A 57,671-nucleotide genomic window follows, 5' to 3' on the forward strand; every position below is an offset into this window, starting at 1 on the left:
GGCGCCTGGAACGGTGGTCGTCGGATCAACTGCCCACCGGAGGGCATCAGGCCGGCGATCGAGTGCAGCGAGGTCACCTCCATCGCGGCGTCGTCGGGCAGTTCGGGCAGGACGGACGGGAGCCGTTCGGCGAGCATGGTCTTGCCGGCGCCGGGTGGGCCGAAAAGGGCGAGGTGGTGGCCGCCGGCGGCGGCGATCTCCAGGGCGCGCCGGCCCAGACTCTGGCCGGCGATGTCGGCCAGGTCGAGGGTGGGGGTGGGGTCTGCCGGGGTGGCCTGGGGCGGCTGCGGCAGGGGGATGCCGTCGGTGAGGAAGGCAGCCAACTGGCGGAGGCTGCGGACGGGGTGGACCTGGATGCTGGGGATCATGCCCGCCTCGGTGGCGTTGTCGAGGGGAACGACCACTCGGTGGTGGCCGGCGCGGGCCGCCGCGGCGACCATGGGCAGGGCACCGCGGACGGGGCGGACGGTGCCGTCCAGGCCCAGCTCGCCGAGGAGCACCACCTGATCCAGCGGGGCCAGCGGTAGCTGCCCGGCGCTGCCCAGCACCGCTACCGCGATCGCGAGGTCGAGGCTGGAGCCGTGTTTGGGCAGGGTGGCGGGGAGCAGGTTGATGGTGATCCGGCGGTTGGGCCAGGCCCGACCGGAGTTGACCACCGCGGCCCGGACGCGGTCACGCGCTTCGTGTAGGGCGGTGTCCGGTAGGCCGGTGATCGCCACGGTGGGTAGACCGGGGGCGAGGTCGGCTTCGACCTGCAGCACATGCCCGGTGACCCCGACCAGGCCGACGCAGCGGACCCGGGCGTAGCTCATCGGTGCGCTCTCATCTCAGAAGGCCCCTTTCAGGTGCTCGACGCGGGGCGGGCCACCGGTGAGGCGGATGGAGAGCACGTCGAAGCGCACCTCGTCGGCCCGGGTGCCGGTCTCGGCGAGCCAGCGGGCGGCGAGGAGACGTAGCCGGCGGGCCTTGGTGCCGGTCACGGCCGCGGTGGGGGTGCCGAAGGCGTCGGTGCGCCGGGTTTTGACCTCGCAGATAGCGAGGACCGGGCCGTCCCAGGCGATGATGTCGATCTCGCCGTGCGGGCAGCGCCAGTTGCGGGCCACCGGCTGTAGCCCCGCCGTGATCAGGTGTCGGAGGGCGCAGCGTTCTCCGTATGCGCCCACCGACTGGTTGTGTTTGCTCATACCCGGCACGGTGCCCGGGCGGCTCCGGGTTGTGGTCCCGGCGGGGCGTGCCTGTGGACGACGAAGGCGCCTGTGGACGTACGGACGATCAAGCTCTCGCCGTGTTAAGGGCGATGATCAGGGTCCCGTGTTGCTGAGGGCATCCGCCGGGCTGAGGGCGACGATCATGCTCTCGCCGGGTCAAGGAGGTCGCCTTCGGCGGTGATCGTGGCCTACACCAGGGTTGGAACGGACCACCTCACCAAATACGGAGAGTGACAGCCGGATGACCAAAGATTGGTGAGTTGGCGCAGGCTGGGGCCGGCCACCCGGCGAATGGCGTCCGGGCAGTCGGTCGCATACGGTGCCGACGTGGACGGACGACGGAGTTTCACTGAAGATCAGGAGTCGCGTTGGTACCACGACGACCGGGAGCGGGGTTATCAGGAGCCGACGTGGCGGGGTGAGAGCCGCTACAGCGAGGGGGACCCCCGGGGCCTCGAGCAAGGCGGCGGGAAGAGCCGGTACGGGGACCTGGGCGACGGGCGGGGAGGGCTCGGCAGCCCGGAGGACTCCGGTGCGTTTCGGATCAGCGAGGACGACTCCGGACGTTTCAACGCCACGGGCGCGTACGGGGACGCCCGGTCCGAGACTGAGGGCTACCGGGCGAGCCGCTCGCGGCGGGCTGCCGATCCGGAGAACACCGGCGACACCGCTACTGACCGGCCGGGGCGGCGCTCGCGGGAGGCACGTGACCAGCTCTCGGCCTCCAGCGCGGACGCCTTCGGTGGGGCCGGCCCGGTCGCGGAGCCGGGGCGGCCGGGCGCGCTGGGTGGGTATCCGATCGTGGAGCCGAACCGCCCCGCCGACGAGGCGATGAACCCGTTGGAGCAGCCGACCGGAGCGATGCCGCCGGTCGGGCCGCGCGGTGATCTGGCGCCCGCGGCGACGCCGGCGCCCGCGGCGACGCCGGCTCCCCCGGCGAGCGACGGTGTCTATCGGACGCGCCGCCCGGCGCTGGCGGTCATCTTCGCTGTCCTGGTGCTGGCCTTCGAGGTGCCGGCGCTGCGGGTGCTGCTGGACGGGATGACCGGGGAGCTGGCGGTGGCGAACGTGCTGGCCGGGATGTTCCTCGTCAGCGGGGTGCCGATCTTCGCCATCGGCCTGTACGGGCTGCGGGCCGGTGGGTTGTCGTTGCCGGATGGTCGCGGTTGGCTGCGTCCGCCGACAGCCCATCTCACCGCCGGCCTGGTGCTCTTCGTGGCGGCGGCACTCGCGGTCGGCTGAGCCGCTGGTCGGGCTGGCCGCTGGCTGGCCCGGCCGCGTGGCCGGTCAATGCCGGCGGGGCTGGTTGCCGGTCAACCCTGGTCCGGCAGCCGGCCAAACCCGGGGCCCCGGCCGGCCAAACCCGGGCCTGCCCGGTCGGTCAATCCGGCCTCAATGTGACCAATAGACCCCGCCCCAACGCGGCCGGCCAACGCCAATCCGGCCGTGTTGGGGCCGACGACAATCCCGGCGTTGCGGCCCTTACTCCCGAACGCGGGGTTAGTGGGCGGTGGCGTACACTGGTCGACTGGCGACCGCCTTGCGCGGTCGACCTCGCGCGCCCTCTCCGCGGCTTGCCGTGGGGCGGCGGCTCCCTGGTCCCGACCTTTAGGTCGGGCCCACCACGGCCGACGACCGGGCGCCAGGACGCCCAGCCGCCGGCCGGGCGGAACAACCAGGGATGCAAGGAGTAACCATGGCCGTCGTGACCATGCGCCAGCTGCTCGAGAGTGGTGTCCACTTCGGGCACCAGACCCGGCGCTGGAACCCGAAGATGAAGCGTTTCATCTTCACCGAGCGCAACGGTATCTACATTATCGACCTGCGCCAGACCCTCGACTACATCGAGAAGGCGTACGAGTTCGTGCGCGGAACGGTCGCCGAGGGGGGCAGCATCCTCTTCGTCGGGACCAAGAAGCAGGCGCAGGAGGCGATCGCCGAGCAGGCGACCCGGGTCGGTCAGCCGTACGTCAACCACCGCTGGCTCGGCGGCATGCTGACCAACTTCCAGACGGTGTACAAGCGGCTCCAGCGGATGAAGGAGCTGGAGGCTCTCGGTGACCTGAGCGGCACTGCGGCCGGCTACACCAAGAAGGAGACGCTGCAGCTCAACCGCGAGAAGGGGAAGCTGTCGCGTACCCTCGGGGGTCTGCGGGACATGCAGAAGCTCCCGGCCGCGATCTGGGTGGTCGACACGAAGAAGGAGCACATCGCCGTTGACGAGGCCCGCAAGCTGGGCATTCCGGTCATCGCGGTGCTCGACACCAACTGTGACCCGGACGAGGTCGACTACCCCATTCCGGGTAACGACGACGCGATCCGCTCGGCGGAGCTGCTGACCAAGGTCGTGGCCGCCGCCGTCGCCGATGGCCTGATCGCCCGTTCCGGCCGCCGTCGGGGCACCGACGAGAAGCCGGAGGCGGGGGTCGCCACCGACGAGCCGTTGGCCGAGTGGGAGCGCGAGCTGCTCGAGGAGCCGAAGAAGGCCGACGAGCAGCCGGCGAAGGCCGACGAGCAGCCGGCGAAGGCCGAAGAGCAGCCGGCGAAGGCCGAAGAGCAGCCGGCGGCAGCCGCCGCGGAGTGACCGCCCGCCCAGCCCCGGCCGTGCGGCCGGGGCTCCGGGTACATCTTCATCCAGACCACCCACCCGCAGTCTCACCACTGAAGAGAGAGTCATGTCCAACTTCACCGCCGCGGATGTCAAGAAGCTCCGCGACCTCACCGGCGCCGGCATGATGGACAGCAAGAAGGCGTTGACCGAGGCCGAGGGCGACTTCGACAAGGCTGTCGAGGTTCTGCGCGTCAAGGGCGCCAAGGATGTCGGCAAGCGGGCTGGCCGGACCGCCGCCAACGGCTTGGTCGCGCACTCTGGCAGGGCCCTGCTGGAGCTGAACTGCGAGACGGACTTCGTCGCCAAGACCGAGAGCTTCGTCGCGCTGGCCCAGCAGCTGGTCGAGCACGGCGAGCGCACTGGCGTCAGCAACGCCGAGGAACTGCTGGCCAGTGCGATCGATGGCAAGGGCGTCGCCGAGCTGGTCCAGGAGCAGTCCGCCAAGATCGGCGAGAAGCTGGTGCTGAACCGGTTCGCGAAGCTGGACGGCACCGTCGCGGTCTATCTGCACCGCAAGGCGCAGGATCTGCCCCCGGCCGTCGGCGTGCTGGTGCAGTACACCGGCAAGACCGACGAGGCGGGCGACGCCGACGCGCGCGGTGTGGCGATGCAGATCGCCGCGATGCGTCCGCAGTACCTGAGCCGGGACGAGGTGCCGGCGGAGGTCGTCGAGTCCGAGCGGCGCATCGCCGAGCAGACCGCCCGGGAGGAGAACAAGCCCGAGGCGGCGCTGCCGAAGATCGTCGAGGGCCGGGTGAACTCCTTCTTCAAGGACTTCGTCCTGCTGGAGCAGGCGTCGGTCACCGACAACAAGAAGCCGGTGCGGCAGGTTCTGGCCGAGGCCGGTGTTGAGGTCACCCGCTTCGTGCGGTTCGAGGTCGGCCAGGCCTGAGCCGAGCCCGAGCGCTTGCCGGCGCTCGGGACGGGAACATGGACGAGGAGGTCGCCGGTGTACGTGTCAAGCACCGCGGCCTCCTCGTCACATAGGGTCGGTGGCGGCAATTCGCGGCGTGTGCGGCGTACGCATGGTGAAGGGCGGGGAGGATGACACAGGTTGTGAGTGACCGGAGTCTGCTGGCGGAGGATCCGACGGCGCCGCCTCCTGGCCGCGCACGTCGGGTGGTGTTGAAGCTCTCCGGCGAGGTGTTCGGCGGGGGCGCGATCGGTGTCGATCCCGATGTTGTCCAGGCCATCGCCCAGCAGATCGCGACCGTGGTCCGGCGTGGTGTGCAGGTCTCGGTGGTGGTTGGCGGGGGCAACTTCTTCCGGGGCGCCGAGTTGCAGAAGCGGGGGATGGACCGGGCCCGGGCCGACTACATGGGCATGCTCGGTACGGTGATGAACTGCCTCGCCCTCCAGGACTTTCTGGAGAAGGAGGGCATCGAGACCCGGGTGCAGAGCGCCATCACGATGGCCCAGGTCGCCGAGTCCTACATTCCGCTGCGCGCCATCCGGCACCTGGAGAAGGGGCGAGTAGTGATCTTCGGGGCCGGCGCTGGTATGCCCTACTTCTCCACCGACACCGTCGCCGCGCAGCGTGCCCTGGAGATCCGGGCAGATGTGGTGCTGATGAGCAAGAACGGGGTGGACGGCGTCTACACGGCGGATCCGCGGATCGACTCGACTGCCAGCAAGTTCGACTCGATCACCTTCTCCGAGGTGCTTCGTCGAAATCTGCGGGTTGCCGACGCCGCCGCGTTCAGCCTCTGCATGGAGAACGGCCTGCCGATGTTGGTCTTCGGCGCCCAGGGCGACGACACCATTACCCGGGCCGTGGGAGGCGACAAGATCGGCACCCTGATCACTACCTGAGCGGTTCGACCTCGACGGTCCTCCGACACGACCAGCCACGACGAGCATAGAAGGAGGCGAGGAGAACGGTGATCGACGAAACCCTCCTCGAGGCCGAGGAGAAGATGGAGCGTGCCATCGAGCACGCCAAGGAGGAGTTCGGGGCCATCCGTACGGGCCGCGCCAACGCCGCCATGTTCTCCAAGATCATCATCGACTACTACGGCAGCCCGACCCCGTTGCCGCAGATGGCGTCGATCGGGGTGCCGGAGCCCCGGATGGTGATCATCAAGCCGTACGACACCGCGCAGACCAACGCCATGGAGCGGGCGATCCGCGACTCCGACCTTGGGGTAAACCCCAACAATGAGGGTAACCAGCTGCGCATTCTGCTCCCGCAGATGACCGAGGAGCGCCGCCGCGAGATGATCAAGGTGGCTCGGCACAAGGGGGAGGAGGCCAAGGTGGCGGTCCGCAACATCCGCCGCAAGGCCAAGGAGGAGCTGGACCGGCTGGTCAAGGCCGGTGAGGTCGGCGAGGACGACGGGCGTCGTGCCGAGAAGGAGCTGGACGATCTGACCCAGCGCTTCGTCGGCACCGTGGACGAATTGATCAAGCATAAGGAAGCCGAGCTGCTCGAGGTCTGACCTCGCTGCCCGACTGCTGACGCGGCACCGGCGACCACGCCCTTCGGGGCCGCCGGTGCCGCCCTTCTGTCGCGGCTCGGCACCGCGCCGGCCGTCCCGGGTGGCTGGTGGGGGCGGTGGAGGCGGTTTCGGATGCCGGGGTGGCGAGTGCAGTAGGCTCGGCTCGATTCTCGGGCACCCAGCGGTGAATGACGGGGATCGACCGGCCGACCCGTCGGTCAACCAGAGGGAACATCATTCGGGTAGGGGACATGGTTGTGGTTGTGCGTCTGGTCGTCGGTTCCGTCTCCCCTCCCGGTGCGTGATGTCCCCCGTTGATCCATACCGCAGCGCCGAACCGCACGGTTCGGAACGACCGGCCTCCGCCGCGTCGTGGCCCGACCGGGAGCTCGAGCCGGAGGTCCGGGGCAGCGGGTTCGCCGTAGCCCCGGACCTACCCGCCGAATCCCGCGGCGCTCCGCAGGCGGAACCCGGTGCGATGACCCGCGACGCCACCGCGATGGCTCGGCGTCGAGAAACCCCCGGTTACGACCACGGCGGCACCGGCCGGCCTGGCTGGTCGCCGGCGGAGCCGGCGGGTGGGCCCGACCGGCTCCGCCGTAACGGCCACCACGCCCCCGCCGACGACCGGGACTATCTGACCGCCCAACAGCCTCCGGTCCGGGACATCCCGGTCGGTGCTGAGCACCCCACGGCCCAGCTTCAGCCCGTCTCAGATGACGATCCGGCTGATCAGCCGCCATCGCGGGGGCGACGTCGGCCGGGACGGCGTCGGGCCACCGGCGCCGCTGCCCGACAGCGGTCGTCCGGCAAGGCCGGCCGTAACCTGCCGGCGGCCATCGGAGTGGGGGTTGGCCTCGGTGCCCTCATCCTCGTGCCGCTCTTCCTCTACCCGTTCGCCTTCGTGGTGGTCGTCGCGGGGGCGCTGGCGGTCGGTTGTTGGGAGATGACCCGAGCGGTCGGTCGCGCGGGTGTCCACCCGCCGTTGGTCCCGCTGGCCGCGGGGAGCGTGCTGGTGAGCGGGCTGGCCTGGTTCGCCGGTCCCGACGCGTTGACCCTCGGCCTGCTCGTCACAGTGCTCGGCGCCCTGGTGTGGCGACTGGGTGACGGGCTGGCCGGGTTCCGCCGGGACGCCCTCGCGACCACCCTGATCGCTGTCTACGTACCGTTTCTGGGTGGGTTCGCCGCACTGCTGGCGGCGGCGGAGGACGGGGCGCTGCGGGTGTTGGTGACAATGGCCGCGGTGGTGCTCTCCGACACCGGTGGGTACGCGGCCGGAGCCAACTTCGGCCGGCATCCGATGGCGCCGACGATCAGCCCGAAGAAGTCCTGGGAGGGACTGGCGGGTTCGCTTGGCGCGGCGGCCCTCGGTGGCGCCCTGCTGATCTGGCTGCTCTTCGATGTGGCGCCCTGGTGGGGGGCGCTCTTCGGGATGGCTGTCTCCGCGGCGGCCGTCCTGGGCGACCTGGCCGAGTCCATGATCAAACGAGACCTCGGGGTGAAGGACATGAGTAACCTGCTGCCGGGGCACGGCGGCCTGATGGACCGCCTCGACTCGGTTCTCTTCGCCCTCCCGACGGCGTACCTGCTGCTTGCGCTCTTCGTGCCGGTGGCGGGCTGAGTCGTGGACTTCCCGGTGCCCCCTGCCGGGCACGTCTCGCCTACATCGGCCTTGCCGGCCGGGCCGGGGCGAGGCTGGCGGATCCACAGCGGTGCGGTTCGGTTCCGGCGTGACAGACTGGATGGGTCATGACGAGCCTGCCCTTGACCCCGGTCAACCCCGACGTCCCTGCCCGCCGCGCGGCGATGCCCCCGCGGCACCTCGCCGACTTCGATCTCGCCGGTCGCCAGGCTCTGGTCGCAGAGCTGGGCGAGCCGCGGTTCCGGGCTCGGCAGGTGTCGACCCACTACTTCGGCCGCCTGGTCCGCGATCCAGCGCAGATGACCGACCTGCCGTCGGCCACCCGGGAGAAGCTGGCCGACCAGTTGCTGCCCACCCTGTTGACGCCGGTGCGGGAGCTGGCGTGTGACGACGGGGCCACCCACAAGGCGCTCTGGCGGCTGCACGACGGCTCGCTGGTCGAGAGCGTACTGATGGGCTATCCGGACCGGGTGACGGTCTGTCTCTCCAGCCAGGCGGGGTGCGGGATGGCCTGCCCCTTCTGCGCGACCGGCCAGGCGGGCCTGACCCGCAACCTCTCCACCGCCGAGATCGTCGACCAGGCGGTCTACCTGGCCGGCGTGGCTGCCTCCGGCGCTGTCGCCGGGTCCCCGCCGCGGCTGTCTCGCGTGGTGTTCATGGGGATGGGTGAGCCACTGGCCAACTACAACCGGGTGGTGGCGGCGATCCGCCGGCTGGTGGCGCCCGCACCGGAGGGGCTGGGGCTGTCCCAGCGGCACATCACCGTTTCCACGGTGGGTCTGGTCCCTGCTATCCGCAGACTGGCCAGCGAAGACCTCTCCGTGACCCTTGCGTTGTCGCTGCACGCGCCCGATGATGAGCTGCGCGACGAACTCGTGCCCGTCAACCAGCGCTGGAAGGTGTCCGAGGTGCTGGAGGCGGCCTGGGAGTACGCGGCCCGCACGGGACGTCGCGTGTCGATCGAATACGCAATGATCAAGGACGTGAACGACCAGCCGTGGCGAGCCGACCTGCTTGGGCGGCTACTGGCCGACCGGTTGGCCCACGTGAACCTGATCCCGCTCAACCCCACTCCGGGTAGCCGCTGGGACGCGAGCCCGAAGCCGGTCGAGCGGGAGTTCGTCCGGCGGTTGCGCGCCGCCGGGGTCTCCACCACAGTGCGGGACACCCGGGGGCGTGAGATCGACGGAGCGTGTGGTCAGCTCGCCGCGGCCGAGGGGCAATGAGAGCGTGGGGGGCCGGGGAGACCCGGCGGAGCGAACGAGACCAGGAGACATAGTGGCGAGTCAGGGTCAGCGTTTCCGGCGTAAGTCGCTGCGCCGGGGATACAAGGTTGACGAGGTGGATGTCTTCCTCGACCGGGTCGAGGCCACGCTGGACGGGCAACCGGTGGGCGCGCCCGTCTCCGCGCAGGAGGTTCACGACGTCGTCTTCCGGGTCCGATTCAACGGCTATGACGAGTGGCAGGTCGATCTTCACCTCGACCGGGTCGAACGACAGCTCGCCGACTTGGAAGAGCAGGGCGGCCTCTCGGCTCCGGCCACCGATCCCCACGCGGCCGAGCGGATGGGTCCGCCGGATCGGATGGGTCCGCCCGAGCGGATGGGTCCCCCGGAGCGGATGGGTCCCCCGGAGCGGATGGGTCCACCCGACCAACTCGGCCCGCCGGAGCGGATGGGTCCACCGAGACACGACGAGCGGGGCATCGCCCCGGAGCAACAGCCGATGCCACCCCGGTTCATGCCGGCGCAGCCCGGGGGCCCGTACGGTGGGTACGAGGAAACCACCGGCTCCTTCGCCGGTGGCTACGACGCCCCCCGCGGCGGCTACGAACCGCCCCGCGGGCCGGCCGCCCCGCACGGTCCCGGTGGCCCGCACGGTCCCGGTGGCCCGCCCCGTGGGCCGGCTGCCCCGCATGGTCCCGGTAGCCCGGCGCGGGGCCCGGCTACCGGCGGCTATGGCCCCGACGAGCCGCGGTTTGACGGGTTCGAGGCCGGTCGGCACGGGCGTGCCGACATGACGACCGAGATGCGGATGCCGGAGCGAGGGCGGGAGCTGGGCGCGCCGCCCGCACCGCAGCCCGGCTTCGGGGGCCCGCCGCCCGTCGGCAACCCACCCGGGCCCACCGGGCCGCCTCCGTCGCAGCCTGGCTTTGGCAACCCACCCGGGCCCGCCGGGCCGCCTCCGTCGCAGCCTGGCTTCGGCAACCCACCGGCGGTCCCCGGGCCACCGATGGCGGCTCCACCGGGGGTTGCCGGCCCCCCGATGGGGGGTCCGCCCATGGCCGGACCGCCGGGAAGTGACCTCTACCGGGTTGACCAGATTCGCCGCAGTTTCCAGGTTCGTCGCTTCGGCAGCGGGTACGACCCGGACCAGGTAGACCGCTTCTTCGACAGCCTGCTCGGCGGGATGCAGGGGCGGAATCCGATGCCGGTGAACCCGCGCGACCTGGGCACGCTCCGCTTCGGCCTGGTCCAGGGCGGCTACTTCGAGGAGGAGGTTGACGCCGCCCTGAAGAATGTGCAGGACGTCCTGCTCGGTCGCTGACCCCGGACCAACGGTCGCTGACCCCGGACCAACGGTCGTTGCCCCCGGACTAACGCCGAGTTGACCCGGAACAACGCTGTGGCCCGCTCCCCGGACTCCGGGGAGCGGGCCACAGCGTTGTGGCTGACGGTGCGCGCTACGGGCGAAGCCCGTTGCGCCGGAGCACGATGTCGCCGACGACGATGGCCAGCAGCAGAACGGCGAGGCCGATCAGCCAGAGGTCCTCGATCCTGCCCTCGTGGTTACCGCAGATCATTGCCAGCAGCGACAGCGCGACAACCACCGCGCCGATCCGGCCGGACCTGCGGTGCCCGGGCTTGTGTTGGTCCGGAGACGTAACCGGCTCGCTTCCTGCCACTGTTGGTCCTTCCCTCGTGATCTGATCCGCGGTCAAGTCTGGCACGCCTGGTACCGGCCCCGGCGCTGGGTCCGACCATCTCCCGGACCGGTTCGTTGGGACGCCGGGAGCCCCGTACCGGCCGGAACGGAGGGCGTTGTCGCCCATGGACGGCACTACCGGCGTCGCGGCGTGATGGTGAGAGGGGCTCCGGTAGGTTCTGACGTGAACCTTGTTATGTCTGCTAGAGGGGGAACTGCGGTGCGAGTGACCGGTACCGGGCACGCCAGCATGCGGATCGACACTCCCGCGGGGAGCATCCTGTGCGACCCGTGGGTCAACCCGGCGTACTTCGCCTCGTGGTTTCCGTTCCCCGACAACTCCCAACTCGACTGGGCGGCGCTGGGCGACGTTGACTATCTCTACGTCTCGCACCTGCACCGGGACCACTTCGACGCGGCGCACCTCAAGCGGTACGTGTCGAAGCGGGCTACCGTACTGCTGCCCGCCTTCCCGACCTCGGAGATGGAAGACGAGCTGCGGGAGCTGGGCTTCACCCAGTTCCTGAAGGCGCCGAACGAGGAGGTCGTCGACCTGGGTGGCGGCCTCAAGGTCATGATCCAGGCGTTGACCAGCCCGACCGACGGTCCGATCGGGGATTCGTCGCTCTGGGTGGAGCACGACGGGGTCCGGCTGCTCAACCAGAACGACGCCCGCCCCACCGATCTCAGCGTCTTCACCGAGCTGGGCCACGTGCACGCGCACATGCTCCAGTTCTCCGGTGCGATCTGGTATCCGATGGTCTACGAGCTGCCGAACGCCGCCAAGACCGCGTTCGGCAAGCAGAAGCGGGATCGGCAGTTCGACCGGACCTGGCGCTACATCGACGACCTGAAGGCCGACCACGTCTTCCCGATCGCCGGCCCGCCGTGCTTCCTCGACGACGCGCTGTGGCAGTTCAACGACATCCACGGCGACGAGGGCAACATCTTCCCCGACCAGTCGGTGTTCCTGGATGAGTACGCCAAGGTCGGCGGCACCAACGGGGTGGTGCTGCTGCCGGGCAGCGTCGCCGAGGTCACCGCCGACGGCTGCGAGACCATCCACCCGGTGCCGGTGGCGGAGTTCTTCGCCAACAAGGTCGCCCACCTCGAAGAGATGCGGGAGCGCAAGCGGCCGATCATCGCGGCGGAGAAGGCGTCCTGGCGGCACCCGGAGGTCGACGTCCTGGCGGAGATGCAGCGCCGCATCGAGCCGTTGCTGAACGAGTCGATCTACCTGGCCAAGGGGGTCGGTGGCCCGGTCCGCTTCGACCTGGTCGATGTTGACGACGCGGGTACGGAGACCGTCGAGTCCATTGTGGTGGACTTCCCCGGCAAGCAGGTCCGCCCGTACGCCGACGAGAAGGTGCGCTACCGGTTCCGCACCGAGCGGGCGCTGATCGAGCACCTCCTGCACATCGGCGAGGTGGACTGGGTCAACTCGCTCTTCCTGTCCTGTCGGTTCTCCGCGGCGCGGATCGGCCAGTACAACGAGTTCGTCTACGCCTTCTTCAAGTGCCTCTCCCAGGAGCGGTTGCAGTACGCCGAGGGCTGGTACGACGAGCACGAGCGGGCGGTCGACGCGGAGGACATCACCCTCGGCGACTGGGTGGTGCAGCGGCGCTGCCCGCACCTCAAGGCGGACCTGAGCCGGTTCGGCATCGTGGCGGACGACCAGCTCACCTGCCAGCTGCACGGCTGGCGCTTCGACCTGGCCAGCGGACGGTGCCTGACCAGCGTCGGCCACAAGATCCGTGCCCAGCGCGCCGACGAGCAGACCCCTGCCCCGGTCGTCGAGACGACGAACTGATCCCCGTTCGCTCCCGCACTGCTTCGGCTGCGCGGCGGTTGTTCCGCCGGCGCATCCTCACCGTCCGAGGTCGGTGAGGATGCGCTGGGCGGCGTTGTGGCCGGACGCGCCGATGACACTGCCGGCCGGGTGACAGCCGGCGCTGCCCGCGTACACGCCGTCGATCCCGGTGAAGTACGGCATCCGGTCGGTGAACGACACCGTGTTGTCCACGTGGTGGATGTGCCCACCGGTGATGCCGAAGTGCGCCTCGATGCCGGGTGGGGCCAGCGGTACGGCGTCGGCGATCAGGGCACCGGTGCCGGGGGCGTACCGCTCGCAGATCGCCACCAGCCGCGCCACGTACCCGGGTAGCGCCTCGTCCCAGGTGGTGCCCGCCAACGCATACGGCACCGACTGCACGAATAGCGCCGACGAGTGGTGCCCGGCAGCGTCGGAGAGTGTCGGGTCGACGGTGGTGTGCAGGTACCACTCGATCGTCGGCTCCGGCGGCAGCCGCCCGGCCCGCACGTCGGCCCACATCGCGCGCAACCCCGCCAGCGGCGTGTCCCGGGTGGGGCCGGGTTCGGAGCCGGGCAGCAGATGGATGGTAGACCCGAACGGGCTGGGGGCGGTCTCCGGCAGGCAGGAGAAGCGCGGCAACCCGGTCAGCGCCAGGTTGAGCTTGAGCGTGGTGCCGGGGCGGCGGACCGCCGTCAACCGGTCGGTCAGCGACGCCGGGAGCGCGCCGTCGGGGAGCAGCTCCAGCAGCCGGTACGGGTCGCAGGCGCCCAGCACCACGGAGGCGGCAACGGTCTGCCCGTCGGTGAGCCGCACACCGGAGGCCGCACCCCCGTCGAGGGTGATCGCGCTGACCGGCGTACCGGTGCGGATGGTCGCGCCGGCGGCGCGCGCGGCGTCGGCGAAGGTCCGGGAGACGGTGCCCATGCCCCCCTTGGCGATCATCCAGGTGCCGTCGGAGCCGGGAAGTCGGCACATGTTGTGGACGAGGAAGTTGTGCCCGGTGCCGGGGTCGTCCGGCCCGGCGTTGACCCCGGAGAGGCCGTCGGTCACCGCGTACATGCTGACCAGCAGCTCGGAGTGGAAGTCGAAGCGGGCCAGGTAGTCAACGACCGAGCCGCGAACGAGGTCGACGAAGATCTGGCGGAGCGCCGGCCGGACGTACCGTTCGGCGGTCTCCTCGACCGGCAGCGGTTCGGCCAGCCAGGCCGGCGCCAGGTCCGCGCGCAGCGCCGTCAGCTCGGCTTGGAGTGCGGCGTCGGCGGCGACATCGGCGGGGGAGAAGAACTCGGCGAACTGCCGCTGGGTCGCGGCCGGGTCACCGCCGAAGAGCAGGTACGGCGAGCCGGGCCCACCGGGGGTGGGTAGGAAGTAGTGCGGGTCGCGCCGCAGCACCGGGATGTGAACGTCGAGCCGGGCGAGCAGCTCCGGGGGCATCAGCCCGAGCAGGTACGACCCGGTGGAGTGGCGCAGCCCCGGCACCCGGGGAAACGGCGTCTCGGTGCGGGCCGCGCCGCCGACCACGTCGGCCGCCTCCAGCACCAGCACGTCCAGCCCGGCTCGGGCCAGCAGGATCGCCGACACCAGCCCGTTGTGCCCGGCGCCGACGACGGCGACGTCCACCCGCCGCGGGAGCTTGGTCTGCGGTCGAGCCCGTGACGTTGAGGTCGCCTGCCGATCCATGCAGCGAAGATAACTGTCGATCTGTCCCTGGGCTACCCCAGCACTGCGCGTGCTGGGGTTGGGGATGGGGTCGCGGGGGCCCGGTCAGCGACTGCCGGGCCCCCGCGACGCGGTCAGCCGAAGGCCTTGACCTCGCTCCAGTCGCTGGCAATGGCAGCCAACTGTGGGCCGCCGGTGCCGGTGGTGGAGGGGTGGTAGGCCCAGATGAATCCGTCCGATCGCCGGACCCAGAAGTCGGGAACGTCGTCCCCGTTGAAGTCCGGGATCGCGAGGACGGCGGTGGTGTTGGTCTCGGTCCAGTTGCCGCCGTACGAAACATCACCTTCCCGGGAGGCGTCGGCCTGCTTGAGCGAATCAAGGTCGACGCTTCCGGAGACTGGACCGGGCTTGCCGTGGCGGAGGTACATGTAGCCGGTATCCAGATCGCGCCAGAGCAGGTCTGGAGTGCCGTCCAGGTCCACGTCCGCCATGTTGACGATCTGGCGCCGCTCCCATGGGCCGGTGTCCATCAGGATCGCTTCCTGGAAGCTTGACCCGGTGTAGCCGCTGAGCACCCAGAAGCCGGCCCCGGCCCGCAGGGCCAGGTCTGGACGGCGGTCGCCGGTGATGTCGCCGAGCGCCTTGATCTGGATCCAGGTCGCGGGATCGGGCGTGTCTGGCGGAAGCAGGACGCGGAGCCGGTCGTCAACGTTGAAGGTGCCGTACCCGTCGCCGGGATAGAGCCAGAAGCCGCCGTCCGGGGTTCGGGCGAACAGGTCGGTGGAGCCGTCGCCGGGATACACGTCGGAGTGTTTGGTGATCAGTGCTGCCTGGTCGGTTTCCGGGTCGTACCAGTGACCGGGTGGGTTGAGCGTGCCGTTCTCGTCGTAGGAGGCGACCTGCGCGGCCTCCAGTTCGCCGTCAACGTCGCCGGGGTAGTTACGTAGCGTGCCGCCGGCGTCGATCATCAGGAGGTCGGGGATTCCGTCGCCGCCGGTGTCCCCGGGCCCGTCGGCAGTGTCGCGCGGCGGCACGTAGAAGTGGTAGTCGGTGCGTTCGCTCTTGTTCCCCACCGCGTCGTACGCGTGCACCTGCAGGTTGGTGGGCCCGCCGTGCCGGGGTTTGAGGGCGGGCACCGTTGCGGTGCCGCCGGTGGCGGTCACCGAGGTCCAGTTGACCCCATTGAGTGCGTACTCGAACCGTGCCGCGTCAGCGGCGGCGAAGGTGATCGGCCCGGTTTCTCCGAACTTCACGGTCGCCCAGGTGGCGCCGTCGGGGGTGGCTTCCAGGAAGACGTCACTGCTGACATCGGGCGCCGGTGGTGCCGAGGCATCGACGATGAGCTTGCAGGGCGTGCTGGGCGGGTTCCAGCTGGAGGGCGCGTTGGAGGTGTCTTCGGCCCGGACATTCCACAGATAGACGCCCTCGTCAACCAGGGTGCTGCTGGGGATCGTCAGGCTGGCCTTGCCGGCGCTGGTGGTGGTGATCAGGGTGCCCGTGGGCCAGGGGGAACCACTCTTCCAGAAGCGGAAGCGCAGGCCCTTCAGGTTGCCGTCCGGGTCGCTGGAGCTCGCCGACAGGGTGAGGTCGGTCTTGGCGACCCTGACCCCGCCGGGGGCGCAGGCACCCCCGGGGGAGGTGGTGAGGCCGGTCGGGACATTGGGCCTGCGGTTGTAGGTGACCGTCAGCGTCGCGGACTTCGCCGTGAACTTGCGCCAGGTCAGGGTGTCGGACTCACTGGTGGCCCGCATGCCCAGGTTGATGTTCGCCCACCCGTTGTTGGCCCCCTGCTGGGCCGCGTTTTTCACGTTGAAGCTCACGTAGTCCCCTCTGCAGTCGCTGCTGTAGCCCTTGGCGAACGACAGCTTCTGCTGCAGGGTCATGTAGCTGGGTTGGGCGTTCCAGGTGGTGCCGGAGGAGATGGCGCCGACGAGCCACAGCTGCATCTCCCGATTGGTGCAGCTCCACGAGTATTCGTTCAACACCTTGAAGGTCGCCGAGCTGACCGTCGCGCCGCGCAGGGAGGTGCTGAAGCGCATCCGCCAGAACGATCGGGTTCGGAGCGGAGTGGACTTTTCGTATCCCACGCGCGCGACGGTAGTTCCCTTGTTGAAGTTGGTGCCATTCCAGGTGTTGGTGTTGGGGTGCTGTGAGTAGACGGTTGCCCAGTCGACCACCCCGCTGTTGAGGGTCGGGTCCAGGAAGACGGGGAAGAGCGTCTCCGGGTTGGTCAGGAGCCCAGTGGCAGCGGCATTCAGGTGCAGGCGGAGCGCACCAGTGCCGTCGCCGTCCACCTGGGTGGGGAGCTGGGCGCTCCGGGCGCCGGGCTCGTTGCCGGTGAGCCCGCTGAGGTTCAGTACGTCGGCGGGGGTGTCCACCGCAGTGCGGATCTCGGCATCCGGGCGCTCCTGGCCAGCGGAGTCCCAGGCGAACGGGGTGGGGATGGAGCCGACCTCCTGGCCGGTCTGGTCCAGGATCTGGATCCCCCCGGTGCCGGCGTCGTGGCGGAAGCGCGCGGTTGCGGACGTCAGCCCGTAGGTCACCGCGCTGGCGGCCTCGATCGTCTCGGCCGAGCGGTTCTTGACGACCAGCAACTGGCCGAACCCGCCCACGTCGCGGGCGACGATGAGCAGGTCAACGCCGGGTAGGACCTCGGGGTAGAGCGCCCGCGGGCCGTCGAGGACCGGTTCCGGCAGGTGTCCGGGCCAGGTGAAGGCGACGGTGTGGCCGTCCACCTCCGCTTCGGCCAGGACGGTTTCGCTGTCCTCTGCCTGCGCCTGGCCCCCGCCGGAGCCACCGGATCCGCCGGATCCACCAGAGCTGTCGGGTTTGTCGGCTGCACTGCTGCCTGCGGAGAAGCGGACGGGGGAGGGGGCGTTGACCGGCCGGATGCCGAGGCCGTCCGGAGCCGCGCCGGTACGGGTCAGCGTGGTGTCGATCGGCGACCACCGGCCGGCGGCGTTCTTTGTCCGCTGTGGCGTCGCGTTGAAGGCGGAGCGGAGCTGCCCGTCGGGCAGTGCCCAGGTCAGCGCGGTGGCGGTGGTGGCGGTCTCGACCAGTACCTCCTCACCGGTGCGGAGCGCTTGCGCCATCGCGGCGGCCTCGTCCTTCAGCGGGACGGCCGCGATGCGGGAGACCCCCTCCGGGGAGTCGCCGCTTCCCGGCCACCACGGCAGTAGGGCGGCGACGACGGCGGTCAGGAGGAGACCGATGGTGAGGGTCAGCCGGGTGCGTGTACGCACGAAGGGACTGAGCAGGCGAGGCGCGGTCACGGCGATCCCCTCCCGTGGGGGCCAGGCGGACAGAAAGGCGCGGCAAGCAGCCCCGTCGGTGGGTCAGGGGGGCAGAACGCGGGCACACGATCGCACGGAAACGAGCGAGTTGGGTGACCCGCGAACGTTATTGACCTGTGACCCAGTGTCGTCGCTCAGCGGTGAGGTCAGGCTAAATGAACTTTATCGGCGATTTTGTCCGTGCTGTGTGCGGATCTTGGCCTACTTCATGCCCCCGTGCCGGCTATTTGATCTTTCTTAGCTTTGTATCAGGAGTATCCCGTGGCTAAGATCACTTTTTTTGGATCTTGGTCTGACTGACGCCTTGAGCAGGGCGGGCGTATGCCGCAGAGTGCACACGCACGTGTCGCGTCCGACGCGTGTTCTGCGCGGTTCAATCCGTGCCTTCTCTTTCGTCCTCGCGGGAGTCGACGGGTATGCGTGGTACCGGTTTGTTGTTCCGACGGCCGTCCGACCGGCGGACCCCGACGGAGTCGGGCCGCCTGGCGGGGCCGACCCGCCGGGCCTTCGTCCTGGCGCTCACGGCAACCCTGGCGGTGACCAGCCTGCCCGCCGCCGCGTTCGCGGTACCCGGATCGGGCATGACTCGAGAGCAGGTCGAGCTGCCCGACCTGCCGGAGATCGAGCGGGTCGACCGGGACGAGGGCGCCGAGACGGACCTGACCACCGCCCCCGAGGTGCCGATCGACCCGTACGTGCCGCAGGCGGTTGACCCCTGGCAGCAGGACAGCGGCGTGGTGGACCTGACCGGTCTCGCCGCGGGCGACAGCCGGCCCGTTGATGACCTCCCGATCGCCCTCGGTGTGCCGGAGGAGGGCGACCCAGCCGACCTCGCCGGCACCTGGAATGTGGACCTGGCCGCACCCGAGGCGTCGCAGGACGCGGGGGTCGCCGGTCTGATCATGAAGCTCACCCCGCCGGAGACCGCGGACCCGGCCGCCGAGGTCGCGCTCAGCGTTGACTACACACCCTTCGCCGACCTGTACGGCCCGCAGGCGGCCGACCGCTTCGGGGTCGTGCTGCTGCCGGACTGTGTCTACGACGACCCGGACAGCGGGGACTGTGCGACCAATGGCGGCACTGGCGGCGGCGTGTCGGCGCGGACCGCCGCCCCGATTGACCTGACCGGCCCGGCTGCCGCACAGGCCGTGCCGAGTGAGGTCGAGCTGGTGCCGGCCGACGACGCGCCCACCAACAACTCCGCGGCTGCGGACGAGCCGACCCGGCGGGTGGTCACCGGTACGGTCCCCGTCGCTTCACTCCTCAGCGCCGACACCGCCGCCGCGGGCGCCGGTGCCGCGGGCGCTGACACGGCCGCTGCCGACACCGCCGCTGCGAGTGCCGGTACCGCGAGCGTCGCCACCGCGGTGAACGCCGGTGTCGCGAGCGCCGTCGCCGCGACGAGGGCCACCACGTCGTCAACGGGCTCGAGTGTGGTGGGTGTGCTGGATACCGGTGGCTCCACGGCCGGTGACTTCACCGCCACGCCCCTGCTCTCCTCCGGGTCCTGGGCGGCGGGCTCCTCTTCCGGTGCGTTCACCTACGGATACCAGGTGCAGGTGCCGGAGACCGCCGGTGGCCTGATGCCGAAGGTAAACCTCTCCTACTCGTCGCAGTCGGTGGACGGCCGTACCTCCGCCACGAACAACCAGGCGTCCTGGATCGGTGACGGCTGGGACTACAACGCGGGGGCGATCACCCGCAGCTACGCCAACTGCCGGCAGGATTCGAAGAAGCCGGGGGCGAACAACTCCAAGCACCGGACCGCCGACCTCTGCTGGGGCTCACCGAACGCGACGCTGTCGCTCGGCGGCATGACCACCGAGCTGGTCTGGGACGAGGAGAAGGAGCGCTGGTTCACCGCCAACGGCGATGGCTCCACGGTGGAGCTACGCACGGACACCGGCCGGGCCAACGGGGACGCGGACGGCGAGTACTGGATCGTCACCACCCGGGACGGCACCCGCTACCACTTCGGCCTGCACCGACTTCCCGGATGGTCCGACCACGGCTCGGGCGCCGACGACCCGGTGACGAACTCGGTCCTCACCGTGCCGGTCTACGGCAACCACGCTGGCGAGCCCTGCTACAAGGAGGGCAACTGGGCGGGCTCCTTCTGCACCCAGGCCTGGCGCTGGGGTCTCGACTACGTCGAGGACATCAACGGCAACGCGATGTCCCTGTGGTGGGGCAAGGAGACCAACTACTACGCCCGGAACTTCAACTTCAAGGACCCGGTCAAGTACGACCGCGGCGGCTACCTCTCCCGCATCGAATACGGGCAACGCCGGGACACCCTCTTCACCGCAGCCCCCCTGGCCCGGGTTGGCTTCACCGTCGCCGAGCGCTGCTTCGACGAGGGGGAGTTGACCTGCAGCGAGGAGAACTTCACCAGCTCCGACCCCGGGCACTACCGGATCTGGTACGACACCCCGGCCAACCTGCGGTGCGCCGCGGGCGAGAAGTGCTGGAACGCGGGGCCGTCCTTCTTCACCCGTAAACGTCTCGACAAGATCACCACCTCGGCCCAGCGGCGCAGTGGCGACACCACGCTGCAGGCGGTGGACGAGTACCAGCTCACGCAGTCCTTCCCGATCCTGCTGACCGGGCCGAACACCGCGCTGTGGTTGGAGTCGATCACCCGTACCGGGTATGCCCGCAACGGCACGACCGACGAGAAGGTCACCCTCAACCCGGTGCGCTTCGAGCACAACGTCGAGGACATGCCGAACCGGGTCAAGCAGGACCACCGCCCCGGCTTCTCCCGACTGCGCATCGCCCGGGTCATCAACGAGTACGGCGGCGAGACGGTCGTCAGCTACAAGGTGCCCACCGGGGACTGCGCCACCGGCGCCAACCTGCCCGGCAAGGGCGACACCGCCGGCCTGAAGGCCAACACCCGACTCTGCTATCCGTCGTACTGGCATCCGGACCCGGAAGCCGAGGACATCGACTGGTTCCACAAGTACGTCGTCGACAGCATCGAGGAGCTGCCCGCGATCGACGGCGCCTCCGTCGCCACCGTCACCCGCTACACCTACGGGACCCCGGCCTGGCGGCTCGCCGAGCGGGAGTTCACCAAGAAGTCAACCCGCACGTACTCCCAGTTTGCCGGCTTCGCGCAGGTCGCCGTCCGCACCGGCGACGACGATCCCGCCATCGGCAGCGCGCAGACCAAGACCGTCACCCGCTACTTCCGGGGACTCGGCGACACCGTCTCGGTACGGGACATCACCGGCGCTGAGATCGCCAAGGACCGAAAGCCCTTCGCCGGCCGCATCGCCGAGGAGCTGACCTACACCAGCGCCGAGGACGCCGACGGGGAGTGGCTGACCCGCAGCGTCACGTACCCCGCTGCCCAGCTTCTCGCCAGTCGCGACCGCGACGACGGCCTCAGCCCGCTGGAGGCCTGGCGGGTCACCGAGCCGCGGCAGGTGGCCCACGCCCGCTCCTCCGGCACCGGCGACGACACCCGCACCGAGCGGGTTGTCGAGACGAGGACCACCTTCGAGACGACGCATGGCCTGCCCACGCACGTCGAGTCCCTCGGTGACACCGCGCAGACCGGCGACGAGTCGTGCGCCTTCCTCGAGTACCACCACCGGCTGGACAAGAACCTCATCGGGCTGACCAAGCAGGTTCGCTCCAGCCCAACCACCTGCACCGCCGCCACCTTCGACGACCTGACGACGCTGAGCTCCGCCAGCCGGGTCGCCTACGACGGCGCGGACTACGGCGTCGACCTCGGTGACGGCACCCGGGGACTCGCCACCGAGACCTGGTCGCTGAAGGGCGACGGCTCCGGCTTCCAGGCCGACGGCACCACCGGCTTCGACGCCATCGGCCGTGTCGTGACCCGAACCGACGTGGACGGCGAGACGTCCACGATCACCTACACCCCCGCCACCGGTCAGGCCTTCGCCGTCTCGGAGGAGAACGCGCTGGGCCACCGGCAGACTCGGGAGGTGGAGCCGGGCCGGGCCGTCTCCCTCAAGACGACCGACGTCAACGGCCTGGTCAGCGAGGCGAGGTACGACCCGTTGGGCCGGCTCGTCGAGGCGTGGGCACCCGGCCGTACCCCCTCCACCAAGGCTGTCCCGGACTTCCGGGCCGAGTACGCCATCCCGGACGGCAAGCCGCCGTACATCACCACCTTCGCGCGGGGGCACGAGGGCCGAATCGAAACCTCGGTCACGCTCTACGACGGAATGGGTCGGGAGCGGCAGAGCCAGACCGAGGCCATCGGCGGCGGTCGTCTGATCACCGACACGCTCTACAACAGCTCCGGCGAGGTGTGGCAGACCCGCAACGCCTACCACGCCGAGGGATCACCGATCGGGCAGCTCTTCACGCCGCTCGCCGACACCGCCGTCCCCAACGTCACCCGCTACACCTACGACGGTCTCGGCCGGGTCACCCGGGAGTTGCCGGTCCTGGACGGCGTCGAGGTGCCGGCGCGGGCCACCAGCTACACATACGGGGAGGACCACTCCACGGTCGTCAACCCGGCAGGTGCCGCGTCCTACCGCATTTTCAGTGACGCCATGGGCCGGACCACCCGGCTGGACACCTTCACCGACAGCGGCCACACCGAGTTCACCTCGATGCGGTACGAGTACGACACGCGTGGAAACCTGGTGCAGGCCACCAACTCCGCCGACGAGACCCACCCGTGGAGTTGGACGTACGACCAGCGCGGGCGACTCGTCACCGCCGTGGACCCCAACAGCGGTACCAGCCAGCTGACGTACGACCGGTTCGACCGGCAGGAGAGCGTCACCAACGGCCGCAACATCACCGTCTGGAACAGCTACGACAAGCTGCACCGCCCCACCGAGCAGCGGCTCGGCGTCAGCGACGGCACCCTGCTGGCGGCCTACACCTACGACAGCGCCCCGGGCGGCAAGGGGCTGCCGGCGACCGCCACCCGCTACACCGACGGTCTGGCGTACACCCAGTCGATCGGCGGGTACACCGACGACTACCAGCCCACCTCCACCACCCTGACGCTGCCCGACTCCATCGCCGACACCTGGGGCCTGGAAACCTCCTACCGGTACGACTACACGTACACCGACACCGGTCTGCCCGAGTCGACCATGCTGCCGGCCGTCGGAGCTCTCCCCGCTGAGAAGCTGCTGACCCGCTACACCAGGGACGGGCTGCCCCTGTCGGTGTCGGGTAAGGACTGGTACGGCGCCGAAACGGTCTACTCGCCGTACGGGCAGGTGCTGCGCTCCACCCTCGGCGCCCAGCCGTACCGGGTGTGGACCACCGCCTCCTACGACAACGCCAGTGGCGCCCTCACCGACCAGTTGGTCCACCGAGAGCAGACCGATGACCAGAGCATCGTCGCTGCCAACCTGGTGTCGCACCGCTCCTACCAGTACGACGAGGCCGGCAACGTCACCTCGATCCGTGAGCGCTCCCTCGGCCTTGAGGAGCGGCAGTGCTTCACGTACGACCCGATCGGCCAGCTGACCACGGCGTGGACGGCGACCGACCAGGAGTCCTGTGCCGCTAGTCCGGCCGGCGACACCGTGACCGCCGGCACCGACGGCGCCGGCTACTGGCAGGAGTACGAGTACGACCTGCTCGGCAATCGCACGAAGCTGGTGGAGAAGGACCTCACCGGCGACACCGCCAAGGACGCCACCACCAGCTACGACTACGGCAAGGCCGACGGCACGCAGCCGCGCACCCTCACCAAGGTCACCAAGGACTACGTGACCCCGGACGGCGCGGAGGTCACCGCCGTCGCCGAGCGGCTGTATGAGCTGACCGGCGAGACCAAGGTCGTCACCTCCGTGGAGAGCGGCGACCAGCAGGTGCTCTCCTGGACCTACGACGGCAAGGTCGACCGGATCAGCGGCGCGGGAAGCAGGGGCAAGACCGCCTACGTCGGGTTGGCCGACAAGTGCATCGACCTGAGCCGGGGCGTACCGGGTAATCCAGTACAGCTGGTCTCGTGCAACGGCACGATCGCGCAGAAGTGGACTTTCGCTCCCGCACCCGGCCAGGCCGATGCGAACCTGGGCACCCTGTCCATATATGACGGCTGGTGCGTCCAGCCTGCCGCCAATGCAGCCGGGTCAGCCTTGGCCACACAGGAGTGTTCCGGGTCGACCGATCAGCACCTGGAGCGTCTCTCCACCGGGCAGCTCAAGCACTCGGCTTCCGGGCTGTGCCTCGCGGTGAAGGACGCGGCCACCGACGACCTCACCCCGCTGGTGCTCGTGGCCTGTGACGCGGATTCCGCTGCGCAGCAGTGGGAGGCGCAGAACGAGACTCGGCACCTCTACGGACCCGGCGGCAGCCGCCTGCTCACCTTCCAGGACCAGCACGCGACGCTGTACCTCGGCGAGTCGGTGCTGACCGTGCAGCGAGGCGGGACGCTGGTCAATACCCAGCGTTCCTATCCGGCACCGGGTGGTGTCGTGATGCGCTACGTGTATCTCGTCGACCGCAGTACCGGACTTGTCGCGCTCGCGGGTGACCATCAGGGCAGCCCGTACGCTGAGGTCGGCCTCCAGGGCGAGATGCCGGTGCGAGTCCGTAAGCAGGACCCGTTCGGTAACCAGCGTGGCGCCGCGCCCATCGGCGTCAACATGCAGACCCACACCGGGTTCCTCGGTGCCCAGCGGGATGACGCCTCCGGCTACACACCGCTCGGCGCGCGGCTCTACGACCCGGTGGTGGGCCGCTTCCTCTCCGCCGACCCAGTGCTGGACATCGCGGACCCGATGCAGTCCAACGGGTACGCGTACGCCCACAACAACCCGGTGACCCACTCCGACCCGACGGGTCTGGCGGTGTCGTTGACCGCCTCGGAGAAGGCAGCGGCGCTCGCGGGCGCGGGCCTGTCGGCGGCGCAGGTCGCCCAGGCCCAGTCCGACATGAACCGTTCGTTGATGTCGGTGATCCTCGACTCGGCCTGGTACATGCTGAAGGAGTTCATCGGCATCAACGACGCCATGAACTGCTTCGGCGGTGACATGTGGGCGTGCGGCAGCCTCATCGTCGGGGCGATTCCCTGGACGAAGCTCGGCAAGATTCCGGGCGTAATCAAGGCAGTCAACCGGACTATCTCCGCGATTCAGGCATGGCGTACGGCGAAACGTGTCGCTGAAGGGGTGCTACGCGCCGCCAAGGCGGCGGAGACAGCGGCGCTCAACGCCAAGAAGCTGGCCATCGAAAAGGCGAAAAAAGCCGCCCAAGCCGCGAAGAAAAAAGCCGCCCAAAAAGCCCAAACAACGAGTAATAAGGCAGCCAACGCCACAAAGAAGACCGGCAACTCAGCCCAAAAGAACGCCCAGGCGAAATCCAATCCGAAGGGCTCGTCGGCGGCCTCCAGCGGCGCCGGCAAATCCGGCAAGTCCGGTGGGGGTGCTGGCAAGTCCGGTGGTGGCTCCGGCAAGTCTGGCGGGGGCTCGGGTAAGGGTGACTCCAAGGGCGGCGGGGACTCCGGCGCGACGGCGCGCGGCGATGGCGGCTCAAGCGGCGGGTCCTGCAAGGTCAACAGCTTCGTTCCCGGCACCAGGGTCCTGATGGCGGATGGCTCCACCAAACCGGTGGAGGATGTGCAGCCGGGTGACGAGGTCCTGGTTACTGACCCGGAGACGGGCGAGACCGTGGCCGAGACGGTTTCCGCGGCCATCAAGGGCGACGGTGTCAAGAAGCTGGTGAAGGTCACCATCGACACCGATGGCGACCGTGGCTCGGAGACTGCCGAGATCACCGCGACTGACGGTCACCCGTTCTGGGTGCCGGAGTTGGGCGAGTGGATCGACGCCACCGACCTGCGTTCCGGCCAGTGGCTGCGGACCAGCTCCGGCACGTACGTGCAGATCACGGCGATCGACCGCTGGGATGTCCTGCAGGCCACCGTCCACAACCTCACCGTCGCCAACATCCACACGTACTATGTGCTAGCCGGCAACACGCCGGTCCTCGTACACAATTGCAACGGGGCTACGCTTGACCTCAAGTACAAGGACAGTTGGACTGCCGGACAGAGGGCGGCTGCCGATGCGAAGGTGGCGGCACTCAATTCTGCCGATCGGCTTGTAGTTACTCAAGTGCAACGGTCGGGGAGTGCGGCGGATGTATGGCGCGCAAATGGGAGGAAAACCATCCCCGGCACCGACATCGATCACAAGATTGATCTTCAGCTGGGCGGTGCCGATCACATCGATAACATGTGGCCACTCGATTCCTCAGTGAACAGAAGCCTCGGCGCTCAGATCTCTGCAAAGCTGAAGGGTCAGGGGCTGAAGCCTGGGGATATAGTCTGTAGAGTTACGATCTCGGCGCGATGTTAGGAGCTGATGTGCCTTCGGAGGGATGGGAGCTGACTCGGGCTGTCAGGACCGACGCTGGGATGTTTGGCGTCTGGCAGCCTGAGCGCTTCACAGGTGTGACCAGCCTGGACGAGTGGGAGGATGAGGTGTCCGAGGATGCGGCGCTTCTCCGCTACATTCAGGCTGGAGTTTTCGTCCCGATCAATTTTGGTGGGGGTGGCGCCTATCAATTCACCGTCCGATACGGCGATCGGGCTGGTGGCTTGACGGAGCGTGAAGGACGGTACCGACTGGTTTCGTCGAAGCCGTATTTGCTGATTGCTAGGGGGCAAACTGCACTGGGTGGTCTGGAGGCTGTTGGTCAATACTCAGGTATTGATCCCTTGGTACTGCCGACGGATCCAGGGCGCTACACCGTTACCATTCACTTGATTGATTGGAAGGCTGAGCCCGGCACTGCTGATCCCGATGGGAAGCCAACGGCGAGTGCACTGTCGGACTTCCTAGTTGAAATATCCCCAGATTCTGGAAGTGAAGAATATCGTTCACTCTTGGCTACATTCGATTGACCGTGCATGCCTCAAGCAAGGGCATTGCGTGATTGCGTAGCGTAGTCCCGCGGCATCGCTGTGCGCTGGCGGTCACGGTCGTACCCGCGGGTTGCCGTCATGGCTACCGTCAAACCTGATTCTTGTTGTAAATGCATCGATCTAGTTAGTCAGCTTCTCGTATTGCGGATGAGGCGGCGGGCGGGTGAGCAGCTATCCGGCCCGCGCTCTTCGCTGCCGCCTCGTTGGCATGTTGCGTAGTAGCGTGGCGATCGCCGGAACCGGCACGGAGATCGACGTGTGAAGCGGTCGTTGCCGCCTGGCGGAGTTGGCACTGCCGCTCAATGCGGTTCGTGCGTGAGCGCGTGCGCGCGGGCCGGAACGGCTGTAGCGCGTGCGCGCGCGGCCCGGCGTGAGCCGGGCCGTACTTGATTCTGTAAAGCAGTTTTGAGCCAGTCGGATCTTGGTCGACATCGAAGCCATGAACCGCGCCCTGCACCCCGACGACACCGACTTGGACGACGACACCCCACCCACCGACAACTGAGGCCCACCGGCCAGCGGCGCCCCGACCAGACCCACCACGGTCCTGGTTGGGGTGCCGCTACTCGTTGTGTAGTGCGGGCGAACGCTGCCAGGCGAGGAACCGTGCGTGGAGTACTCCTGACGGGGTGTGGGGTAGGTCTTCGCATGCTTGGACCAGGTACGCCGACAGGTGCAGTATCAGCGACACCCGGGCACCGGTGAACTCCGCCACGAGTTGCCGTTTCCGGGTCCGGCACGGCCACGGTACCCCGCATCCCGCGCAGATCCACTGCGGCCGTATCGGTTGATGCATCGACAACAACCCCACCACCCTCCCGGATCGTTGGAAGGGGGAAGGGACCGCCACCCGCACCAAACCCAGAACCACAGCCCGGGTCGAGTGGCGCCCCTTCCCCCTGGCGCCCACCAGCCCGGCGAAAGTGCCGCAAGCGAACCGGCGAGGCCCTTGCTGCTGAACCTACGAACCAACCCCGGGACACCCCAACGTCCCGACAGGCACCAGCCTGGATACTTCCACGACCCTGGTGCGTCCCGCCGTGTCCACTACCGTGGGACGGTATGAGTCACCGCCTACGCGCGGCCATGCTCCGCGCCCGCCTCAACCCCGCCGCCCTCGCCGAAGCCGTCGGAGTCGACGTCAAAACCGTCACCCGGTGGCTCAGCGGCCGGATCCCACACGCACCCGCCTCGCCGTCGCCGACGCCCTCGGCGAAACCGAAGCCGACCTGTGGCCCCAAACCCGCCCCGACCAGGCACCCGGCGCGGAAGCCACCGCCGAGGTCGTCGCCGCCTACGCCCACCGCGCCGACATCGGCCACCACGTCTGGGCCGCCCTACTCACCGGCGCCACCACCCGCATCGACCTGCTCGGCTACGCCTACCCATTCCTCCTAGAACTGCTGCCCCACACCATGCAACTCATCACCGACAAAGCCACCAACGGCACCCAGGTCCGGCTCGCGTTCGCCGACCCCGACTGCCCACACGTCGCCGAACGCGACAACCTCGAACAGATCGGCGGCACCCTCCCCGGCCGCATCCGCAACGCCCTCAACTTCTGCGAACCCCTCCACCAGGTGCCCGGCGTCCACATCGGCCTGCACACCGTGCACCTGTACAACTCGGTGTTCCGCTTCGACCACCAAATGATCGTCACCCCACACCTCTACCGCGCCCGCGGCTACCAACACCCCGCCCTACACCTACGCGAACTCTCCCCGCACGGCATCTTCGCCGCCCACGCCGACCAATTCGAACAGATCTGGCAAACCACCACCGCCTACCCCACGCACACCCCGTGACCGGCCGCCGCGACCACTACCACGACCCCCACGCCCCCACCCCGAACAGCCTCATCCCCGGCGCCGCCGCCATCATCACCGACCCACACGGCCGCATCCTGCTGCAACAACGCACCGACTCCGGCAACTGGTCCCTCCCCGGCGGCACCATGAACATCGGCGAAACCCTCCAACAATGCGCCATCCGCGAAGTCAAAGAAGAAACCGGCCTCGACATCGCCATCACCGGCCTCCTCGGCATCTACACCGACCCCGCACACGTCATCGCCTACCCCGACGGCGAGGTGCGGCAGGAGTTCACCATCACCTACCGTGCCCGAGCCACCGGCGGCACACTCACCGTCAGCGACGAATCCACCGACCTCCGCTACATCCACCCCACCGACTTCGACCACATCCCCATCCACGACACCGTCCGACTCCGCCTCCACCACCACACCCAACACCGCGACACCCCCTACCTCGGATAGCGCCGCCCATCGATGCCCGGGCCGCTGAAGGGCGCGGATGTCTTCCCAGGTTGCCGTCACCGTTGCCGTGAATGCCGATGATTTTCGATGCGGCGAGTCGGTCCTACGCACGAAAGGCCAGGTGAAACGCCATGAACACGTAAGTCGCACGACGTGACGGGCTGAAAATCCCACACGTACTATGTGCTGGCGGGGGGCAACTCCAGTCCTGGTTCACAACACCGGCGGCAGCGGCCACATGTGCGATATCACCGCGACAGCTCCTGACGGGAGTACGCGTGTCGATGTGAAGTTGGAGAGCGGTGACATGACTCCGGAGGAGGCTGCTCTCGGATATCCCAACAATTACGCCTTCACGCACTCGGAGCATCGGTTCTCCCGTGTGGCAGGTGCCTCCACCGGGCCGAAGGTCTCACTTCCGAACGATCCGTTCGCTGGTAGGCACCCGTTGAGTTCTGGTGACGCGGTGACGCGGTGACGCGGTGACGCGGTGACGCGGTGACGATGCGAGGCCAGCTTCCGCCCTGTTCAAGGTGTAAGGGGGCAATGAACCGCATGGTCAGGGAATTAGGAGTATCGGTTACATATACATGGGACGGTGTTAAGGGTGCCGGAATATGGAAGGCGAGGGGCTAGCGATGAGACTGACCGCCACGGAGGTCGGGTTCTTTGAGGACTACGAGGATGAGGAGTCTCTGGAGGTAGGCGTCAGGGGGGTGGATGGCGCTGGTGTTCGGAGGTCTCTTTCGATTCAGCGATCCACCTATGAGCCAGACGAGCAGGAAGTGCAGTCTGGAATGGACTCCTATAACGTCTCGAACGAGCGGGGGTTCACGGTTTACGGCTGTCTGCAGCGCGTGCAGCTTAACGGCACGCTACTGGCCCTGGAGTTCACAGCTGAGGATGCGGAGATTCTTGAAATTCCGGCTCTCGTGGAAGTGGAACTCCGTGATTCAGGAGCCGACATTGCGAACTTGTCGACGAAACTTGGTGAGATCTTGGACTGGGGTTCCACCGAGAAGCGGCCGGAACTGATCGGGCTGAACGTTTCCGAATAGACGTCCGCTACATCCGCTTCCACGACCTGCGACACACCTGCGCCACGCTGCTGCTAGCCGTCGGGATACTTCGGTCTGGATATTAACAATCACAGTGGGCATTTCCTGCCATCCGCGGAAAGCCTGCAGGTCGGCCGCGAAGTATTTGCGAGAGCGGGGATCGGATTCTAATGATCGATCTGTGCCTGTTGGGAAAGCTTAGTATTGGCGACCTCTCCATGTTGCTTGCTGAGCGAACGCCTACCTGGACCGGCATTCATCCTTCTGATTGGCATTATTTGCTCGCATTATTCAACTCACAGCTGATGTGTGCCGATCGGCAGGCAGTAACCCGGGACTTACCACTGTTGCGTCGTGCATATGAAACCCTGATCGAGGCCGCCCGTGACGGTGGTGCTATCGACCAGCGCGAGAGTGTTTTGCGCCTCGTCAACCTGCTCGTGGCTTTGGCTGCGATTTCAGACTCTGACGAGGAGATTGACGACTTGGTGGCGGAGGCAAAGCGTGTCGCCCTGGAGAACGTGCCAATGTCGCTTGAGTCTGTTCAGGTTAAAGTTCGGGGCTGGCGCACGTTACCGATCAAAGAGATTCGAGATTTGCGCTACGCGAAGAACCTATTGACTCCGCTCGGTTCAATCGCGAATCGAGGTAGTCGCGGAATGTGTTCGACAAACTTCGAAGCTTGGATGGGCCTACTGTCATCCCTTCCGTAGTTGCGCCTCGGGGCCAATCCATGGTGGGCGCGCGCGGGCCGTTAACCGATCTATCCAAGACCTCAACCTTTATTGATTACCGATGCATCGGTCCCACCTCACCAGCCGAAGGCTCTTACGAGGCGAAACACGGACTAAACCTCGCCCGATTCCTCGATGAGGGAGAGTGCGCCGGATGGGCAGAGTTCGACGGCGTCGCGGGCTCGTTGGGCGGCTTCGCCTTCGGGGTGTTTGGTGACGAGCATGACGATGCCGTCGTCGTGCTGGTCGAACACGGTCGGGTCGGTCATTACGCACTGGCCGGCTCCGATGCAGACGTCGGTGTTCGCCTCGATTCGCATATGGTCCTCCGTTACCAGGCGACGGGGAGTTCTTCGGCGCCGTAGATGATCGCGTCGGACTTGAACGGGATGTCGTCGAGCGGTGCGGCCAGGCGGAGGGTGGGGATGCGACGGAACAGGGTGTCGAAGACGATTTGCAGCTCCAAGCGAGCCAGGGTTTGGCCGATGCACTGGTGTGGGCCGAAGCCGAAGGCGACGTGGTGGCGCGCGCCGCGTTCGAGGTCGATCTGGTTTGGGTCGGTGAAGACCGTGGGGTCGTGGTCGGCGGCCAGCCCGGAGATGACGACTCCGTCGCCGGCGGTGATGGTGGTGTCGCCGAGCTGTACGTCCTCGGTGGCCACGCGGGCGGTGACGGTATCGGTGATGGTGAAGTAGCGCAGTAGCTCCTCGACGGCCGGCGGTGTCTTCTCCGGGTCATCTTTGATCATGGCTAGCTGGTCGGGGTGTTGGAGCAGCCCCACAACGCCGAGGGAGATCATGTTCGCGGTGGTCTCGTGACCGGCGATGAGCAGGAGGAAGGCCATACTGACCAGGCTCGTGCGGTCGAAGGTGCCGGCCGCGTGCTGTTTGGCGATCTGCCGGCTGAGCAGGTCGTCGGTGGGGTCGGCGACCTTGCGGTCGATCAGCCCGCCGAGGTAGGTGTTCAGCTCTTCCTGGATGCGGACCCGGACCTTCGATGGTGTGTGGTGCCGGACCAGGGGGCCGCTGCGCGCCTGGAAGAAGTCATGGTCGGCGTAGGGGACGCCGAGTAGCTCGCAGATGACCAACGACGGCACCGGCAGCGACAGCGCTTCGACCAAGTCGGCGGAGCGTTGCTCGGAGGACAGCATCTCGTCAATGTGCTGGTCGACGATCTGCTGGATCCGTGGCCGCAGCCCGGCCATCCGCCGGACGGTGAACTCACCCATCAGGGCCCGCCGCGTCTGGGCGTGCTCGGCGCCGTCCATGCCAAGCATGGAGGTGGGCTGGTCCTGCAACTGTTTTCTGGTCTCCGGGTCGGTGCTGACGAACGGGAAGTTGTCCCGGCGGCGGTCGGAGGAGAACCGCCGGTCGGCCAGGACGGCGCGGGCCAGCTCGTGCCCGGCGATCCACCATGCTTCGCGGCCGGTCGTCAGGCGGACCTTGGTCAGCGGGGAGTGCTCCCTGATCTGTTCGTATTCGGCGGGTGTGCTGAAGGGGCATCCACGTTCGACGGGAAATTCGGTGTCGGTGACCTCGCCGGAGCCAGGCCCTGACGTAGCAGTCGAGGAGGTCCCTGGCGTAGTGATCGAGGCAGTCTCTGTCATGGTGATCGTCACCTCGCAGAAGTGGATGTTGTCCCCGCCCGCTCGGCCCCAGGCTAGCCGGACGGTGGCACTCCGTCCATGCCTGATCGTCGATGGCCAGGCTGGTCTGCCTACCGGCCGGGCGGGGACGACAGCGGGCACCTATCCGATCCGGGTCGCTTCGATGGTGGTGCTCGTCCGCGCCGTACGGAAGGTGGCGACCACCGCGGTCGCGGCGAGCGCGAGGCTCGTGGCGAGGATCAGGTAGTACGAGGGAGGTAGCCAGTTGATCGTTCGTTGGCCTTCGGTGAGGCCGGCGACGATGCACCAGGCGGTGAGGATCCCGAGCCCGATGCAGAGTGCGAAGACCGTGGCGAGCGGCAGGGCTGCTTCGGCGACGATGACGCGGCGTACCGTCGATACGGGCATTCCCATGAGGCGGAGCAGGCCGAGTACCCGCTTCCGGTCCAGGATGGCGGCGATGCTGGAGGCGGCGAGGGCGACCGCGGAGATCAGGGTGGCCACGAGCACGGCCAGGCGGCCGAGGGTGGCGTAGCGGTCGGCCCAGGTTCGCCACCGGGTGCCCTCGTGGTCGGCCTGGGTCCCGGGCGGAGATAGCAGGCGCAGTTCGCTGCCGAGAATGGCGGTGCGGGCACGTTCGACCGAGTGCGTCGTGCCGTCGGTGGCGACGAGCAGAATTTCCGGCGTGGTGCCCGGTGCGGTCGCTGGGCGGGTGACCAGCGAGCCGTCGCCGAAGGCGCTGCTGCCGTTGACCTGGATATGGCTGGCGCCGTGGGGGTTGGGTAGGCCGGCTCCCGCGGCGTCGGCGGCGGTGAAGACGGGGCCGCTCTCGGGGTGGGAGTAGCCGATCGCGGTCGCGGTGACCCCGTTGGTTTGGGCGATCCGGGATGTCGCGGCGGTGACCGCGGTGGTACCGGACGCCGGTGCGCCGGCATCGTCCGGTGGTGGCGGGTGGAGCCAGGCGATCAGGGTGGAAGGCGCGAGATACTCGGAGTCTTCGATGGCTGGTTCCTCGGCGACGGTGGTGATCCCGGCGGAGAAGACCGATACCAGGAAGACGGCGGCGACCAGGCCGCTGACCGCGCGGAACGTTGCCCGTGGGTGTTGTTGGATGCGGTTCATTGCGATCACCCCGGCGGTGCGGTGCGTGCGGCGGGCCGCGATCCGCGCGATCCAGTAGGTGAGCACCGGCCCGGCGGCGATCAGCCCGACCAGGAGCAGGACGAAGCCGGCGATGAGGATCCGGTCGGTACGGGGGAGCGGGGTGTGCCGCAGGGCAGCGGTCGTGGCGCCCAGCAGCACCACCACGCCGGCGATGAGCGGCACCACGCCGAGGGCGGTGGGGCGGCGCTCGGTGCGCCCGCGGCTGCCACCGAGGGGACCGATTCTGGCCCGGCTGGTGCGCCACCCGGCGACGGCGGTGCAGCCGGCCACGACGCCCGCGACGACGATGAGCACCGTGCCGGGCGGCACGGTCAGGTCGGTGCGAAAGAACCGGCCGTCTTCCATCTCGACCAGGGCGGCGATCGGGATGAGCAGCCACGCCAGGGCCACCCCGGCCAGGGCGCCCACGAGGCTGGTCACCCCGGTCTCGGTGGCGGCGATGGCAGCGACCCGGCGGGGGGTGGCGCCGATGAGGCGTAGGGCGGCGAAGCGTTCGGTGCGGGTGGCCGCGCCGAGGCGGGTGACGATCCCGACCAGGATCAGGACGGGGAGCAGAACCGCGATGGCGCCGATGATGGTGATGGTGCGGTAGTTGCTGCTTGGATAGGAAACCCCGCGGAACTCCGTGACCGACCAGACACCTCCGCGGAGGAAGACGCTTCCCGCCCCGCCAGATATCGATGGCCGTAGGTTCTCGGTCGTCGTCCCGGTTACGACAACCAGCGAGTCCGGGCCCGCCAGGCCCGCTTCGTCAATGACGCCGGCCGGGGCGCCATACCGGGAACCGAGGATGTCCGTGGGGTTCGCCTCGATGAGGGCGATCAGTGCGGGGGAGGCGTGGTAGGTGCCGGCCTCCGGGGGCCGCCCGACTCCGGGTACGACCACGGTCGAGTCCGGCGTCGCGACGATGTCGACCCTGATGATCTCTTCCCCGTCGAAGTGCTCCAGGTTGGTCGCCGCGAGCACGGAGTCGTCGGTTGGCGCGGCGGCAGCCGGGTTCTGGACCTGGGTGGACCACTCTCCGTGGGACAGGGAGGGCCAGCTGAGGCGTTCGGAGCGGGAGGTGACTCCGTCGTAGCCGCCGAGGAGTAGCAGCAGTAGGGCGACCCCGACCGCGATGCCGCCGGCCATGCCGATCAGCCGCCCGGATGCCCCGCGGCCCTCCGCCGTGACGAGTCTGGTCAGGGTGAACAGCCTCATCCGTACGCCCCTCCGATCGTGACCTGTCCATCGCGGACGACGACCTCCCGGTCGGCGTAGGCGGCCGTACGTGGGTCGTGGGTGGTGAGGATGAGGGCGGTGTTGGCGTCTCGGGCGGCCTCGGTGAGGGCGAGCATCACCGTCTCGGCGGCGAGTGAGTCCAGCGATCCGGTCGGCTCGTCCGTGAAGAGCAGGGTTGGCTTGGTGGCCAGGGCTCGGGCGATGGCGACCCGCTGCGCCTGCCCGCCGGAGAGCTGCCCCGGCAGTTTCCGGGAGTACTCGCCCAGACCGAGCCGGTCGAGCCAGGCGTCAGCCCGGCGGCGGGCTTCGCGGCGTTTGACGCCGGCCAGCAGGAGGGGAAGCGTCACGTTGTCCACCGCGTTCAGGTCGGGCAGGAGCTGCCCGTGTTGAAAGACGAATCCGAATTTGTCCAGGCGGAGCCGCGACCGGCCCGCCTCGTTGAGGTCGGTGAGGCGAACGTTGTCGTAGTCCACGGTGCCCTCGTCTGGGACCAGGACCCCGGCGAGTACGTGGAGGAGGGTGGATTTTCCCGACCCGGAGGGGCCGGTCACCGCGATGATCTCGCCAGCGTGGCAGTCCAGGTCGATGCCGCGCAGGGCTTCGGTTAGCCCGAACGCCAGCCGCAGCCCCCGCGCCGACAGGAGGGGAGCCGACCCGTCCTCGAGGGTGCGCGGCGACATACTGATGGTCTCGACCTTGTTCACTTTTTTACCTCGGCTTGTAGCTGGGAGAGGCGGGCGGCGGTCAGGTCGATCCAGCGCAGGTCCGCCTCGATGTGGAACAGGGCGTGGTCGCAGGCGAGGACGACGGCGAGGCTCGCTCCCCGCTTCTCGTTGGTCAACTCCCGCATCCGCGCCATGTGCCGGCTTCGTTGCAGGTCCAGCAGTCGGCCGGCGTCGTCGCCGAGGAGCAGCGCGATGATTGTCTTGGCGAAGAGGTCGCTCTGCAGGGTTTCCGACGGCACCTCGGGGGTGAAGATCCACTCCAGTACCCGGGCGCGGCCGGCGGGGGTGATCCCGTAGCGCTTGCGCTCCGGGCCGGTGCCGGCCTCGGCGCCGATCGCGACGATCCAGCCGTCGCGCATCAGCCGGGTCAGGGTGGTGTAGACCTGCCCGAACGCCAGTGGTTTCTTCAGCCCGAACCAGCGGTCGTAGCGGCTTTTCAGGTCGTAGCCGTAGCTCGCACCGGTGCCGAGGAGGCCGAGGAGGGTTGTCGTGTTGTCCACGCCCGGGAATATATACACGCGGTATCTACACGCACAATCTACTTCGGCTTGTGGCTTGTGGCTTGTGGCGCCGTAGGGGTCGGCCGGATCGTCAACCTATGGTTGACGAGCTGCATGCGTCAACCTATGGTTGACGCATGACTGAATCATTGATGATGACCCACCCGGTACGCCTCGACGAGCTGATCGACCACATCAAGCAGGGGCGCGACAGCGCGCTGGACCAACTCGCCGACGCGGTCCTGGCCGGCGAGCACCTCGGCGAGGTGGCCGACCATCTGATCGGTCACTTCGTCGACCAGGCCCGACGCTCGGGCGCCTCGTGGACCGAGATCGGCCGCAGCATGGGCGTCAGCAAGCAGGCCGCCCAGAAGCGTTCGGCGGCGAAGGTGGCGACGGCCGCGGAGCTGGAGTCGGATGGCGGCTTCAGCCGGTTCACCACCCGGGCCCGTAACGTCGTCGTCGCCTCCCAGGAGGAGGCGCGCGCCGCCGGTAACGCCGAGATCGGTCCGGCGCACCTGGCGTTGGGTCTGCTGGTCGATCTGAATGCGCTCGCCCCGCAACTGATCAAGGCGCGCGGGGTGTCCCTGGACCGGCTCCGGGACGCGGTCGCGGCGACCCTGCCGCCCCGCGTCGAGCAGGTTCCGGACCTGATTCCGTACGACGCGCGGGGCAAGAAGGCGTTGGAGCTCACCTTTCGGGAGGGGCTTCGACTCGGCCACAATTACCTCGGTACCGAGCACATCCTGCTCGCCCTGCTTGAGGAGGAGGGCGGCGACGGCGTGCTCACCGGCCTCGGCCTGGAGAAGGAAGGGGTGGAGGCCGCGGTCCAGGGCGCACTCGCCGCGCTCGCCCGCAAGAGCTAGGCGAGGCAGAGAGGGGAGACGTGATGGGGCAGCCGTTGCGCATCGCGGTGGCACAGCCACGATGCCTCGCGTACGACGTGCTGGTCAACGCGGAGGCGCACGCGACGGCGGTCCGGGCGGCGGACGCGCGGGTGGTGGTGTTCCCCGAGCTGTCGCTGACCGGCTACGAACTGGACGCGCTGCCAGTCGCTCCCAGCGACGAACGGCTGACCCCCATCGTCAACGCCTGTGCCGACACCGGGGCGCTCGCACTCGTTGGCGCCCCGGTGCCGGGGCCGGGCATCGGCGTGCTGGCGGTGGACGGGAAAGGCGCACGGGTGGCCTATCGGAAGGTCCACCTGCACGGTCGGGAGGCTCTCCACTTCGTCCCCGGCGAGCCGGCCGTGATCGACGTGGACGGGTGGCGGCTGGGGCTCGCCGTCTGCCGTGACACCGGCGTCCCCGAGCACGCCGCGCAGACGGCCGCGCTCGGGATCGACGGTTACGTGGCTGGGGTCGTGCACGCCGAGGACGAGGCCGAGGTGCACGGCGAGCGGGCCCGTCGGGTCGCCGCAGACCACGGCGTCTGGGTGGCCACGGCGGCCTTCGCCGGACCGACCGGTGGCGGCTTCACCCGAACGTCCGGCCGCTCGGGCATCTGGTCCGCCGCCGGGGAACTGGTTGCCGAGGCGAGCGCCGCCCCCGACGATGTTGCCCGTACGGTCTTCTATCGAGCTGAGACTGGCCCCTTCGCCCGTACGGGGGTCAGCGTGGGCAGGGGTACTCCTGGAACGTCTTGAAGGCGCTGCGGGTGCCGAGCATCGTGGGCTCGCCCTGGCAGTCCTCGTAGAGGCTTCCCACCACGCTGGTGTGTGACGGGTCGGAGTAGAAGGTCGTGTAGCACTCGAAGCCGAACGTGCAGGCGCGAGCCGGCGCGGGTGCTGCGGGCGAGACGAGGACGGTGGCGGCGAGGAAGGCCAGGACGACGAAGAGGCGTCGGATCATGATGGTTGACCTCCGGCGATGTGGGCTGATGAATCGAGAGCTGACTGTGCCGTAAGCATTAACCAGTATGAAACAAATAACAACTCAACCTTTCGCGTGCGTGCTGTTTCCCGGCGCCTTCCATGGCGTAGGATTTGTCCGATTCCACCGGCATTCCTGCCGGTGGTGCCGGGTTTCCGGGCGACCCACACGGGGAGCGGCCGCAGTAGGCGATATGGGGCATGTCGACTATGGTGCGATCGCGAGTTCTATTGCTCCACGCCAAATTGCCAAAGCCGGCGGCCCCAGCGGTATCCACAGCTCAAACCGCATTGGCCTGCGGTGTTACCGCAGGCCAATGCGGCGTTACCGCAGGGCCCGGTGTAGTCGGCGCGATGGCGGCAGCGGTCTGCTCCGTCGAGCCGGGCATCGCACCAGACCCGGGCCCGCAGTAGCTGGCGGTCCTCCTCGCTGAGCGTGGCTTCGCCGAAGTCGAGGACAGTGACGTGCGCGAGTGGGTCGCGGAGCGCCGTGGCGAGGCGGACCGCATCGTCCTGGTTGGTCGGCGCGTCGGTAGCGTGCGGCGCGTCGGTGCGGTGGCAGCGGTCGGTGTGTCGCGACTGCCACTGGCGCAGGGCCTGCCGGATCCGCTCTGCTTCGGGTCGAGGCCTCGTCGGCGGGCGTCGAAGGTGGCGCCGCGGAGCTGGTACGCGCGCGGTCGGTCCTCGCTCGGGTAGATCATCGTCGGGCCGCCTTCGGGTGTGTCACCGTACGGTCGTTGATGGCCTTCGTGGGTGCTCCCTGCGGTAGCTGTCGAGGCCGGGGCGGGCACCTGGACGGGGTGGAGGGAGGTGCCCGTCCTGGGGTGGCCGCAGTCAATACGTGGCCGGTCTCAGACAAGATTTATTGCAACCCTGGATTGCTGCAATGTAACGCGGGAGGATGCGGGCCAAGGGATGAGGTGCCTAACGCGACGACAGTTAAGGAGATGGCGTGGATGATTCGGGGAGCACCGTTCCGCGTAGGCAACTCGGGAGATATCTGAGAGAGCTTCGAGAAAGCGCGTATGTCACGGTGTCGGCCGCCGCGAAGGAGCTGGAGTGGTCGGCGCCCCGGATCTGGCGGTACGAGACCGGCCAGGTCCCCATGCACCCCAACGATGTGGAGGCCATGTGCCGGGTCTACGGGGCGGCCCGGGAGACGATCGAGACGATGCGGGCGCTGGCCCGGGAGACCAAGGCGCACGGCTGGTGGCACAGTTACGGCTCGGCGATCAAGGACTGGTTCAAGCTGTACGTCGGCCTGGAAGCCGCCGCGACCCGGATCCGAAAATACGAGGTGGACCTGATTCCCGGCCTGTTGCAGACCGTGGAGTACATGACTGAGGTGATCGCCACCGACCATCCGCAGCTCAGCGAGGCGGAGCGCCAGGCGAAGGTGGAGGTGCGCCTGCACCGGCAGCGGTTGTTGGCTCGGGCGATCCCGCGGGCGCCCCAGCTCGAGGTGGTGCTGAACGAGGCGGTGTTGCGGCGGCCACTGAGCGACCGGTCGGCGATGGCGCGTCAACTCGAGGCGTTGCTCGTCACCGGGGAACGGCACAACGTTGGCGTTCGGGTGCTGCCGCTGAGCGCCGGGGTGTTCCGCTGGGCGCAGGTGGGCACCTTCACCATGCTGGAGTTCCCGAGCGACGTGCGGGAGCCGGAGCCGACCACCATTTACACGGACGGGCCGTGCGGGGCGGTCTACCTTGACAAGGCCCACGAGGTCCAGACCTACGAGGACGCCTGGCGTTCGCTCAGCGCGCGAACGCGGGGTGTAGCCGAGTCCCGTGAGTTGATCATGGCGATTGCGAGGGAGATGACCGATGAGGCGTGACGGGGTGTGGCGTAAGTCGTCCCGGTCCGGTGGCGAGGGTGACTGCGTCGAGGTGGCGGCATTCGCCGATGCGGCCGGCGCGCAGAACGGCGCTGTCGGCGCAGGAGACGGCGTCGTCGGCGTACGGGACAGCAAGGACCGGCCCGGTCCGGCGTTGAGCTTCGACTCGGCGGCCTGGGCCCGGTTCGTCGCCGCCGTCCCGGCTGAGGAGCGAGACCAGCTCTGAGCTGCTGTTGGCCGGTGTTGGCCGGGGTGCCGGCACCGGCCCTGCGGTGGATCGGCTCAGGCGCCCGGCGGGGTGCCGGCACCGCCCTTCGGCGCGTCGGCTGAGGCTCCCGGCGAGCGCTGAACCGGCTGGGGAACAATGGCGGGGTGACTTCTCCCCGCGAGGTGGTGCTGCTCGGCTCCACCGGTTCGATCGGCACCCAGGCCATCGACATCGTGCGCCGCAACCCGGACCGGTTCCGGGTGGTGGCGCTCGGCGCCGGTGGCGGCAATGTCGGGTTACTCGCCGCACAGGCCCTGGAACTCGGCGTGGAGGCGGTCGGCGTGGCGCGGGCGTCCGCCGCCCAGGATCTCCAGCTCGCCTTCTACGCGGAGGCGAGCCGCCGCGGCTGGGCCTGGGGCGAGGTTAGGCTGCCGAAGATCATCGCCGGGCCGGACGCGATGACCGAGCTGGCCCAGTGGCGTAGCGACGTGGTGCTCAACGGGGTGGTCGGCTCGCTTGGGCTCGCGCCGACCCTGGCCGCGCTGCGCGCCGGGCGCACCCTCGCCCTCGCCAACAAGGAATCGCTGGTGGCCGGCGGCTCCCTGGTCCGGGCCGCGGTGACCCGGCCGGGGCAGATCGTCCCGGTCGACTCCGAGCACACCGCGCTCGCCCAGTGCCTGCGTTCCGGATCCCGCCCCGAGGTACGCCGGCTGCTCGTCACCGCCAGCGGCGGCCCGTTCCGGGGGCGGCGGCGCGACGAGTTGACCCAGGTCACCCCGGAGCAGGCGCTCGCCCACCCGACCTGGAACATGGGGCCGGTCGTCACGATCAACTCCGCCACGATGGTCAACAAGGCGCTGGAGGTGATCGAGGCGCACGAGCTCTTCGACGTGCCGTACGCCGACATCACCGTGCTGGTCCACCCGACCTCGGTGATCCACTCGATGGTCGAGTTCGTGGATGGCTCCACCATCGCCCAGGCCAGCCCGCCGGACATGCGGCTGCCGATCGCGCTCGGCCTCGGCTGGCCGGACCGGGTCGCCGACGCCGCCCCCGCCGTTGACTGGACGACCAGCCACACCTGGGAGTTCGCGCCGCTGGATGACGCGGCCTTCCCGGCGGTCGCGCTCGCCAAGGCGGCCGGCGAGGCCGGGTGCTGCCGGCCGGCGATCTACAACGCGGCCAACGAGGAGTGCGTCGCGGCGTTCGTCGCGGGACGGTTGCCCTTCCTCGGCATCGTCGACACCCTGGAGCAGGTGCTGGCCGAGGCCCCTGACTTCGGTGAACCAGGTACCGTCGAGGACGTGCTCGCGGCCGAGTCGTGGGCGCGCGGGCACGCGCAGACAATCATCGAGAAGTCAGTGGAAGGAGCTTGATGGCCTACCTGCTCGGGGTGACGCTCTTCGCCCTCGCCATCCTGATCTCGGTGAGTCTGCACGAAGCGGGGCACCTGCTGACGGCGAAGGCCTTCGGCATGAAGGTGACCCGTTACTTCGTCGGTTTCGGTCCGACCCTCTGGTCGTTCAAGCGGGGCGAGACGGAGTACGGCCTCAAGGGCATCCCACTCGGCGGCTTCTGCAAGATCGTCGGAATGACCCCGCAGGACGACGATGTCGACCCGGCCGACCAGCCGCGGGCGATGTGGCGGTTCCCGGTCTGGAAGCGGACGATCGTGATGTCGGCCGGCTCGATCGCGCACTTCGCGCTGGCCCTGATCGCGCTCTGGATCATCGCGATCACCGCCGGTCTGCCCAACCCGAACTTCCCGAGCACCCTGGCGCAGGTCCGGCAGGAGCCGGCGGTCATCCAGCTCGCGACCTGCGTCGTCCCGGAGAACGAGGCCCGGGCCTGCACCGACGCCGACCCGGCCAGCCCGGCCGCCCAGGGCGAACTGCGCGACGGCGACCAGATCACCGCGGTCAACGGCACCCCCGTCACCAGCTACGGTGACCTGCTCGTCGCCCTGCGCGCCCAGCAGCCGGGGCAGCCGGCGCAGGTCGAGTACCTGCGGGACGACCAGCCGGGCAGCACCACCGTGACGCTCGGGCAGACCCAACGCCCGCCGCTGGACGACCCGGAGGGCACCGTTGGGCCGGTCGCGGCGCTCGGCGTCGGGCTCATCCCCAGCACCCCCAGCCGGATCGAGTACGGCCCGATCGGCGCCTTCGGCGGTACCGCCGAGTTCACCGGCACCATGGCGGTGAACACGTACGAGGCGATGAAGCGGATCCCGCAGAAGGTCCCGGCGCTCTGGACGGCGATCACCGGTGGCGAGCGGGAGATGGACACCCCGATCAGCGTGGTCGGCGCGAGCCGGATCGGCGGCGAGGCGGTGGAGAACAACGCCTGGCTGCTCTTCTTCATGCTCTTCGTCTCGCTGAACTTCTTCATCGGCGTGTTCAACCTGCTGCCGCTGCTGCCGCTGGACGGCGGCCACATCGCCATCGCCTGGTTCGAGCGGGCCCGCTCCTGGATCTACGCCGGGCTGCGTCGTCCCGACCCGGGCCGGGTCGACTATCTCAAGCTGATGCCCGTGACGTACGCGGTGATCCTGATCGGCGGCGCGTTCACGCTGCTGACCATCACCGCGGACGTCGTCAACCCGATCACGCTCTTCACAAGGTGAGTGCCTGAAGTGACCGCTGTCAGTCTCGGTATCCCCGCCGTACCGCCGCCGCCGCTCGCGCCCCGTCGCGTGAGCCGCAAGATCATGGTCGGTTCGGTGCCGGTCGGTGGGGGCGCACCGGTGTCGGTGCAGTCGATGACCACCACGCTCACCGCCGACGTGAACGCCACGCTCCAGCAGATCGCCGAGCTGACCGCCGCCGGCTGCCAGATCGTCCGGGTCGCCGTACCCAGCCAGGACGACGTCGAGGCGTTGCCGGCGATCGCCCGCAAGTCACAGCTCCCGGTGATCGCCGACATCCACTTCCAGCCCCGGTACGTCTTCGCCGCGATCGAGGCGGGCTGCGCGGCGGTACGGGTGAACCCGGGTAACATCCGGCAGTTCGACGACAAGGTCAAGGAGATCGCGAAGGCCGCCGGTGACGCGGGCGTACCGATCCGGATCGGCGTGAACGCCGGTTCGCTGGACAAGCGGCTGTTGGCCAAGCACGGCAAGGCGACCGCGGAGGCGCTGGTCGAGTCGGCGCTGTGGGAGTGCTCGCTCTTCGAGGAGCACGGCTTCCGGGACATCAAGATCTCGGTGAAGCACAACGACCCGGTGGTGATGGTCCGCGCCTACCGGCAGCTCGCCGAGGCGTGCGACTACCCACTACACCTCGGGGTCACCGAGGCCGGGCCGGCGTTCCAGGGCACGATCAAGTCGGCCGTGGCCTTCGGCGCGCTGCTCGCCGAGGGGATCGGGGACACCATCCGGGTGTCGCTCTCCGCCCCACCGGTGGAGGAGATCAAGGTCGGCGCCGCGATCCTGGAGTCACTCGGCCTGCGCGAGCGCGGTCTGGAGATCGTCTCCTGCCCGTCCTGCGGCCGGGCCCAGGTCGACGTGTACAAGCTCGCCGAGGAGGTCACCGCCGGCCTGGAGGGGCTGCCGGTGCCGCTGCGGGTCGCCGTGATGGGCTGTGTCGTCAACGGGCCCGGTGAGGCCCGGGAGGCCGATCTGGGGGTGGCCTCCGGCAACGGCAAGGGCCAGATCTTCGTCAAGGGCCAGGTCATCAAGACCGTCCCGGAGGGGCAGATCGTGGAGACCCTCATCGAGGAGGCGCTCCGCCTCGCCGAGGAGATGGGCGCCGAGCTCCCCGAGGAGCTGCGGAGCCTGGCCGGCGGCGCCACCGTGACCGTGCACTGACCCATTCGGGTGGGATCGGCTGGGCTCGGGCCGTTCCCCGGCAGCCGGCCGGCGAGTAGGCCGGTCGGCCAACGCCGACTCCGCCGATCTGGCAGGCTGAAACCTGTGCTGACGACGCCGGTACGGCAACTCGGGGAATCGGAGCGTCGCGCAGTCGAGCAGCTGCTCGACCTCGACCCGTACGCGGGCGCACAGGTCGCCGAGCGGGTCGCCGCGCGCGGGCTCGGCTGGTGGCGGTCCGAGGGACGGGTCCTCGGCTACGGCCCCCGTCGAAGCCTGGAATCTGTCTGCTGGCTGGGCGGCAACCTCACCCCGGTGCTCGCGACCGAGCCCGCCGTCGCCGCCTACGCCGACCTACTCGCCGGGCAGGAGCGGCTCTGCTCGTCGATCGTCGGCCGGGCCGACGCGGTGCTCGGCCTCTGGGAGCGGCTCGCCTCGACCTGGGGCCCGGCCCGTGATGTCCGCCCCAACCAGCCGTTGCTCGCCACCGACACCGTGCCCGCCGTGGCCCCGGACCCGCAAGTGCGCCATGTACGCCGTGGCGAGGTGGACCGGCTCTTTCCAGCCGCCGTGGCCATGTACACCGAGGAGGTCGGTGTCTCGCCGCTGTCCGAGGACGCCGGCCGTGGCTACTACCGTCGGGTCCAGGACCTGGTTCGGGCCGGTCGGGCGTACGTCCGGTTCGTTGACGGCGAGGTCGTCTTCAAAGCCGAGCTGGCGGTGGTGACCCGGCGTACCGCCCAGGTGCAGGGGGTCTGGGTGGCCCCCGAGTGGCGGGGCCGGGGGATCGCTGCTGCGGCGATGGCCGCCGTCGTCCGGGACGCGCTGCACCGCTGCGCGCCCACGGTGAGCCTCTACGTCAACGACTTCAACCAGGCCGCCCGGCGGGTCTACGAGCGCTGCGGCTTCCGCCCGGTGGGCACCTTGGCCACCGTCTTGTTCTGAGCGAGAGTCAGCCGCAACGCCGTGGCTCGCGGCTCGTGGCTCGCGGCGGCCATCGTGAACCCCGGGACGGCTTTCGGGCATGAGGAAGTGTGACCACCAAACCAGGGTTGCGAACCCGTCAACGTGAACCGGGGAGCCCTGCGGCTGCCAGACCCTCGCCCGCCGACGGCCCCCCAGCCGACCATGTCCCCGAACGGGTGCTGGACGGTTCCGCGGTCGACCAACTCCCCGAGGGAGCGCTCGACGGTTCTCCGGTCGACCAGCCCCCCGACGAGGTGCTGATCCAGCAGTCCCTGCTGGTCGCGGAGCGGTTCGGGCCGCTGTTCGATCGGCACGCCAGCGCCGTGCACCGGTATCTGGCCCGCCGGATCGGGTCGGACGCCGACGACCTGTTGGCCGAGACGTTCCTGATCGCGTTCCGGAGACGGGCAACGTACCGGAAACTGCACGTCAACGTACGCCCCTGGCTGTTCGGCATCGCCACCAACGTGCTGCGCCGACATGCGCGTCAGGAGAAGCGGCGGTACCGGGCCCTGGCCCGGGTCCCCGCTGATCCTGGCGGCGAGGCGCACGCCACCGACGATGCGCTCGGGCGGCTGGACGCCCAGTCACTGCGCCGGGACCTGGCCGCCGCGCTGGCCGCACTCAAGCGGGGCGACCGGGACGTCCTGCTTCTGTCCGCGTGGGCGGAGCTGTCGTACAACGAGATCGCGGCGGTGCTGAACATCCCCGTCGGCACCGTTCGCTCCCGTTTGAACCGGGCGCGACGGGTGACCCGTGCGGCCCTCAGCGTCACTGTCACCAGCGAGGAACGCGCATGAACGAGATCACTCTGCTCCAGCAACATGGTCCCGATTCGGCGCCGGCCACCGAGAGCGTGCTGGACTCTGCCCGGCACCGGCTGCTGACCGAGATCGCCGATGCGTCGACCGAACCCCGGCAACGGTGGGCGGGACTGCACCGCCAGCACGGCTTCCAGCGGGGCCGGCGACTGGCCATCACTGCCATCGCGGCCAGTGCGCTCTTCGTCTTCTCAGTGGTGGTCGGCGGTGTGATAACCGCCGAGCAGTCGTCGGACCGACCGCCGGTCGCTGTCTCACTCGTCGCGTTCGAGATGCCGGTCTTCCCGCTCGCCCTCGATCCGGTGCCGGCCGGTCTGCAAGCCCCGTCGTTCAGCCTCCACGACAGCCGCTTCGGCGCGGGGTACCAATATGTGGACGGGGAGAGTGGTGTTTCCCTGAGCGTTAGTGATTCGCGCCCACGCCCCGAGCTTGAGCTCGGCGAGGACATCAGACCGGTGCTGGTGCACGGCCAACGCGGTGAGTTGTGGAGGGATCATCCGCAGAACGGACCCCTCTTTGTGAAGGTGGCGTGGGAGCGGGAGCCCGGCCAGTGGGTGCAGGTCACGGGCGTGGGCCGGTTCGGCACCGAGGCCGCCGTCCTGGCCCTCGCGGACACGATCGTCGAGCGGCCACAGGAGGTGCCGTTGCAGGTCGGCCTCGCGCCGGCGGGCTGGGAGGTGTTCGCCTTCAAGGACGACCGGATCCTCACCCTGAAGGACGAGAACTCGGACGCCACGATGACAGTGCATTTGTCCGAGCGGACCTGGTCGGACCTACTGGGCACCGTTATGGGAGCCCGGGAGGTGAGCACGGTCCAGGTCAACGGTCGGGCGGCCCAACTCGTCCGGGCCGACGAGATCTGGTTCCTCCAGGTCCCGCTGCCCGACGGCTCGGCATTCAACCTGCAGGCGCCGCTCTTCATGACCCCGGAACAGGTCGTGGCCATCGGTGAGCAGGTGACCGTGCAGCGCTGACCCGCCGCCGGCCACCCCGCAGCTCGGGGTGGCCGGCGCTCACCACCTCCGCTTCGCCGACCGCCAGCGCCGACCGCCCAGCTCAGCCCGGAGTGTCAGCCCCTGCTGCTTGGGTGGCGGCATGAACAGCCGGCATGCCGCGGTGTGGACTGTCGTTCACCACGAGCGCGCGGCTCTTGTACGCAGCCTGGAGAGCCTGGGGCCCGAGCAGTGGGCTGCCCCGACCGCCTGCCCCGGGTGGGACGTCCACGACGTCGTGGCCCACCTGGTCGACACCGCGAAGACGACGCGGCTTCGCTTCGTCCGGGACATGGTCACCGCCCGCTTCGACTTCGACCGCCAGAACGCGGTGGGTCTCGCCCGCGAACGGTGCGCGGACCCGGTGGACACCCTCGCCGCCCTCCGCGCAGTCGTGACCCGTACCAGCACCCCACCGGCCGCGATCGTCACCCGCCTCGTCGAGGCGTTCGTGCACGGCGAGGACATCCGCCGGGCAGTTGGGCTCAGCGGCGAGTACCCGGTCGAGCAGGTGGCGGCGGCACTGACCTTCCAACTACGGACGACGGTGCAGCTGGGCGGTGGCAAGGAGCGCGCGAGTGGGCTGCGACTGGTTACCTCGGACGCTTCAGTAGACAGTGGAGTCGGATCCGAGGTGCGTGGGACGGCCCTCGCCCTCCTGCTCGCGGTCTCCGGTCGGCCGGTCGCATCCGACGAGCTCTCCGGGCCCGGGGCCGTGACCCTCATCGAGCGCGCCACCTCCGGACGATGACTCGAGCAGCGCCCGCGATCATGCCGAGCTGCCAGCGAGCGCTCGGCATCCCGGGGCTGGCCATTCCCGGCGGTCCGGCGGGCGCTGTTGCCCAGCCCCGGCCGGTCGAGCAGACTCCATTCATGGGTGATCAGTGGGAGGGGAAGGGCTTTGGCTGGCAGAACATGTTCGTCCCGCCCGCGCAGGACCCGCGGGACCAGGACACCGTCCACGGCGAGCGAGACGTACTCCTCCGCTACCTGAGTTTTCAGCGGCAGACGCTACGGCTCAAATGTGCGGGGCTGACATCGGAGCAGCTTGCGAGCCCCGTGGTTCCGCCTTCGGAGCTGACGCTGCTCGGGCTTGTCCGGCACCTGGCCGCGGTCGAGCACGGGTGGTTTCAGCGGGTGATGCAGGGCGACAGCGGTCCTCGCCCCTTCCGCCCCAACGGGGTGCACAGCGAGGAGTTCATCTTTCCGATGCCCACGGACTCCGACGTCGAGGGCGCATTCCAGGAATGGCAACGGCAGTGCGATGCCGCCGACGATTTCGTCGCGCGAACGGAGCTGGACGCCCGGGGAAAAGACGATGTGGAGCTACGTGAGGTCCTGGTCCACCTGATCGAGGAGTACGCCCGCCACCTGGGGCACGCCGACCTTCTTCGCGAGTGCATCGACGGGCGCAGGGGGCAGTAGTTAGCTGTCCAGGACATCCGGAGACGGCTGTTGGCCGGCACCCTGGTTCGGGTGCCGGCCAACAGTTTCTTTCCCCCTTGGCTGGTTCAGGTCTGTGGGCGGGGGTGGTTACGGGTGGTGGTCAGCTGGTCCAGTGCTCGGCGACGAGGTCGGCGGCCTGGGTCTCCCACTGGGCGTAGTGGAACGGGAACGCCGACACCTGCACCTTCTGCGCGGCCTCGGTCAACGGCAACTCCTGCCAACCCTCGACCTGCTTCAAACCGTTGAGGAAGGCGGTGGTGGAGTACTCGGGGTCGGTGATCTGCTCCACGCTGCCCCAACCAGAGGACGGGCGCTGCTGGAACAGGCCCTGCGAGTCGTGGTCGTTGCGCTCACCCAGGTGTCCCAGGTTCTCCAGCTTCGACTCCTGCAGGCTGGTGGCGATCGCCACCACGGCGGCCCGCTCGTCCATGCCGGCCTTCTTGGTGGCCTCGATGATGGCCTTCACGTTGCCGGTCTGCTCGTCACCCAGGTCGATGCGCGACTGCGTGCCCTGGGTGCCGTGCGGGATCAGCGTGCCGCTGTCCGGCTTGTCCGCCTGCACCACGCCAGCGGCAGCCGCGGCGGGGGTGGTGGTGTCGGTGAGGGTGTCCAGGGGGCCCGCGACGACACCGGCGGACAGGGCCAGACCAGCGAAACCAAGCACACTACGACGCAGAATCGTGTTCATCATGGGGGTTGCTCCATTCGGGGATCGACACCCCACACACACGCCCGAAAGGGGGTCAGGCGGCACAAGAAGGGGGTGCAAGCACCGTCCGGCGCTCAAAAGTAGCGGGAAGAGAAGATCCTCGGCGGCCGCGGGGCTCACAGGCACACGCACGGCGCCGGGTCCAGATGTAACGACCGGCCGGCCACCAGCATTCCCGGGGGCTCACCCCCCGGGAGGCATCCGCCACCGGCGGGGCACCTCCACGGCCGTACGCAAGGTGTAACGCCCCCACGCCCGCCGGGATTCCACCACCACCATGACCCCGACCACACCGCAAGTAGGCATCAATCGGATATCAGTGGCTCATGCTCTGAAGGGCCCCAGACGGCGCGTAAGTGATCCGTTCCGAAGGACTACCTACACCGGGCAGGGCTGCCGATCCGGTACTCGCAGTCAGCGCGGCTCGTGTTCCGACGAGGGCTCCGGTCGGCAGGGCCAAAATGCGTTGAGCGACGGGTCCCCGCCGGGTGAGGCTGGGCGTTCCAGCGCCGCTCGTCGTTAGGAATTCCCGTGCGTCTGCTCCGTGACCTGTGGGCTACCGCGCCTCTCCGCATGACGATCGTCGGCATCCTGGTCCTGCTCGGGGCAGGTGGTCAGGCCGCTGCCGCCGCGTTGGCCGGGCCGGTCCTGGTACACCGCTCCGTCGGTGCCTTCGCCCTACTCGCGGTGGCGCTGGTCGCCGCCGTGGTCAGTGCCCTCGTGGTCAATCTGGTGCTGGCGGGGGTGACCGCCGACTGGTCCGCTGCCGTCCGGCGCCGGCTCTGCCGGGTCGCCTTCGGGCAGGACCTGCCCACCTTGGAGGCGACCCCGGTCGGCGAGCTGCTGGACCGGATCGACGGCGACGTCTACGACGTCGCCGCCGGGGTCCGATCGCAGGGTATCCGCATCGCCCAGATGCTGACCGCGGGCCTGCTCTCCGCGGTCGTCGCACTGGGCGTCTGGTGGCCGGCCGGGCTGACCATGCTGCTGCTCGCCGGTGTCCTTGCCGTCGGTCTGCGCCGGCCCACCGCGCGCATTGTCCCAGCCCGGATGGCCGAGGAGGCGGCCTGGTCCGACCTGGCCGCGGTGATGGAGGAGGCCGTCCACGGCCAGGATGACGTGCGGACCAGCCTCGCCCAGCCGTACGTGCTGCGGCTCTGGGCCATCCGGGCGGCGGCCGTGCTCGCCCGGGCGATGCCGGTGTGGCGGATGTCGGCCCGGGTCACCACCACCGCGGTCGGTGTCACCGGCGTCGGGATCGCCGCGGTGGTGCTCACCGGAGCGTGGGCGCTGGCCAGCGGTCGGGTGGACGGCGCCCGGCTGACCGCCGTGTGGCTGCTCGCCGTCGCTTTCGGCGCGACCGTCGAGCACGTCAGCCAGCTGGTGCCGGAGCTACAGTACGCACTCGGTGCCTGGGGCCGCGTACGGCTGCTGGCGAGTTCCCCACAGGAGCCGGTGGGTGGGCTGGCCCCGGTTGACGGCGATTTGACGGTGCGGGGTCTGACCTTCCACTACCCGGTGGCCGAGGGCAGCCGCGGGCTGGCCCTGCGTGACATCCACCTGACCTTCACCCGGGGCCGTTCGTACGCCCTGGTCGGCCGGACCGGTTCGGGGAAGTCCACGCTGGCGAAGGTGCTCACCCGGGCGGTCGACGTGCCGGCCGGGACGGTCCTGCTCGGCGGCCGGGACCTGCGCGACATCGATGTCGAGAAGCTACGCCGCTGGGTGGCGGTGGTGCCACAGCGCACCGAGATCCTGGCCGGCACCCTTGCAGAGAACATCGCCCTCTTCGACCCGGACCTGCTCGACGCCGCCGCCGACGCCCTGCGCGAACTGGGACTCGACGGCTGGGCCACCGAACTCCCCGACGGGCTGCGGACCCGGCTTGGTGAGGGCGGGCACGTCCTCTCGGCCGGTCAGGAGCAACTGGTCGCGTTCGCCCGGATTCTGGTGCGCGACCCGCAGGTGGTGATCCTGGACGAGGCGACCGCCCGGCTCGATCCGGTCACCGAGGCGCGGGTGCAGGCGGCCACCGAACGGCTGCTGCACGACCGGATCGGCATCGTCATCGCGCACCGGCTCTCCTCGGTCCGGCACTGCGACGAGGTGGTGGTGCTGGCCGATGGCGCGGTACTGGAGGCCGGGCCGCTGCGGGAGTCGGGGCGTTTCGCTGAACTGCTGGCCATCAGTGACAACGCGACCAGTGCCGCCGTCATCAGCGACGCCGCGACCAGTGCCGCCGTCATCAGCGACGCCGTCACCCCGGACGTCACTCCCGCCGGCACCGGCCTCCACGCGCCCGTCCAGGTTGGCGTTGGCGTTGGCGTTGGCCCCGGCCCTGCCAGCGGTAGCGGCGTCGGCGCTGGGGTCGGGCTGCTGGACGGCCCGGAGCCGGAGGCCAGGCCCGAACTCGGCCCGGTCGCCGTACCGGCGAAGCCCACCTCGCCGCCCCCCGTGGACGTTTCGCCACCAGCTGTGGACCTCCCGCCATCCGCCGTGGACGGCTCGCCGACGGCCGGAGAATGCCGGCCGCCGGCTGGGGATACCTCGCCGCCAGCGGTGGCGTCCCTTGGCCGAACGCTGCGGGAGGTCTTCCGGCTGATCGGCAACGACCCACGGTATGGGCTGGCGGCCATGGCGCCCTTCGTGGTGCTGGTGTTGGTCGGCCTGGCCGGCCCGGTGCTGCCGTGGCTCTGGGCAGACGTGGTTGACGGCGTCGGTGAGCCGTGGCTGCCGGCGCTCGGCATCGCGGCCGGGCTGCTGGTCACGCTGCCCGTCCACTGGTACACGACGCTGTGGTTCCAGAACTGGTGGGTGCGGCAGATGCTGCGGATCAACCTCCGGCTGGTGCATGGGCAGACCGGGCCCCGCCGGGTCAGCGGCTACACCCCCGCCGAGGTGGTCGCCCAGGGCGGTGACACCGAACGGGTCGTGGAGCTCGCCGACAATATGGTGGACCAGTTCTTCGGCCTGGTTCTGGTGGTGGCGATGACCGTTATCTCCGGCAGCGTCGTACCCGGACTCTTCTTCCTCGGGACGATGGTGGTGTCCGCGCTGGTCGCCGCCTTGTTCGGCCCGGCCCTGGAGCGCGGCGCACGGGCGACGGTGACGGCGCGGGCCGCGTACGCGACCGCGCTGGTCTCCGGGCTCTCCGCCGCACGGACGGTGAAGCTGGCGGGCGCGACCGGGCCGGTGCTCGACCACCTCGCCGACCTGGACGCCATCCGCAGCGAGCGTCAGCGGCGGGAGATCGCCACCCAGGTGTGGTCCCGCTCCACCCCGTCGGTGGTCAGCGGGCTGCTACCGATCGGCGCGTGGGCGTTGTTCATGGCCGGTCTTCTGTCGGCCGGCGCGACCCTGGTCGCTGTCTCCACGCTCGTCGCGGCGCGCTGGATCGCCTGGACCGCGGCGTCGCTGCTCTCCCAGGTGCCGTCGGCTCGGGTTTGGACCCAGCGGACGGTGGTGATGACCGGGGCGCCGACGTACTCGACGGGGCTGCCCGGGGTCGACCCGGGGGCCGGTTCTGCTCCGGTGCCGCCGGCGCCGGCCCGGCACCCGCTGCGTCGGCTCGAGTTGGTCGGGTTCGGGGTCCGCCACCGGGACGGGGTGGCGGCGGTCCGCGATGTCGACCTGACGATCGAATGCGGCCAGCTCGTCCTGGTGGTCGGTCCGGTCGGGTCGGGCAAGTCGTCGCTGCTGCGGGCCCTCGCCGGGATCGTGCCGCACACCGGCCGGCTGCTGTGGAACGGCGTGCCGGTGACCGAGCCGGAGCTGTTTCTCCGCCCGCACCAGGTCGGCTACGTCGGTCAGCAGCCCCGGGTGCTCTCCGGGACGGTCGCCGACAACATCACCCTCGACTATCCGGTGGATGCCGCCGCGGCGGCATCCACCGCCCAGCTCGAGCCGGACCTGGCGGCCTCCGGGGCCGGTCTCGGGTTGGTCATCGGGCACAAGGGCACCCGACTCTCGGGCGGGCAGCTGCAGCGGCTCGCGCTGGCCCGTGCGCTCGCCCCGGGGAGCGAGCTGCTGGTCGCCGACGACGTCTCCTCCGCGTTGGATGTCACCACGGAGCTGGCGCTCTGGGCGGCGCTGCGACAGCACGGGGTCACCGTGCTGGGGTCGACCTCGAAACGGGCGGCGCTGCTCCGCGCCGACCACGTCCTGGTGTTGGAGGACGGGCGGGTGGCGGCCCAGGGCCATTGGGGTGAGCTGGCGGCCCGGTGGTCGCACCTGGCCGGTTGACGGGAGAGGCCCGGTGCTGGGCGCGGGTGCCGGCGAGTCGGTCGGGACCGACGCCGGCCCCGCCCCAGCAGTGGGGCGGGGCCGGGAGGGGGCAGCTCAGGCGGGGGCCAGGGCCGGCTCCTCGTGCTGGCCGGGCCGGGAGTCGCGCTCTGCCGGGTCCTCGTCAACCAGGCTCCGCCGGCCGGCCGAGTCGTACGCGGTCCGGTCCAGGGTGCCCTCCCGGGCCGCCACGATCGTCGGCACGAGGGCCTGCCCGGCGACGTTGGTCGCGGTGCGGACCATGTCCAGGATGGGGTCGATGGCCAGTAGCAGGCCCGCGCCGGCCAGTGGCAGGCCAAGTGTGCTCAGCGTCAGCGTGAGCATGACGATCGCGCCGGTGAGCCCGGCGGTCGCCGCCGAGCCGACCACGGAGACGAAGGCGATCAGCAGGTAGTCGGTGACGCCCAGCTCCACCCCGAAGACCTGCGCCACGAAGATCGCGGCCAGGGCCGGGTAGATCGCCGCGCAGCCGTCCATCTTCGTGGTGGCGCCGAACGGGACCGCGAACGAGGCGTACTCGCGGGGGACCCCCAGCCGCTCCACCGCGCGCTGGGTCACCGGCATGGTGCCGACCGAGGAGCGGGAGACGAAGGCCAGCTGGATCGCCGGTCCGGCGCCGGCGAAGAAGCGCAGCGGGTTGAGCCGGGCGGCGCCGAGCAGCAGCAGCGGGTAGACCACGAACAGCACGATCGCGCAGCCGACGTAGACGGCGGTGGTGAAGCGGGCCAGCGGGGCCAGCAGGTCCCAGCCGTAGGTGGCGACGGCGTTGCCGATCAGGCCCAGGGTCCCGATCGGGGCGAGCCGGATCACCCACCACAGCGCCTTCTGGACGATCGCCAGTAGGGCCCGGTTGAGTTCGACGAAGGGCTCGGCGGGCGAGCCGACCAGCAGGGCCGCCGCGCCGATGACGAGGGCGAGGAAGACGATCTGGAGAACGTTGCCCTCGACGAACGCGCCGACCGGGTTGGTCGGGACGAGGCCGGTGAGGAAGTCGGTCCAGGAGCCGGTCCTGGTCGGGGCGGTGGCGTCGGCCGTGTCCAGGGTGACCCCGCGGCCGGGGTTGCTGAGGAGCCCGAGGCCGATACCGACGCTGACCGCGATGAGCGCGGTGGCACCGAACCAGAGCAGCGTGCGGAGCGCCAGCCGGGCGGCGTTGGCCACGCCGCGCAGACTGACCACGCTGATCACGATGGCGGTGAAGACCAGGGGTGGCACGGCGAGTTTGAGCAGCTGGACGAAGAGGCCACCGACGATGTCGAGGCCGCTGGCCAGCCAGCTCAGCTCACCGGCCCGGGCGAGGTAGCCGAGGGCCACGCCGAGGGCGAGGCCGAGCAGGATCTGCACGGAGAAAGGGATCTTGCGCATGAAAGGTCCAAGTCTGGAAAACGAAAGGTACGGGCGGCGTCAGAGGTGCGGCCGCGCCGGACAGACACCGCTGGCCTGCAGTCGAAGGTCGACGTACAAGCGCACGGTGAGATTCCAGACGTTGGTCATTGCCGGACGACGATACACCGTTTTCCGTGGTTCGGGGGGCGGCTGGCCGGTGACCCTCCCCACCAGGGTGGCTCGGACACCTGCCACCCCGCTGGCCCGGGCGTCGATATCCTGACGCCGGAGCGTTGCCCGGATCCGGGTCCGCTCCACCCCCTCCGACCTTCCCACCCCCGAAGGATTCGCGATGACCGTGGCATATCTGGTGGCTGGTGTCCGTACCCCGATCGGGAGATACGGCGGGGCGCTCGCCGGCGTCCGCCCCGACGACCTGGCCGCGCACGTGATCCGGGAGCTGGTGACGCGGCACCCGACGGTGGACTGGGCCCGGACCGACGACGTGATCCTCGGCTGCGCGAACCAGGCCGGCGAGGACAACCGCAACGTGGCCCGGATGGCGGCGCTGCTCGGCGGGCTGCCCGAGCAGGTGCCCGGCAGTACGGTCAACCGGCTCTGCGGCTCCGGCCTGGACGCCCTCGCCCTCGCCGCCCGCTCCGTCATCGCCGGCGAGGCCGACCTGGTGCTTGCCGGCGGGGTGGAGAGCATGAGCCGGGCGCCGTTCGTGTTGCCCAAGGCCGAGACCGCGTTCTCCCGTAACGCGGAGGTCTACGACACCACCATCGGCTGGCGGTTGGTCAACCCGTTGCTGGAACAGGGGTGGGGCATCGACTCGATGCCGGAGACCGCGGAGAACGTGGCCGCCGAGTACGGCGTGGCGCGGGCCACCCAGGACGAGTTCGCGTACCGCTCCCAGCAGCGTGCGGCCAAGGCCCAGGCCGACGGTCGGCTCGCCGAGGAGATCGTGCCGGTGTCGGCGCCGGCCGGCCGGCGGGGGACCACGCTGGTCGAGGTCGACGAACATCCGCGGGAGACGTCGCTGGCGAAGCTGGCCGCGCTGCCCACCCCGTTCCGGGCGGGGGGCACGATCACGGCCGGCAACTCCTCCGGCGTCAACGACGGCGCGGTGGCGCTGCTGGTGGCCTCCGAGTCAGCACTCACGCGGTATGACCTGAACCCGTTGGCCCGGGTCGTCGGCGCCGCCGCGGCCGGTGTGCCGCCCCGGGTGATGGGCGTCGGCCCGGTGCCCGCCACCCGCCGGCTCCTCGACCGGCTCGGCCTGGCGGTGGGCGACCTGGACGTGGTCGAGCTGAACGAGGCGTTCGCCGCGCAGGCGGTGGCGGTCCTGCGGGAACTGGGCCTGCCGGTGGATGCCGAGCATGTCAACCCCAACGGGGGCGCGATCGCGTTGGGGCATCCGCTCGGCGCGAGTGGGGCCCGGCTGGCGCTGACCGCTGCCCTGGAGCTGCGGCGCCGCGGCGGCCGCCGGGCGCTGGCCACCATGTGTGTCGGGGTGGGTCAGGGCATCTCGCTGCTGTTGGAGTCGGCGGGGTGACCAGCGGCCCGCCCGCACCTTTCCGCCCGCATTGACGCACGCCTACAGTTGTGGGCACCTGATGATCCGCGGGGTCGGCCGGTGGCCTCCGCGTGTCCGCACGCGCCCTCGACACCGGTCCCCTCCCGCACCGCGGCGACGAACTGGGGTGTAGCACTGTGCAGAAGCAGGATGGACTTCCCGCCGAGATTGACCTTTCCCGCCCGAGCGCGGCCCGGGTGTATGACTACTTTCTCGGCGGGGCCCACAATTTCGAGATCGATCGGCAGCTCGCCGAGCAGATCGCCAGCATGACGCCGAACCTCGCCGGCACCATGCGCGCCGGCCGCGAGTTTCTCCGCCGCGCGGTTCGGGTGCTGCTGCACGAGGGGATCGACCAGTTCCTCGACATCGGCTCCGGGATCCCGACCGTCGGTAACGTGCACGAGGTGGCCCAGGCGGTCAACCCGAACGCCCGGATCGTCTACGTCGACATCGACCCGGTCGCGGTGGCGCACAGCCGGGATCTGCTGGTGGGTAACGACCGGACCGGGGTCATCCACGCCGACCTGCGCGACCCCGGGCGGATCCTGGCGCAGGCCCGGGCGCTGAACCTGCTGGACTTCGACCGGCCGCTGGGCATCCTGCTCGCCGGGGTGGTGCACTTCATCGGCGACGACGACCGCCCGGGCGACCTCCTCGCCACGCTCCGGGCCGCCGCTGCGCCCGGAAGCTGTCTGGTGCTCTCACACTCCACCTTCGAGGACCAGCCGCGGGAGATGCTCGATGCCCAGCGGTTGTCGGCGCGTACCGACACCGAGATCACCCTCCGGTCCCGCAGCGAGATTACCGGTTTCTTCGGGGACTGGACCCTGCTGGAGCCAGGGGTGGTCCACATGCCGTTGTGGCGGCCGGACTCCGCCTCCGACGTGGATGACAATCCGGCGCAGTTCGGTGCCTTCGGCGGGGTTGCCCGGCACGACCAACCGGTCGGCTGATCGCGGTGGCAGTCGTCCTGGAGTCGGGAGGGTGCGAACGTAGCCAGGCCGGTGCTGAGGGGTATGCGGCCGAGTGGGCCCGCGCCGTCCGCCGGCTCGCTTTCGTCCCGTTCAGCGCTGCGGAGACCCAGCGGCTGCTGCACCTGCACACCGTCCGGCTGGCCCAGGCGCTGCGCACCGAGCCGTTCTCGTCCCAGCCCGCGGCCCAGGTCGGTCAGGCGCTGGCCGAGGCGCACCTGACCGAGCCGGGGGTGCTCGACTGGTCGGTCCGGGCGCTCGGTGACCGGTTCCTCGCCCGGGTCCTGCCCGACCTGGTCGGTACGGAGGAGGTGGCGACCCGGGTCGCGGCGTTGCAGGGTGCGATGGCAGCCGGATTCGCCGGTGCGCTACGGGACCGCACCTTCGCCCAGCAGGAGCGGATCGCCCGCTCGGCCTGGCAGGCGCGGGACGAGGTGGAGCAGGCGTTGCGGGACAGCGAGGCCCGGTTCCGCGCGGTCTTCACCGGTGCCGCCATCGGGATCGGTATCGGCCTGGTCGATGGCCAAATCATCGACGTCAATCAGGCCTTCGCCGACATGCTCGGCTACACGATCGAGGAGCTGCGGCAGCGCAACGTGTCGTCGCTGTTCCACCCCGACGACGCGGCCGGGATCTGGGAGCTGTACCAGGAGGTCGTTGAGGGAAGGCGGGACACCGTCCGGATCGAGAAGCGGTACTACCGCAAGGACGGCACCACCGTCTGGACCGACCTGGCGGTGTCCCTGGTCCGCTACGACGACGGCCGTCCCCGGTTCACCGTCGCGGTGGTCGAGGACATCACCGAGCGCTACGAGCTCCAGCAGCGGCTCCGGTTTCAGGCACTGCATGACCCGCTCACCGGCCTGCCCAACCGGACTCTCTTCTTCGAGACCCTCGGGATGGTCTTCGACAACGCCGGCGCTGGTCGCCCGGTCGGGGTCTGCTTCCTGGATCTGGACGGGTTCAAGGCGGTCAACGACAGCCTCGGTCACGACCTGGGCGACCAGCTGCTCGTGGTGATCGCCGACCGGTTGTCGGACTGCGTCGCCGGGTTCGGGCATCTGGTGGCCCGGATGGGCGGCGACGAGTTCGTCA

The 57,671-nt window shown here is 69.4% G+C and carries 47 protein-coding genes and 1 pseudogene (2 of these 48 running past the window's edge); 34 read left to right on the top strand and 14 right to left on the bottom strand.

What is annotated here, in order from left to right; all coding sequences use genetic code 11:
* Window positions 1-812 carry the 5' portion of a YifB family Mg chelatase-like AAA ATPase gene (locus SALPAC4_RS0116025; protein WP_019871180.1) on the bottom strand. 709 nt of this gene lie to the left of the window's left edge, so 812 of the gene's 1,521 nt are visible here — the first part of the coding sequence; it begins with the start codon at window positions 810-812; its stop codon lies beyond the left edge, outside the window.
* 15 nt (window positions 813-827) lie between these two features.
* Window positions 828-1,184, bottom strand: coding sequence for a YraN family protein (locus tag SALPAC4_RS0116030; RefSeq protein ID WP_019871181.1), 357 nt, complete (start codon window positions 1,182-1,184; stop codon window positions 828-830).
* Window positions 1,185-1,499: 315 nt separating this feature from the next.
* On the opposite strand from SALPAC4_RS0116030, the gene SALPAC4_RS0116035 reads away from it, so the two are divergent.
* The 8 genes from SALPAC4_RS0116035 to SALPAC4_RS0116070 all read left to right on the top strand — a co-directional run bounded on the left by SALPAC4_RS0116035 (window position 1,500) and on the right by SALPAC4_RS0116070 (window position 10,446).
* Window positions 1,500-2,450 carry a hypothetical protein gene (locus SALPAC4_RS0116035; protein WP_027644431.1) on the top strand — a complete coding sequence of 317 codons (951 nt, stop codon included), beginning with the start codon at window positions 1,500-1,502 and terminating at the stop codon, window positions 2,448-2,450.
* Window positions 2,451-2,904: 454 nt separating this feature from the next.
* Window positions 2,905-3,792: a 30S ribosomal protein S2 gene (gene rpsB / locus SALPAC4_RS0116040; protein WP_019871182.1), complete on the top strand. Its 888-nt coding sequence runs from the start codon at window positions 2,905-2,907 to the stop codon at window positions 3,790-3,792.
* Window positions 3,793-3,883: 91 nt separating this feature from the next.
* The gene (gene tsf / locus SALPAC4_RS0116045) at window positions 3,884-4,711 is read left to right on the top strand and encodes a translation elongation factor Ts (RefSeq protein WP_018736066.1); all 828 of its coding nucleotides are present in this window, start codon (window positions 3,884-3,886) and stop codon (window positions 4,709-4,711) included.
* A 152-nt stretch (window positions 4,712-4,863) separates the two neighbouring features.
* On the top strand, window positions 4,864-5,631 hold the full coding sequence (gene pyrH / locus SALPAC4_RS0116050; RefSeq protein ID WP_033661872.1) for a UMP kinase: 768 nt from the start codon (window positions 4,864-4,866) through the stop codon (window positions 5,629-5,631).
* Between the two features lie 68 nt (window positions 5,632-5,699).
* Entirely contained in the window at window positions 5,700-6,257 is a 558-nt protein-coding gene (gene frr / locus SALPAC4_RS0116055; protein ID WP_018729933.1) for a ribosome recycling factor, read from the top strand.
* Between the two features lie 304 nt (window positions 6,258-6,561).
* Window positions 6,562-7,878 carry a phosphatidate cytidylyltransferase gene (locus SALPAC4_RS0116060; protein ID WP_019871183.1) on the top strand — a complete coding sequence of 439 codons (1,317 nt, stop codon included), beginning with the start codon at window positions 6,562-6,564 and terminating at the stop codon, window positions 7,876-7,878.
* 128 nt (window positions 7,879-8,006) lie between these two features.
* The gene (gene rlmN / locus SALPAC4_RS0116065) at window positions 8,007-9,125 is read left to right on the top strand and encodes a 23S rRNA (adenine(2503)-C(2))-methyltransferase RlmN (RefSeq protein ID WP_019871184.1); all 1,119 of its coding nucleotides are present in this window, start codon (window positions 8,007-8,009) and stop codon (window positions 9,123-9,125) included.
* A 52-nt stretch (window positions 9,126-9,177) separates the two neighbouring features.
* Window positions 9,178-10,446, top strand: a complete 1,269-nt coding sequence (locus SALPAC4_RS0116070; protein ID WP_027644430.1) for a DivIVA domain-containing protein — start codon at window positions 9,178-9,180, stop codon at window positions 10,444-10,446.
* 136 nt (window positions 10,447-10,582) lie between these two features.
* Here the strand turns inward: SALPAC4_RS0116070 and SALPAC4_RS26655 are convergent, their stop codons facing one another.
* Window positions 10,583-10,849: a DUF2631 domain-containing protein gene (locus tag SALPAC4_RS26655; protein WP_026185340.1), complete on the bottom strand. Its 267-nt coding sequence runs from the start codon at window positions 10,847-10,849 to the stop codon at window positions 10,583-10,585.
* A 195-nt stretch (window positions 10,850-11,044) separates the two neighbouring features.
* Between SALPAC4_RS26655 and SALPAC4_RS0116080 the strand changes: the two genes are divergently transcribed.
* Window positions 11,045-12,634 (top strand): Rieske 2Fe-2S domain-containing protein, encoded by a 1,590-nt coding sequence (locus tag SALPAC4_RS0116080; RefSeq protein ID WP_027644429.1) that lies wholly within the window; start codon window positions 11,045-11,047, stop codon window positions 12,632-12,634.
* 57 nt (window positions 12,635-12,691) lie between these two features.
* Here SALPAC4_RS0116080 and SALPAC4_RS0116085 read toward each other — a convergent pair whose 3' ends face one another.
* Window positions 12,692-14,317 (bottom strand): phytoene desaturase family protein, encoded by a 1,626-nt coding sequence (locus tag SALPAC4_RS0116085; protein ID WP_019871187.1) that lies wholly within the window; start codon window positions 14,315-14,317, stop codon window positions 12,692-12,694.
* 113 nt (window positions 14,318-14,430) lie between these two features.
* Window positions 14,431-17,568: a DNRLRE domain-containing protein gene (locus SALPAC4_RS0116090; protein ID WP_019871188.1), complete on the bottom strand. Its 3,138-nt coding sequence runs from the start codon at window positions 17,566-17,568 to the stop codon at window positions 14,431-14,433.
* Between the two features lie 437 nt (window positions 17,569-18,005).
* Here SALPAC4_RS0116090 and SALPAC4_RS0116095 point away from each other — a divergent pair, with 437 nt between their 5' ends.
* Together SALPAC4_RS0116095 and SALPAC4_RS27770 are read left to right on the top strand one after the other, a co-directional pair.
* Window positions 18,006-25,910, top strand: a complete 7,905-nt coding sequence (locus tag SALPAC4_RS0116095; RefSeq protein ID WP_019871189.1) for an RHS repeat-associated core domain-containing protein — start codon at window positions 18,006-18,008, stop codon at window positions 25,908-25,910.
* 59 nt (window positions 25,911-25,969) lie between these two features.
* Window positions 25,970-26,458, top strand: coding sequence for a hypothetical protein (locus SALPAC4_RS27770; protein WP_162562130.1), 489 nt, complete (start codon window positions 25,970-25,972; stop codon window positions 26,456-26,458).
* Between the two features lie 583 nt (window positions 26,459-27,041).
* Here the strand turns inward: SALPAC4_RS27770 and SALPAC4_RS28555 are convergent.
* Window positions 27,042-27,275 carry a hypothetical protein gene (locus SALPAC4_RS28555; protein WP_018908350.1) on the bottom strand — a complete coding sequence of 78 codons (234 nt, stop codon included), beginning with the start codon at window positions 27,273-27,275 and terminating at the stop codon, window positions 27,042-27,044.
* Window positions 27,276-27,565: 290 nt separating this feature from the next.
* Between SALPAC4_RS28555 and SALPAC4_RS0116105 the strand changes: the two are divergent.
* The 6 genes and pseudogenes from SALPAC4_RS0116105 (at window position 27,566) to SALPAC4_RS26665 (ending at window position 30,525) form a co-directional block, all read left to right on the top strand.
* A pseudogene (locus SALPAC4_RS0116105) lies at window positions 27,566-28,284 on the top strand (XRE family transcriptional regulator).
* Window positions 28,281-28,754 (top strand): NUDIX domain-containing protein, encoded by a 474-nt coding sequence (locus tag SALPAC4_RS0116110; RefSeq protein ID WP_019871191.1) that lies wholly within the window; start codon window positions 28,281-28,283, stop codon window positions 28,752-28,754. Before SALPAC4_RS0116105 ends, SALPAC4_RS0116110 begins: the two are co-directional and overlap by 4 nt.
* Window positions 28,755-28,992: 238 nt before the next feature.
* Window positions 28,993-29,232, top strand: a complete 240-nt coding sequence (locus SALPAC4_RS29145; RefSeq protein WP_162562129.1) for a hypothetical protein — start codon at window positions 28,993-28,995, stop codon at window positions 29,230-29,232.
* Between the two features lie 20 nt (window positions 29,233-29,252).
* Window positions 29,253-29,390: a hypothetical protein gene (locus tag SALPAC4_RS29150; protein WP_109746101.1), complete on the top strand. Its 138-nt coding sequence runs from the start codon at window positions 29,253-29,255 to the stop codon at window positions 29,388-29,390.
* Between the two features lie 2 nt (window positions 29,391-29,392).
* Window positions 29,393-29,812 (top strand): Imm10 family immunity protein, encoded by a 420-nt coding sequence (locus SALPAC4_RS0116115; protein WP_223874768.1) that lies wholly within the window; start codon window positions 29,393-29,395, stop codon window positions 29,810-29,812.
* A gap of 170 nt (window positions 29,813-29,982) precedes the next feature.
* Window positions 29,983-30,525 (top strand): hypothetical protein, encoded by a 543-nt coding sequence (locus tag SALPAC4_RS26665; protein ID WP_080640910.1) that lies wholly within the window; start codon window positions 29,983-29,985, stop codon window positions 30,523-30,525.
* 134 nt (window positions 30,526-30,659) lie between these two features.
* Here SALPAC4_RS26665 and SALPAC4_RS0116120 read toward each other — a convergent pair whose 3' ends face one another.
* The 5 genes from SALPAC4_RS0116120 to SALPAC4_RS0116140 all read right to left on the bottom strand — a co-directional run bounded on the left by SALPAC4_RS0116120 (window position 30,660) and on the right by SALPAC4_RS0116140 (window position 35,762).
* On the bottom strand, window positions 30,660-30,866 hold the full coding sequence (locus SALPAC4_RS0116120) for a (4Fe-4S)-binding protein (protein ID WP_019871193.1): 207 nt from the start codon (window positions 30,864-30,866) through the stop codon (window positions 30,660-30,662).
* Window positions 30,867-30,877: 11 nt separating this feature from the next.
* A complete protein-coding gene (locus SALPAC4_RS0116125) occupies window positions 30,878-32,152 on the bottom strand; it encodes a cytochrome P450 (protein WP_027644428.1) in 1,275 nt (424 codons plus the stop codon).
* Window positions 32,153-32,293: 141 nt separating this feature from the next.
* Window positions 32,294-34,516: an FtsX-like permease family protein gene (locus SALPAC4_RS0116130; RefSeq protein ID WP_019871195.1), complete on the bottom strand. Its 2,223-nt coding sequence runs from the start codon at window positions 34,514-34,516 to the stop codon at window positions 32,294-32,296.
* Window positions 34,513-35,241 (bottom strand): ABC transporter ATP-binding protein, encoded by a 729-nt coding sequence (locus tag SALPAC4_RS0116135; protein ID WP_019871196.1) that lies wholly within the window; start codon window positions 35,239-35,241, stop codon window positions 34,513-34,515. Before SALPAC4_RS0116135 ends, SALPAC4_RS0116130 begins: the two co-directional genes overlap by 4 nt.
* Window positions 35,238-35,762 carry a PadR family transcriptional regulator gene (locus tag SALPAC4_RS0116140; protein WP_019871197.1) on the bottom strand — a complete coding sequence of 175 codons (525 nt, stop codon included), beginning with the start codon at window positions 35,760-35,762 and terminating at the stop codon, window positions 35,238-35,240. The genes SALPAC4_RS0116135 and SALPAC4_RS0116140 overlap by 4 nt, the downstream gene beginning before the upstream one ends.
* 137 nt (window positions 35,763-35,899) lie before the next feature.
* On the opposite strand from SALPAC4_RS0116140, the gene SALPAC4_RS0116145 reads away from it, so the two are divergent.
* Together SALPAC4_RS0116145 and SALPAC4_RS0116150 are read left to right on the top strand one after the other, a co-directional pair.
* Complete coding sequence (locus SALPAC4_RS0116145) at window positions 35,900-36,628, top strand: Clp protease N-terminal domain-containing protein (protein ID WP_027644427.1); 729 nt, start codon at window positions 35,900-35,902, stop codon at window positions 36,626-36,628.
* Between the two features lie 23 nt (window positions 36,629-36,651).
* Complete coding sequence (locus SALPAC4_RS0116150) at window positions 36,652-37,407, top strand: carbon-nitrogen hydrolase family protein (protein ID WP_019871199.1); 756 nt, start codon at window positions 36,652-36,654, stop codon at window positions 37,405-37,407.
* Here SALPAC4_RS0116150 and SALPAC4_RS0116155 read toward each other — a convergent pair.
* Window positions 37,373-37,612: a DUF6289 family protein gene (locus tag SALPAC4_RS0116155; protein WP_019871200.1), complete on the bottom strand. Its 240-nt coding sequence runs from the start codon at window positions 37,610-37,612 to the stop codon at window positions 37,373-37,375. The two genes, SALPAC4_RS0116150 and SALPAC4_RS0116155, sit on opposite strands and share 35 nt — an antisense overlap.
* 485 nt (window positions 37,613-38,097) lie before the next feature.
* On the opposite strand from SALPAC4_RS0116155, the gene SALPAC4_RS28565 reads away from it, so the two are divergent.
* From SALPAC4_RS28565 to SALPAC4_RS0116215, 11 genes are all read left to right on the top strand, one after another.
* Window positions 38,098-38,328 carry a hypothetical protein gene (locus tag SALPAC4_RS28565; protein ID WP_019871201.1) on the top strand — a complete coding sequence of 77 codons (231 nt, stop codon included), beginning with the start codon at window positions 38,098-38,100 and terminating at the stop codon, window positions 38,326-38,328.
* 256 nt (window positions 38,329-38,584) lie between these two features.
* Window positions 38,585-39,466 carry a helix-turn-helix domain-containing protein gene (locus SALPAC4_RS0116170; protein WP_027644426.1) on the top strand — a complete coding sequence of 294 codons (882 nt, stop codon included), beginning with the start codon at window positions 38,585-38,587 and terminating at the stop codon, window positions 39,464-39,466.
* A gap of 4 nt (window positions 39,467-39,470) precedes the next feature.
* Window positions 39,471-39,692 carry a DUF397 domain-containing protein gene (locus SALPAC4_RS0116175; RefSeq protein ID WP_019871203.1) on the top strand — a complete coding sequence of 74 codons (222 nt, stop codon included), beginning with the start codon at window positions 39,471-39,473 and terminating at the stop codon, window positions 39,690-39,692.
* Window positions 39,693-39,838: 146 nt separating this feature from the next.
* The gene (dxr, locus tag SALPAC4_RS0116180) at window positions 39,839-41,050 is read left to right on the top strand and encodes a 1-deoxy-D-xylulose-5-phosphate reductoisomerase (protein WP_027644425.1); all 1,212 of its coding nucleotides are present in this window, start codon (window positions 39,839-39,841) and stop codon (window positions 41,048-41,050) included.
* Window positions 41,050-42,300 carry a M50 family metallopeptidase gene (locus tag SALPAC4_RS0116185; protein ID WP_019871205.1) on the top strand — a complete coding sequence of 417 codons (1,251 nt, stop codon included), beginning with the start codon at window positions 41,050-41,052 and terminating at the stop codon, window positions 42,298-42,300. Before dxr ends, SALPAC4_RS0116185 begins: the two co-directional genes overlap by 1 nt.
* 9 nt (window positions 42,301-42,309) lie before the next feature.
* Window positions 42,310-43,482, top strand: a complete 1,173-nt coding sequence (ispG, locus tag SALPAC4_RS0116190; RefSeq protein WP_018733602.1) for a flavodoxin-dependent (E)-4-hydroxy-3-methylbut-2-enyl-diphosphate synthase — start codon at window positions 42,310-42,312, stop codon at window positions 43,480-43,482.
* 105 nt (window positions 43,483-43,587) lie between these two features.
* Window positions 43,588-44,427 carry a GNAT family N-acetyltransferase gene (locus SALPAC4_RS0116195; RefSeq protein ID WP_019871206.1) on the top strand — a complete coding sequence of 280 codons (840 nt, stop codon included), beginning with the start codon at window positions 43,588-43,590 and terminating at the stop codon, window positions 44,425-44,427.
* A gap of 275 nt (window positions 44,428-44,702) precedes the next feature.
* On the top strand, window positions 44,703-45,248 hold the full coding sequence (locus SALPAC4_RS0116200) for an RNA polymerase sigma factor (protein WP_223874869.1): 546 nt from the start codon (window positions 44,703-44,705) through the stop codon (window positions 45,246-45,248).
* Window positions 45,245-46,243: a hypothetical protein gene (locus SALPAC4_RS0116205; protein ID WP_019871208.1), complete on the top strand. Its 999-nt coding sequence runs from the start codon at window positions 45,245-45,247 to the stop codon at window positions 46,241-46,243. Before SALPAC4_RS0116200 ends, SALPAC4_RS0116205 begins: the two co-directional genes overlap by 4 nt.
* A 121-nt stretch (window positions 46,244-46,364) precedes the next feature.
* Complete coding sequence (locus SALPAC4_RS0116210; protein ID WP_019871209.1) at window positions 46,365-47,012, top strand: maleylpyruvate isomerase family mycothiol-dependent enzyme; 648 nt, start codon at window positions 46,365-46,367, stop codon at window positions 47,010-47,012.
* A 122-nt stretch (window positions 47,013-47,134) separates the two neighbouring features.
* Window positions 47,135-47,686, top strand: coding sequence for a DinB family protein (locus tag SALPAC4_RS0116215; RefSeq protein ID WP_027644424.1), 552 nt, complete (start codon window positions 47,135-47,137; stop codon window positions 47,684-47,686).
* 121 nt (window positions 47,687-47,807) lie between these two features.
* Here SALPAC4_RS0116215 and SALPAC4_RS0116220 read toward each other — a convergent pair whose 3' ends face one another.
* On the bottom strand, window positions 47,808-48,398 hold the full coding sequence (locus tag SALPAC4_RS0116220; RefSeq protein WP_019871211.1) for a hypothetical protein: 591 nt from the start codon (window positions 48,396-48,398) through the stop codon (window positions 47,808-47,810).
* A 549-nt stretch (window positions 48,399-48,947) separates the two neighbouring features.
* Between SALPAC4_RS0116220 and SALPAC4_RS0116225 the strand changes: the two genes are divergently transcribed.
* Window positions 48,948-52,658 carry an ABC transporter ATP-binding protein gene (locus SALPAC4_RS0116225; RefSeq protein ID WP_019871212.1) on the top strand — a complete coding sequence of 1,237 codons (3,711 nt, stop codon included), beginning with the start codon at window positions 48,948-48,950 and terminating at the stop codon, window positions 52,656-52,658.
* A 96-nt stretch (window positions 52,659-52,754) separates the two neighbouring features.
* Here SALPAC4_RS0116225 and SALPAC4_RS0116230 read toward each other — a convergent pair whose 3' ends face one another.
* Complete coding sequence (locus tag SALPAC4_RS0116230; RefSeq protein WP_019871213.1) at window positions 52,755-54,062, bottom strand: dicarboxylate/amino acid:cation symporter; 1,308 nt, start codon at window positions 54,060-54,062, stop codon at window positions 52,755-52,757.
* A 313-nt stretch (window positions 54,063-54,375) separates the two neighbouring features.
* On the opposite strand from SALPAC4_RS0116230, the gene pcaF reads away from it, so the two are divergent.
* From pcaF to SALPAC4_RS0116250, 3 genes are all read left to right on the top strand, one after another.
* Entirely contained in the window at window positions 54,376-55,581 is a 1,206-nt protein-coding gene (gene pcaF / locus SALPAC4_RS0116240) for a 3-oxoadipyl-CoA thiolase (protein WP_019871214.1), read from the top strand.
* Window positions 55,582-55,739: 158 nt separating this feature from the next.
* A complete protein-coding gene (locus SALPAC4_RS0116245; protein ID WP_027644707.1) occupies window positions 55,740-56,558 on the top strand; it encodes an SAM-dependent methyltransferase in 819 nt (272 codons plus the stop codon).
* 5 nt (window positions 56,559-56,563) lie between these two features.
* Window positions 56,564-57,671, top strand: the 5' portion of a protein-coding gene (locus SALPAC4_RS0116250) for a putative bifunctional diguanylate cyclase/phosphodiesterase (RefSeq protein ID WP_019871216.1). It continues 1,094 nt past the right edge of the window; 1,108 of the gene's 2,202 nt are visible here — the first part of the coding sequence; its start codon is at window positions 56,564-56,566; the stop codon falls past the right edge of the window.

Origin of the sequence: Salinispora oceanensis (genome assembly GCF_000383575.1) — a bacterium.
In the GTDB taxonomy this organism is placed as follows: domain Bacteria; phylum Actinomycetota; class Actinomycetes; order Mycobacteriales; family Micromonosporaceae; genus Micromonospora; species Micromonospora oceanensis.

What these genes read in the sequence shown, in the direction of transcription:
- SALPAC4_RS0116030 (WP_019871181.1), bottom strand. Translation starts at nt 1,184, where the DNA reads ATGAGCAAACACAACCAGTCGGTGGGCGCATACGGAGAACGCTGCGCC.
- SALPAC4_RS0116035 (WP_027644431.1), top strand. Translation starts at nt 1,500, where the DNA reads ATGGCGTCCGGGCAGTCGGTCGCATACGGTGCCGACGTGGACGGACGA.
- rpsB (WP_019871182.1), top strand. Translation starts at nt 2,905, where the DNA reads ATGGCCGTCGTGACCATGCGCCAGCTGCTCGAGAGTGGTGTCCACTTC.
- tsf (WP_018736066.1), top strand. Translation starts at nt 3,884, where the DNA reads ATGTCCAACTTCACCGCCGCGGATGTCAAGAAGCTCCGCGACCTCACC.
- pyrH (WP_033661872.1), top strand. Translation starts at nt 4,864, where the DNA reads ATGACACAGGTTGTGAGTGACCGGAGTCTGCTGGCGGAGGATCCGACG.
- SALPAC4_RS0116060 (WP_019871183.1), top strand. Translation starts at nt 6,562, where the DNA reads ATGTCCCCCGTTGATCCATACCGCAGCGCCGAACCGCACGGTTCGGAA.
- rlmN (WP_019871184.1), top strand. Translation starts at nt 8,007, where the DNA reads ATGACGAGCCTGCCCTTGACCCCGGTCAACCCCGACGTCCCTGCCCGC.
- SALPAC4_RS0116085 (WP_019871187.1), bottom strand. Translation starts at nt 14,317, where the DNA reads ATGGATCGGCAGGCGACCTCAACGTCACGGGCTCGACCGCAGACCAAG.
- SALPAC4_RS0116095 (WP_019871189.1), top strand. Translation starts at nt 18,006, where the DNA reads ATGCGTGGTACCGGTTTGTTGTTCCGACGGCCGTCCGACCGGCGGACC.
- SALPAC4_RS27770 (WP_162562130.1), top strand. Translation starts at nt 25,970, where the DNA reads ATGTTTGGCGTCTGGCAGCCTGAGCGCTTCACAGGTGTGACCAGCCTG.
- SALPAC4_RS28555 (WP_018908350.1), bottom strand. Translation starts at nt 27,275, where the DNA reads ATGCATCAACCGATACGGCCGCAGTGGATCTGCGCGGGATGCGGGGTA.
- SALPAC4_RS29145 (WP_162562129.1), top strand. Translation starts at nt 28,993, where the DNA reads ATGTGCGATATCACCGCGACAGCTCCTGACGGGAGTACGCGTGTCGAT.
- SALPAC4_RS0116115 (WP_223874768.1), top strand. Translation starts at nt 29,393, where the DNA reads ATGAGACTGACCGCCACGGAGGTCGGGTTCTTTGAGGACTACGAGGAT.
- SALPAC4_RS26665 (WP_080640910.1), top strand. Translation starts at nt 29,983, where the DNA reads ATGATCGATCTGTGCCTGTTGGGAAAGCTTAGTATTGGCGACCTCTCC.
- SALPAC4_RS0116120 (WP_019871193.1), bottom strand. Translation starts at nt 30,866, where the DNA reads ATGCGAATCGAGGCGAACACCGACGTCTGCATCGGAGCCGGCCAGTGC.
- SALPAC4_RS0116125 (WP_027644428.1), bottom strand. Translation starts at nt 32,152, where the DNA reads ATGACAGAGACTGCCTCGATCACTACGCCAGGGACCTCCTCGACTGCT.
- SALPAC4_RS0116130 (WP_019871195.1), bottom strand. Translation starts at nt 34,516, where the DNA reads ATGAGGCTGTTCACCCTGACCAGACTCGTCACGGCGGAGGGCCGCGGG.
- SALPAC4_RS0116145 (WP_027644427.1), top strand. Translation starts at nt 35,900, where the DNA reads ATGACTGAATCATTGATGATGACCCACCCGGTACGCCTCGACGAGCTG.
- SALPAC4_RS0116150 (WP_019871199.1), top strand. Translation starts at nt 36,652, where the DNA reads ATGGGGCAGCCGTTGCGCATCGCGGTGGCACAGCCACGATGCCTCGCG.
- SALPAC4_RS0116155 (WP_019871200.1), bottom strand. Translation starts at nt 37,612, where the DNA reads ATGATCCGACGCCTCTTCGTCGTCCTGGCCTTCCTCGCCGCCACCGTC.
- SALPAC4_RS0116185 (WP_019871205.1), top strand. Translation starts at nt 41,050, where the DNA reads ATGGCCTACCTGCTCGGGGTGACGCTCTTCGCCCTCGCCATCCTGATC.
- SALPAC4_RS0116205 (WP_019871208.1), top strand. Translation starts at nt 45,245, where the DNA reads ATGAACGAGATCACTCTGCTCCAGCAACATGGTCCCGATTCGGCGCCG.
- SALPAC4_RS0116210 (WP_019871209.1), top strand. Translation starts at nt 46,365, where the DNA reads ATGAACAGCCGGCATGCCGCGGTGTGGACTGTCGTTCACCACGAGCGC.
- SALPAC4_RS0116215 (WP_027644424.1), top strand. Translation starts at nt 47,135, where the DNA reads ATGGGTGATCAGTGGGAGGGGAAGGGCTTTGGCTGGCAGAACATGTTC.
- SALPAC4_RS0116220 (WP_019871211.1), bottom strand. Translation starts at nt 48,398, where the DNA reads ATGATGAACACGATTCTGCGTCGTAGTGTGCTTGGTTTCGCTGGTCTG.
- SALPAC4_RS0116230 (WP_019871213.1), bottom strand. Translation starts at nt 54,062, where the DNA reads ATGCGCAAGATCCCTTTCTCCGTGCAGATCCTGCTCGGCCTCGCCCTC.
- pcaF (WP_019871214.1), top strand. Translation starts at nt 54,376, where the DNA reads ATGACCGTGGCATATCTGGTGGCTGGTGTCCGTACCCCGATCGGGAGA.